This is a genomic window from Bordetella ansorpii (assembly GCF_900078705.1).
In the GTDB taxonomy this organism is placed as follows: domain Bacteria; phylum Pseudomonadota; class Gammaproteobacteria; order Burkholderiales; family Burkholderiaceae_B; genus Bordetella; species Bordetella ansorpii_A.
Genome location: NZ_FKIF01000010.1, coordinates 627,307 through 684,977, shown reverse-complemented (window position 1 = coordinate 684,977; position 57,671 = coordinate 627,307). Strand labels below are relative to the sequence as shown.

The window sequence follows — 57,671 nt, the reverse complement described above, 5'->3', positions numbered from 1 at the left end:
GTTGCCGGGTGTTCGACGCCGAGGGCGATGGCTATGTACGCTCCGAAGGCGGCGGCCTGTTCCTGCTGAAGGACTATGAGCAGGCCGTGGCGGATGGCGATTCCATCCTGGCGGTCGTCGCGGGGACCGCGGTCAACACCGATGGACGCAAGTCCGGCCTGACGGTGCCCAATGCCGACGCCCAGGTGACGCTGATGCGCCAGGTGTACGACCGCGCCGGCATCGACCCGGCCGACATCGACTATATTGAGGCCCATGGCACCGGAACAGCCGTGGGCGACCCCATCGAAACACGCGCCATCGGCATGGCCCTGGGCCGCGCGCGCGGCCAGGGCTCGCCCCTTCCGATCGGTTCGGTCAAGAGCAATCTCGGTCACCTGGAGGCCGCCTCCGGCGTGGCGGGGCTTGTCAAGGCGATCTATGCCCTGAGGCATCGTGTGGTGCCCGCCACCATCGGCATCCGCAAGCTGAATCCGAACATCCAGTTCGACGACTGGAACATCGAGGTCGTCACCCGCACCCGCAAGCTGCGCAATACCGGGATACTGACCGTCGGGGTCAATTCCTTCGGGTTCGGTGGCGCGAATGCACACGCCATCCTGCAGACGCCTCCCAAGCCCGAAGCCATGCCCGCCGCGCAATTGGCCGGCACCACCGCCATTCCGGTGATCATCAGCGGCCGCACCGCCGCCGCGCTCAACGATGCCGCGCGCGGCATGGCCGCCGCCTTGCGAGCCCACCCGCCGCGCACCCTCTACGACGTGGCTTACAGCGCGGCCAAGCGGCGGGACTGGCACCAGGAGCGTGCCGTCGTGTATGGCAACGACGCCGAGGCCATCGCGTGCCTGCTCGAGCAATTCGCTGCCGGCGAAGCCCCCAAGCACCACGTCAGCGCGGGGCAACGCATTGTCAATGCCCTGGGCCCCGTGTTTGTCTATTCGGGCAACGGCTCGCAATGGGCGGGCATGGGCCGCCGGCTGATGGGCGACCATCTGTTCGCCGAAGCCATCGCCGAAATCGACACCCTGTTCCACAAGCTGGCGGGCTGGTCGCTGGCCGATGAACTACGCCGCAACGACGGCCCCAACACCTACCAGCGAACCGAAATTGCCCAGCCCGCCCTGTTTGCGGTGCAGGTCGGCATCACGCGCATGCTGGCGCAGCGCGGCATCCAGCCGGTCGCGGTGGTCGGCCACAGCGTCGGCGAAGTCGCCGCGGCCTGGGCCAGCGGCGCGCTCACGTTGGCGGATGCGATCACCGTCATCTTCCATCGCAGCAGCCTGCAGGGCATGACCAAGGGCATCGGCCGCATGGCGGCCATAGGCGTGGACGGCGTAGCCGCCGCGGCGCTCATCAGCGAACTGGAGTTGGACGACCTGCTGTGCGTCGCGGGCAGCAACAGCCAGCGTGGCGCCACGCTGGCCGGCGACGCCGACGCCTTGGCGGCGCTGGGCGAGGTCTTGACCACGCGCAGCGTGTTCTATCGCCAATTGGATCTCGACTACGCTTTCCATAGCAGCGCAATGGACTCGCTCGAGGCGCCGCTGCTGGAGGTGCTTGGCGACATCCGACCGGCCAAGAGCAATGTGCCGTTCTATTCCGCCGTCACGGGCGGCCTGCTCGACGGCACACAGCTCAACGCTTCCTATTGGTGGAACAACATCCGCCAACCCGTTCTGTTCGAACAGGCCATGACGGCCTTGACGGCCCAAGGCTTCAATCTCTACACCGAGATCGGTCCCCATCCCGTCCTGCGCTCGTACGTGAACGACGCCCTGAAGGCGCGCGCCCTCACCGGCCGGGTCGCCATCACGTCGACGCGCGGCGACGACGAACCGGCACGGGTGCGGGATGCGGCGGGCCAGATGCTGATCAGCGGCGCCACGGTGGACTGGTCGTTCCTGTTCCCCTGGGCCGGCCGGCACATGGCGTTGCCTACCTATCCCTGGCAGCGCGAGCATCACTGGCACCCGGTCACCGCAGAGTCCCTGGGACAACTGACGCGCAGCCGCATCCACGAACTGCTGGGCTATCGCTCGCCGCAAAACGCCGACACCTGGGAAAACCAGCTCGATACCAAGGCGCTGACCTGGCTGGGAGATCACGTCGTGGGCGACGCCACCGTCTTCCCGGGTTCCGGCTTCGGCGAGATCGCCCTGGCGGCCGCCCTGCAGTGGGAGCCCGGCCAATTTGCCGACGTCGAGGAAATCGAAATCCAGCAGCCATTGCTGCTGGACTCGGCCTCCAAGCTGATGCGCCTGACACTCGATTCCTCGGACGGCCGCTTCTCGATCCGCGGCAAGGATGTCGGCAGCACCGATCCCTGGATCGACCATGCCAGCGGGCGCGTGCTGCGCAACGCGGGAGCGCTCCTGCTGAACGAGTCCGTCCCCACGCTGCCCGGGCGCGCACCGGATTTCTCCGGCGACGACCACGTGGCGCTGACTCGCGCCGCGGGCCTGGAGTATGGTCCGGCTTTCCAGGCCATCTTGCACGGCTGGCTCGAGGCGCCAGGCATCGTGCACGCCATCCTGCGTCCGAACGCCTCGCTGGAAGACAGCCTTGCGGGCAGCCTGCTGCACCCGGCCCTCCTGGACTGCACTTTCCAGTTGATCATCCACATGCTGAAGGACGATGCGGCCTTGGGCCAAGGCGTCGCCTTCGTTCCGGCCAAGATCGGCCGCCTGTCGTGGCGCGCCGGCACCGGGGTACCGCATCAGGTAAGGGCTCGCCTGATTTCACGTGCACCGCACTCGCTGACGGCGGAATTCAGCCTGTTCGATGCAGAGGGCCGGCAGATCGCGATGATCCGCGAAGCGCGCTTCCGCAGCGTGCGCCTGTCCAAGGCGGCGGTGGACCACCTGAATTTCCTGGATTACGTGGGTGTTCCGTGTCCGCACCCGCGCATGCAGGCACAGGCGCACCCCGCCCTGGGCGTGAACGCGCTCGATGCCGCGCTGCGTGACGTCGTCCTCGACGCCGCGGCCAACGGGCTGCACGACCGCTACGTCAACGAAGTCGATCCGCTTCTGGAAAGCCTGTGCGATCGGTACGCGGCATTGGCGCTGCATAAGCTCTCCAAGGGCGGCCGCCTGACCACCTCCACGCTGAACGCCTGCCGCGAGGCCGCGCCGCAATGCGCGCCGCTGCTGGCCTGGGTCATGATCCGCGCAGAACGCGCCGGCTACCTCACGCCAATGGGCACCGCCGGCTGGCAGGTCGGCATCACGCAAGACGACGAGCCCAGCGTCGCCGACATCTGGAACAGTCTGCTGCGCGAGTACCCCGATTTTTTCTTGATCGTCCATGCTGCAGGCCGTATCGGCCTGCACCTGCCGGCGCTGCTGTCCGGCGCGAAACAATTTGCCGACGTCTGCCCTCGCGATGCCAACTCGGCCGCACTCGCCCTGCAGATCCTCGGTGACAACACCCGGCAGAAAATCGGTACGGCATTGCGCGAATGCATCGCCCAGGCCCAGTCGAGCCGTATGGTTGGCCAGCGCATCGCCGTCCTGGAGATCGGCGGATTCCAACCCCTGTTCGGCCAAGACATCTGTGCCGGCCTCGATTTCGCCGCCTGCGACTACATGTATGCCTCGCCCTCCAAGGCCGCCCTGGACCATGCCAGCCGCCTGCAAGAGCGTTATCCCGATGCGCAGACCCGCCTGATTGACGGCACGCAGCCGGCCGAGGCTTGCGCCGACGTCGTGATCCTGCACTGCGACGTCGACAGTCCGGAAGCCCTTCAACTCGCGCTCCAGCACGCACAAACCCACCTCAAGCCCGAAGGCACCCTGCTGATGCGCGGCAATCACCCCGCCAGCTGGCTCGACTTCATATTTGGCGCCGACATCTCCTGGTGGGTCACTGACCTGGACAACACCAGGACGTCCGTCCAATACCCTGTTGCCTACTGGCAGGCCTTGCTGATCCAGCATGGTTTCCATTGTGAGCCGCTGCGCGAGTTCGTTCCTGGCTCCAGCAGCGGCCCTTATCTGTTCATCGGCAGCCGCAAGGCGCCGCAGCACGAAGCCATTCCCACGGCCGCGGATGGCGGTTGGCTCCTGCTGGCGGGCGACCACCCCTCGGGCAGCCGCGAGCTGGCCTGCGACCTCGCGGCGGGGTTCACCGAGCGTGGCATCCCGGTGCTGGTCCCGGAAAACTGCGGCCCCGACACGCTGGACGCCATCCTGCTACAGGCGCTGCCGAGGCTGGGCCGCATCCAGGGCATCGTCCATCTGGACGGACTGGCCCTGTCGTCGACCCCCGCTCAAGACCCGCGACAGTCGCTCGAGACCCAGGTTCGGCGCTGCGCGCTGGCCGCCTCCCTGGCCCAGGCCTGCGAGCGCCATCATCTGGCCGCCACGCTATGGCTGGTCACCGCGGGCGGCGCGCCGTTCCTGGCCGACCGCGTGGCCAGTGCCGACTCGCATGCGGCGCTGAACGATGCCTCGCTGTGGAACTACGGCCGCACGATGGCCAACGAGGCGGCGGGTTTCAGCGTGCGTCTGATCGATCTGCCGCAGGCGGGCGCCCTCCCCACCGAGGCGCTGATTCAGGAACTGCTGGCGCCCGACGCCGAACAGGAGATTGCACTGGACAGCGACGGCGCGCGTCATGCGCCGCGCCTGCGTGCATTGACGCCCCCCCGAGCGCTCGCACTGCCGCAATCGTCTGCTCGCACCCCTGGCGCGCTGCGCCTGGGCTTCGATTTCCCGGGCCAGTTGCGCAACCTGCGCTGGTCCGAGTACGACCCTCCCGCGCTGCGGGATGACCAGCTCGAAATCAGCATCCAGGCCACGGGTCTCAATTTCCGCGACGTCATGTATGCGTTGGGCATGCTTTCTGACGAAGCCATCGAGAACGGTTTCGCAGGTCCCACCCTGGGCCTTGAGTTCGCCGGCATCGTCAAGCAAGTGGGCAGCGCCGTATCCGGGTACCAGCCTGGCGATCCCGTGGTCGGCTTTGGCCCCGCCAGCTTCGGAAACCGCGTGCTGACCCGGGCCGACGCCATCGCGCGCATTCCGGATGGCATGTCCTTCGAAGCCGCGGCAACGATTCCCAGCACGTTCTTCACCATCTACTACGCCATGCATCACCTGGCGCGCCTGGAAGAAGGCGAGTCGGTGCTGATCCACGGCGCCGCGGGCGGCGTCGGCATCGCCGCCATCCAGTATGCGCAATGGCGCGGCGCCGAGATCTACGCCACCGCCGGCTCGGACGAAAAACGCGATTTCCTGCGCCTGATGGGCGTGCGGAATATCTACGATTCGCGTTCGCTCTCCTACGCCGACGAGATCCTGGCGCACACGGGCGGACGCGGCGTCGATGTCGTCCTGAACTCGCTGGCCGGCGAAGCCATCAACCGCAACCTGCGCGTGCTCAAACCTTTCGGCCGCTTCCTCGAACTGGGCAAACGCGACTTTTACGAAAATACCCGCATCGGGCTGCGACCGTTCCGCAACAACATCAGTTACTTCGGCATCGACGCCGACCAATTGATGAGCGAGCGCCCCGACCTGACGCGCCGCCTGTTCGCGGAAGTCATGGCGCTCTTCCACGAAGGGGTGCTGCATCCCCTGCCTTACTGCGCCTTCGACGCCAACAATGTCGTCGATGCGTTCCGGTACATGCAGCAGGCACGCCAGATCGGCAAGATCGTGGTCACCTACCGCAACGGCATCCACGACGTCCGCCCGGTCGCAACGCCTCGTCCGTCGCTGGCGCTTTCCGCGCAGGCGACCTACCTGGTCACTGGCGGCCTGTCCGGCTTCGGCCTGAAGACGGCGCAGTGGCTGGCTGACAAAGGCGCGCGTCACCTGGTGCTGCTCAGCCGCAGCGGGCCCACGGCCCCCGCCACTCAGCAGGCCATCGAAGGCTTGCGCACGCGCGGCGTCAACGTTCATGCCCAGGCCTGCGACGTCACCGACCGCGATGCCGTGGCGGCCGTGCTGGCGCACGCCAGGCAGCACATGCCTCCCCTGCGTGGCGTCGTGCATGCCGCCATGGTCATCGATGACGGCCTGATCCGCAGCGCCACGGCCGGGCAGATCCGTCGCGTGCTAGCCCCCAAGGTGCTGGGCGCCCAACACCTGGATGACCTGACCCGCGGCCTGCCGCTGGATTTCTTCGTTTTCTATTCTTCTGGCACCACCCTGTTCGGCAATCCCGGCCAAGCCAACTACGTTGCCGCCAACGGCTGGCTGGAAGCACTGGCGCGGCAGCGCCGGTCGCAGGGCCTGCCCGCCACTTGCGTGCGCTGGGGCGCCATCGACGACGTCGGCTATCTCGCACGCAACAAGAAGATCAAGGACGCCTTGCAAAGCCGAATGGGCGGCAGCGCACTGTCCTCCGACCTGGCGCTGCGCCTGCTGGAAGACATCCTGTTGGCGGATGCCTCGGACCTCGGCGTGCTGGAGCTGGATTGGCGCGCGCTGACCCGTTTCCTGCCGAGCGCCAACTCTCCGAAGTTCGCATGGGTCGCTCGCCGCGCGGGGAGCGGCGACGGCGACGACACCAGCAGCCAGGACATCGCGCAGATGCTCGCCACCATGGACGACGAGACCCTGCATCCGCTACTGATGGACATGCTCAAGAGCGAAATCAGCGAGATCCTGCGTGTACCGGCGGACAAGATCGACTCGGAACGCTCCATCTACGACATGGGCCTGGACTCCCTGATGGGAGTGGAACTGATCGTGGCGCTGGAAAACCGTTTCGGCATCCGGCTCCCCGTCATGACCCTCAGTGAAAGCGCCACGACATCCAAGCTCGCCAGCAAGCTGATCGAACTGCTGCGTGGCGAGCAGGCCCAACATGCCGAGCAGCCCGCCATTGCCTCGGAAATCGCGCAGGTCGTTGCTCAGCATGCCGACGAGGATGTGCCCAAGGAAGCCGTCGAACAATTGACCGACGCGCTCATGGCCACATCCAACCTGCCCAAACAACGCATGATCCACTGAGCACGCTGTGACAGACGCAAAGAAGGGCCCCGGTTTGACGGCGGGCCTGAAGAACAAACTGATCCAACAGGCGCTGGAGCGCAAGCTCCGTCAGGCCGAACGCTCGCAAGACCGCCAGGCCACGCCACCAATACCCAAGACCCCCAAGGTCACCATCCCGGAAGCCTTCACGCGGTTCGACCAGCATCCCGGCTATCGCCAGTTGCGCATCATGAACGACGGCGCGGCGCGCATGGGCGTGCGCAGCCCGTTCTTCAAGCTGCACGAAGGCGTGGCCGGCGCCGAAACACGCATCGCCGGAAAGAACTACATCAACTACGCCAGCTACAACTATCTTGGCATGTCCGGCGACCCGGTGGTTGCACAGGCCGCCAAGGATGCCATCGACAAGTACGGCACCTCCGTCTCGGCCAGCCGGCTGGTGTCGGGCGAGCGTCCCCTCCACCGTGAGCTCGAGCGCGCGCTGGCCCAACTCTATGGTGTCGAGGACGCCGTAACCTATGTCAGCGGCCATGCGGCGAACGTCACCACCATCGGCTATCTTTTCGGACCGCGCGACCTGGTCGTCCACGACGAACTGATCCACAACAGCGTGCTGCAGGGCATACAGCTGTCTGGCGCCAAGCGCCTGTCCTTTCCCCACAACGACTTCGACGCGCTGGACCGCTTGCTGGCCGCCCAGCGCCACGAGTTCGAGCGCGTGCTGATCGTGCTGGAAGGTATCTACAGCATGGACGGCGACTATCCCGACCTGCCCCGCTTCGTGGATATCAAGCAGCGGCACCACGCCTTCCTGATGGTCGATGAGGCCCATTCGCTGGGCGTAATGGGCGCGACCGGCAGGGGCATCCGAGAACATTTCGGATTGCCCGGCACGGCCGTGGACATCTGGATGGGCACCTTGAGCAAGGCGCTGGCCGGCTGTGGCGGCTACATCGCGGGCGAGACCGCGCTGGTGGAACACTTGAAGTTCCTGGCGCCGGGATTCCTCTACAGCGTCGGCATGCCGCCTCCCGTGGCGGCGGCCTCGCTCGCCGCCCTGCAGCGCATGCTGGAAATGCCTCAGCGCGTCAGCGCATTGCAACAGCGGGGCGCGCTGTTCCTGGATCAGGCCAAGGCCGCCGGCATCGACACGGGCTACAGCACCGGTTATGCGGTCATCCCCGCGATCGTCGGCAGTTCCCTGAAGGCCGCTCGCCTGTCCGCCACGCTGTTCGAGCGGCGCATCAACGTCCAGCCCATTCTCTACCCCGCCGTGCCCGAGAAATCGGCCAGGCTGCGGTTTTTCGTGTCCGCATCGCATACCGAATCGCAGATCATCGAGACCATCGAGACGCTGGTTCAGGCGTTGTAATGCCCCGCGCCCGATCGCGCGGATCTGGCTGGTCAGGCCGACGCGGCCGCCAACGCGGCCGCCAATTCGGGCAGATAGAACTCGGCTGCGCGCTGGCTCATCCAATCGTCGATGCCCTCATCCATCAAGGCATTGAAGACCTCTCGGCTTTTCTTTAGCGCCCCGACCTCAAAGTGCAAGCGGCCCAGCTGGAAAGTGTTGCCGCGCTGCAAGCCCGGATTGCCGCCAATCTCGCGTACATGCTCTCGAACCCGGATCGCGGCACGGCGCTTGCGCAGCTTGCCCAGGGCATCCGCGCACGACACCAGGAAGGCGTCTTTCGGCTGGCCTGACTCGACCTGCAGCCACACGCACTCGTCGTAGAAAGACAGGGCCTTGTGCCAGACACCCATTGCGGCCAGATTGGCCACATAGTAGACGTAGGCGTTGATGTACTGCGGCGCCTTCACAGTCGACATTTCCGCGAACTTCAGGCTTTCCTCGAACCGGCCATTGAAGAAATACGTCAACGCGATCTGGCAGTCGAGGTAGTGGCTGTTGCGCTGGCTCAAGGAAAACAGATCCGCGGCGGGCAAGGCGTCTTTCCATTTGGCCTGGTAAGAAGCGTCAAGCAACGCCTCCAGTGCCTCGCTGTATGGCGCGCCGAGGCGCCCATCGGCGACGGGCTCGAAGAACGCCACTTCACGGTGCCTGATCCAGTGCGCGATGAACTGCGCCAGCAAGCCCTTGGCCTTGAGCACCTTGGCCAAATTATGCTGCTGGGCCACCACGAGGAACGTTCCCTCTCTGCACCGGACGTTCGCGATCCTCGACAACGACAGCACATCGAGCGGAAATTCGGACGAAATCACGGTCAGCGTATTGTTCTCGAAGCTCAGTTGAGACAGGTCCGTATAGCGCGCATCGCCCTCATTCTCCGGATACCAGGCGTAATGAGGCTTCAGGAGCACCTGCGGCGACAGGGCCAGCACGTGGCCCTTGCCAAGCAGACTGGCAAACAACAGCGCGCCATGTCCGCCCATGCTGCCACCGATCAGGAATATCTTGTCGGGATCGAAGTAGTTTGTCAGGTGATTGAGGATGTACAGCGTGTATTCGACGCCATCGCCAAAACAGGCTAGGCCCGTGTTGTACCAGGCCTTCTTTTGGTCTGATAAAAACAGGGCGTTATAGCCCAGTGCTTTCAACGTCCCATAGAATTGAAAGTGTGGGCGGCCTTCCAATCCCGCAAATGAAATGACCAAGACATCACTTTCGCCCTCCAGGTAGCCGAACTGCTGTTCCCTGGCGTAGAGCTGCGCATCGTCTTTGAATGACACTCTATTGATCCTGTCTAAGTAAATCCGTTGCCAGCCCCGCGGTGGGCACCGAAAGATTCGATATTTTCTTGCTCCGCGCAGTACCCTGCCCTGGCACGAAATCTCTACATCGCTTGCTTCGACGTCGCCAGCAACAACTTCGTGTTGAACCAGCGCTCATACAGCGGCACCACACGCGTGTTGGGAAAATGGCGCATCATGTGTTCATAGCAATCGCAAGCTTCCTGCAGTCGATTCTGGAGCAGGCTTACTTCAGCGCGCAGCGCCCACTCCTCCACCGTCGCGGCGTCACGCCCGGCGCGATGAATCGCCTCATGGGCCGCAGCGGTCTGGCCCGTCGCGCGCAGCGCCTGGGCATGCATCCATGCCACGTCGGGCGGCAGCAATATCGCCTGTCGGCATTCGGCAACGACCTCTTCATGCCGCCCCATGGCCATCAAGACGCGTACCAGGCGCCCCAGCCAGACAGCCTCATCCGGCAACCGCTCGCGAGCCGTCGGCATGGCGGACAGAGCCTTGCCCCACTGCTTCAGTTCGATCAGGCCATCCAGGTAGGCCAGCAGCAAATCGGCGGGCATGTTGCGCTCTTCGCAATAGACATGCTCCAGATACTGAACAGTGCGTCCCCACTGGCCCGTAGCCAGCGTCAATCGCACCAGTTCGATCAGACCGCACGCATCGCCCTTGCTATGACGCTCGTAGGCGATCAACCATCGCTTGGCGCCGTCGTGGTCTCCCAGTTCGCGGCAGGCTCGGGCGCACGCCAGCTCGTAGCGCAACTCGCGGCACGAATCCGGCGATGGCGCCAAGGCCTGCGCGGCGTCGAGCACCGCCTGCCAATCGCGCAGAAGCACGTGGCGCCACACCTCAAGCATGGCCATCGCCGGCTCCTCGTTCCAGGCCGCCGGGGCCGAAGTACACACGAACCCGAACAGCGCAGGATCGTTCGCGTGGATCGCCCCATACATCGCGAGAAAGCCATACCGGGGATCCTCGGCCAATTGCTCGCGGCCGTGCAGGATTTCGTCGCGGCACCCCGCCCAGTCCTGCGACAACACCAGCGACTCCATCCGCAGGCATGCCATTGCCCGCGGGGCGACCATCCCACGCTCGGCCATCAGGTCCCGCCAGCGGCGCGCATCCTCGAAGCCTGCCCACAGGCCTTGCCTGGCCACGACGGCGCGATGATGCTGGCCATACATCGCATCGAACGTATTGCCCGTCAGCACGCCGGGCGCGGTGGGGTCGTGCAGGCGACGCACGTACTCGTGCCAGGCATCGGTCACCAAGTCGCCTCGTCCATCGGCCAGGGCGACCGTTGCATACTGGTCCAGCAGCGGGGCGGGCATGGCGCCCACCCCCTCGGGATAGGTCCACCCGACATAACAAAAGTATTTCGCGGTATTCCCGTCGGCCAAGGACAACTGCGCCATTTCGTACAAGCCGAACGGTGTCTCGATGTCCTCGGGCCATCCAAGCTGCAACAACTCCATTGCGCGGGCAGCCGCTCCGGACAAGCGTAATGACGATGCGAGGAACACACGGGCGTATCCTGTCCGCGTCGCCTCGGTGGCCGGCATCCGCAGCGCCTCGTCCAGGATTGCGGCCGCGGACTCGTAATCCGCACGGCCCCACGCCGAAATCCCCCGCGCCACGTGCCACGCCACCGGATCCTCGGCGAACAATGCGTGCAGATGATCCGACAGCGCGGGCTCCTGCCGTGCCAGGCTGGCCAGGGCCGCCAGGCAGGGCTGATGCCTGCGTTCGAACTCCGCCCCCAAAGACAAGCCCAACGCCAGTGCCTCATCAAGGTTCCGCTCGGCGCATCGCAGCCAGAACGCGTCCTGCGTCCGGGCGTCGCCGGGCTCCCCGGGCACCGTCAACGACGCGCCCAACGCAGCCTGCCCATCCAGCACGCGCACATGCGAGAACTGCGCCAGGATGCTGAAGTGGCTCTCCATGACCGACACATCGTCCTGCGCTGGCGTGTAAGCGGGATGCGATTTCACGTTCTGCGTGACCCACGGCAGCAACGAGTAGGTCTTCGTACATGGACTGACCAGGGGGGCGTACACCAGGGCCGTGGACGTCAAGCCATAGACAGCCCGAGGCCGCGCGACCGCGATGGCGGGCTCGATCAGGAAATCGGCTTCCTTGAGCAGCACGATTCTGCCCTGCAAGCCCATCAGGCGGATCTCATCCGCGAATGCCTTGGGAACCGCTGGACGGTCCTTGGGGTGCAGTTTCAGGAAAATGCGGCCCTCGTCCTGCTGTACGATAGCGGCCAGCACCCGCATGATGGCGCCGATGAAGACCACGTCGCGGATCGGATACCGTTGGCTGACAAACAAGGCATCCCGCGAAGTGATGCCATAGGCGGCCACCTGCTTGCGGGTATGCGGATCGGCGCTGAGCCCACCCGCGTGCATGAAGAAGCGCGTTGCGCGCTCGAATTGGAAAGCATGCCGCAGCAATCCCGGAAAAGCCGCGTAAACCCCGGAGAAACGCTGGATACGGCCCAGCGCGGGGCGCAGATGCCGGTAGAACGGCAGATGCTCGATGGCGGCAATGCTGAACCGGTTTCCCCCCTTGGGGTCGATATGGGCCAGATTCTCGCCGTCCTGGCCGATCTTGTAGGTGGCGGTGCCCTCTTCCACCAGGAATATACCGGCTCCCTGGTCGACGGCGAATTTGCCCAGAATCGCGTAATGCCGCTCGAAGCTCAGCAGAAATACGCTGGTGGGCCGCAACTGCCGCAACACCTTGCGGTACAGCCCGGCGATGGTGTTCAGCCGGTCCAGCCGCACGACGTTCGGCGACCTTGGCAGTTGCAGCTCGGCCACCGCCTCGAACAGCCCCTTGTGCACGTTCTCGTGAATTGTGCGTGGCATCACCTTGTTGGCGGGCGTACTGAGGATCAGCAGGCGATTGTTGCTGAACCGCTCGAAGCGGATCAGCGACTGCACCTGGATCAACTGGTTCAGGTGGGACACGACGAACAGGTTTCCGCCTTGGAAACCAGCCGGAAAGATGGGTTGATCGCGCTTGCCTCGCGCATCCCGGAAAAAGCGAACAGGATGGAGAATCAACTTTCTCAATTTCTTCAGACTACTCAACCCTGGCCTCGACTAGACGGAACGCCTTGAAAGTGCGGCGCAGAAAGGTGTGCGGTTCGGGAAAAATGGCCCGCCCGCAGTAGGCCGCCAGCAGCACCTTGTGCCGAGCCGCGATGCAAGGCCGGGGATTCTTCTGTTGGCGTTCGATGGCGCGGCGGATTTCCGGCAACGTCGTCCGAGGATCCATGACGTTGGCATGCAACCATTCCTTGATCGGCGCGGGCTGGCGGCCCGGATCCAGGTCCGCGAGCCGCACCAGCAACCCACTACCTTGGAAGAACCCGCCATAATTCTGGCGGGCGGGATAATCGGCCAGCAGATATGTCCGCCGGCCCATCAACAATGCCTCGATCGCCGCGGAACTGGAGATCGTCACGCATGAGTCCGCGTCCGAGAGCAGTTGCGAAACCGGCGCCTGCGAGATGTGCAGATTGGGCAATCTACGTTGGCATGCCACGAAGTCCGAGACGCGGTCGTCGATATGGCCATCGACACCTCGTGAGCGGCGCCCCGTGCCCGCTACCGGATCCCGCGCTTTGATCAGGAACTGCCGCTCGGGATGTCGCAAAGCCAATCGGGCCAAGCCGTCCGCCAGGGCACGGCGCTGCGGCTTGCGATGCGGCACGTCGATCTGTTCGAAGAACACGGTCAGAGGCGCCTCCGTCGCGCGATCGACAGCCGCTGCCTCGAACCAACCCGCGCCGTAAAGGATGCCGTTGAACGGCACGCGCAGCAGATCGCAGATGCGCCCATAAGACTCGAGATCGGCACGGGAATTCAGCAGCACCAGGTCGCATCGCAACCGTGTGATGAAAGCATCGAGCTGCGAACGCAGCACGATGCCGGGAAACAGCGACACGAAGAACGGACGCGGCTGGCTCTCGGGGAAAAGGTGCAGGATGCGATTGATGTCGCGCCCGCCGCAACTGAGCACGACGATCGCGGCGCGGCCCAAGGCCGACCGCAAGCCTTCGACATCGTCGTCATAGTCGGACAGGCCATGCCAGGACACTTGCCGGCCACCCTCGTCGGCCAGGCTCCGGGCCAGCAGCCGCGCCGCCTTCTCATGGGCATAGTGGCGATGGACCACTGCGATCGAGCCAGCCCTCACTTTGAGATGTCCGCGTGCCTGATCTGGCTGCCCTTGGCAATCGGGCGTGCCGCGACCTGACCGATCAGGCTTTCATAGGCATCGACCGGGAAATCGCCTGTTCCCGGGCGCCGTACCCACAGGTTGTCCTCGGTGAGGGTTTCACCGGCGGCGATCGCGCGGTCGGCCACCACCGACGCGAACGCAAACCGCATGGTCACCGCCTCTTGCGCAATCGCCTCCTTGCGGCCGCCGCGGGCCTTGGCCAGTGCCTGCGCCCCCTGCCGCAACGCCGTCATCGCAGCCGGGTCCATGGAACAGACGATGTCCGGGCCAGGGCGATCCATCCTGTCCGTGAAATGACGTTCGAGGATGGAGGCTCCCAGCGCCACCGCGCCCAGGCAGGCATAGTTGTCCACCGTATGATCCGACAGCCCCACCACCGCATCCGGGAACGCCTCGCCCAGCGCCTGCATGCCTCCGAGCCGGACAAGTTCATGCGGAGTCGGATAGATGTTCGTGCAATGCAGCAGCGCGAACGGCACATTGGCCGCGCGCAGAATGTCGACCGACCGTGAGACACTGCCAATCGAGTTCATGCCCGTGGACAGGATGACGGGCTTGCCGAACGACGCCACCAGTTTGATCAGCGGCGTATTGTTGCACTCGCCCGATCCGATCTTGTAGGCGGGAATGTCCATGTCGCGCAGGCGCAGCGCGGCGGCTCGCGAGAACGGCGTGCTGATGAACTGCATGCCCAGCGACTTCACGTGCTGCATCATCGCCCGCTCGTCCGCCTCGTTCAGCGCGCACCGACGCATGATTTCATAGATGGAGACGTCCGCATTGCCGGGGATGACCGACTTCGCCTCGTCGGACATCTCGTCCTCGACAATATGTGTCTGGTGCTTGACTACCTCGGCCCCCGCCCGATGGGCCGCATCGACCATCTCGATCGCCACATCCAGGCTGCCTTCGTGGTTGATGCCGATCTCGGCGACGATCAGCGGTTCGTGCGCCAGGCCCACCGGGCGGTTACCGATGCTGAAAGAAGGTGCGGTCATTCCACTGTCCTCATCATGTTGGCCAACGCCAGGTCGCGCTCGGTATCGATGTCCAGCGATCGGTCGGCGGGCATTTCGTGGAAATCCACGGGTTCGATAAAAAAGCGGCGCGCGCGGAACAGATCGCGCACATCGTTGATGTAGATGGCGCCATTGACGCGCAGCGCCTTGGGCAGTTGCTGGCGCGGCGTCTCCAGCGAGGCCGGATCCACCATCGGACGAGCGCCCTGGTCCGTCCGCAGAATGGTCTTGAACGGATGGTGCTCGCATTCACAGACCGAAATGACCGATCCCAAGGGCTTCGCCACAAACCGGTCCAGGGCTTCCTGCACATCACGCGGCTCGCGCATGGGGCTGGTGGGCTGCAACAGCACGCAGGCCCCTTGGTCGATGCCTGTCTGCCGCAAGGCATGCAGGACAGCATCGATCGTGGCGGCATCATCGCCAGAGATGTCTGGCGGCCGGCGCACCACCTCGGCGCCGTGGCGCAGCGCCTCGGCCTCGATGGCGTCGCCGTCGGTCGAGACGATGATCCGCCCCACACCCGCCACGCCACGCGCCGCGTCGATCGCGCGAACCACCAACGAACGGCCGTGCACCTGGCGCAGGTTCTTGCCCGGCACGCCCTTGGATCCGGCGCGTGCCGGAATGACCGCGACTACGCTCATCGAATGTCAACGAAGGATTTCTGCACTGGCGTATGCCAGAAGCGATCGGTATCGATGGCGTCTGCAAAGCGTTTGACGCTGTTGCCGTCCCCGAACCAGGCCGATGGCTCGAAACTGCCGACGCTCGCGACCTGTTTGATCGCGCCCAGCACCTCGCGGCTGGCGTACCCGCAGTTGGTGACCGACTTGCCGGCGAACCGCCGACTCTGCCGCGTTCCCACATTGATGGACGGGATGCCGTAAAACGGCGCCTCGCGGATGCCCGCGCTGGAGTTGCCGATGATGAAGGAAGCGTTCTTCAGCAAGGTCAGGAATGACTCGAAACGCACCGAAGGAATGATCAGGAATCGCTCGTATCGCTGGTACATCTCAAGCGCGTCGAGGATGGCCCGGCTACCCGTATCGTTGTTCGGGTAGATGACAACGTAATTGCGGCTGCTCTCCTGCAGTGCCGAGAAATAGGACAGCGCATGATCCAGCATCTGTCCTTCCTCGGTCGTCACCGGGTGAAAGAGCGAGATCGCGTAATCATCGAATTCGATGTCGTAGTGCCGCTTGACCGACTGCAGATCCGGCAGATCGTCGGAGCCCATCACGTCGAGATCGGGCGAACCGACCACGAATACCGAACTCGGATCCTCGCCCATTTGGATCAGGCGCTGCCGCGCCTCTTCGTTGGCCACCATGTGGATATGGGCCAGCTTGCTGATCGAATGCCGGATCAGTTCGTCCACCGTACCCGACAGTTCCCCCCCTTCGATGTGGCAGACCAGCGTGTTGCTCAGCGCACCGACCGTGGCGCCCGCCAGCGCCTCGAGCCGGTCGCCGTGCACCACGATCAGGTCGGGTCTCACTTCATCGGCGATGCGGGAGACAATGGAAATCGTGTTGCCCAGCACCGAGCACATCGGCTCGCCGGAATACTGGTTGGCCACCAGGTACATGTTGTCGAAGCTCTCGCGGCGCACCTCAAGGTGCGTGGCCCCATAGAGCTTCATCATGTGCATGCCGGTGACCAAGACATGCAGTTCCATGTCCTCGTGCCGGTCCACGAAATGCATGAGGCGCTTGATCTTGCCGAAATCCGCTCTCGTGCCCGTCAGAAAGAGTACTTTTTTCATCCGTACCACCGAATGTTCGTCTGAACGCCCCCTTCACTTCAGTAATGGTATGTGGCGTCCCGTTACATTCTTTAGACGTTTGATCTCTTCGAGGAAATTGACAAATTTAGCTATCTATTTCCAATTATTGATACAGAATAACTAAACAAATAGCTCCCTTGGCGATCCGGCTTCCGCGCCAGCATCACTGCCCAGCGTCATTACTCTTCCAACCGAACGCTGTGGACATCGAACAGCATCTCAAGGGGGGAACGTTCCGCAAGCAACCGCTTGACCGAATGCCGTACCGCCATGGAAATGCCTTCTCGCGTGTAGAACCCACCGTTGATCTGGGTGGCGTGAATGACGACGTTGCGAAATTGCTGGAACAACGACATATCCGGCGGCTCCGCCTCAGTCCAGAATTCGTCAAGCCCGCCCTGGAAGGTAAGCCCTGGCAAGTCGTAGACGGCTTTTCCCAGCGCGACCGTCGGACGCGCATGAACCAAAGCCGATCCTCCCACGGTGCTGTTGACCGTGACGACGCCTGCCGTATGGTTGAGCAATGTCGGCATGTGCCCGGACTCCAGAAACAGCACGCGATCCCTCACCCCGAATTCCTCAGCCGTCGACACCGCATGGCGTTCGTGGCCATCCATGCCTGGATCCAGTGGATGGCTCTTGATGACCAGAATGGAGTCTGCAGGCGACCGGGCAGCGAAGGACGATATGACCGTGCGCACCACCGATTTCATGTCGCCAAATGAGGAATGCTGACGGATTTGCGTATCGCTGTTCAACTGCAACGGCAGCACGTAGAAATGGAGATCTCGTCGAAGCAACTCGCCGATCGCCTGCGCGTCCCGCCGCCCGCGTCCCTGCAGGCGAAGGCCACGGCGGATATACGCCGGGTACTCCGCCCAGGGCGAGCACGGCGCATGGGTCCGATAGTGCGGATAGAACCAGCGATTGCGCAGGCTGTGCGAGTTATACACCACGTCATGCCAAGCTCTTGCAAGGAATGACGACTTGAAGGCCTGGCCATTCCCATAGCGCGGCAGCTTGCGGCCGACGGCCCGATACCAGTCGGGATCGCGAGGCAATAGCGAATTTGCGTTGACGCCATCGCGTTCAAGTGTCAGCCAATAAGGCCGGAAATAACCTTCCTCGAAAACATGGATGCGAACACCCAAACGGTGGGCCACCTCGATCGCAGCCTGATGAACGGGACGTCGATCGCCAAACAGCACGATGTCTGTCGCGCCGGTCTGGGTCAATAACTGATCGTAGAAGACGGGAAGGCGGTCGATCGTGTCGCGGAAGGCATGCACTGCAGACCCGTCCCACACGCAATCGTCACCCACCGTGAAGTTCACTTTGGAGACGCTGGCTCCGGCCTGACGCAACCCTGCGCCCAGTTCCCGGAAAAATGGCGAGCACACCCCCTGCAACAACACATATGAGCGCTCGCGCGCCGTTGGCGGCATATCGTCCTGCGTCAACGGGGAGGATCTGTGATTCATTGCCATGCTCATAAGTCTCGCTTCATCTCCTGATTCAAACGTTCAGCCGTGTGGCATGGCATGCGCGGCCAACCGCCCAAGTACCTCATGGTTTCCGGAACAACCAGGCAATCCACTTCATGCAGAGCGCATGGGTTCGGTTCCGGCGCTCGGCGCGCCACTCGAGAAGTTCCTGCAACGCCCGCTCGGGCGTGGTGTACTGACCGGTGACGCGGCTGACGTAGGTGGGGTAAAGCAAAAGCGTAGCCGCCACCAGCTCATCCAGCGACAGCCTGCGCGTGCGGCGCGCCTTCACCCGGTCTTGCAGGCCGTTATCACGCGTCAGGCCCCACCCTGCATAGAAAGGCTGGCCGTACGTCACGACCGGCACACCGCGCAGCAGTGCCTCGAATCCCATCAAGGAAGTCAGCACGTGCACTTCCTCGACCTGCGCCAGCAAATCAGGCAACGGCACATCGCCGATGATCTCGTCGCACCATCGCCCGGCATCGGCCTCGTTCTCCCCGGCCTTGCGCAGCCGGGCAACCACGTCGGGATGGGGTTTGTAGAGCACCCAGGCGTCGGGGCACGCCTGCCGCACGGCCTGCAGCAGCGCGACATTGCCGCGGATGCCGCTTGCACCATACTGGATGGAGGCATCCGTCTCGACCTGGCCCGGCACCAGGACCACTCTTCGTCCGTTCTCGGGCCGTCGCCAGATGGCGCCGCCCGCCAGGTTGTACTTGGTGATGCCTGCCAGGCAAAGCTGAGTACGCAATCCGGCCGCGCGCTGGAGCAACTCCTCGGGAAACTCCGCCGTCGCCAGCAATCGTTCGAGTTGGGAGGGTCGCATCGCGTCATAGTAGATGCCAATTTCGTCCTGCACCCAGGACAACGGGCGGATCAGACTGGCCCCCAGACCGACCGAGCGCAGAAAACCGTCCTCCAGGCGAATCACCGGCGCGGAGGTCGTCAATGCATCATCGTGCTTGCGGCCCCACACGGCGACCGCCACGGCATCCGCCGGAACCTGGCGTGGCTCTTTGACGAAAGCGACGTGGCTGCCCCTGAAGAACTCGCGCACGAACGGCTTTTTCCACCCAGAGAAGCCGGCCGCGCACAGTTGCGAAGGATAGCGACCACGCATCCTACGCTGCAGGCTGAGCCACGCGATCACGGCCTCGACCTGGCACGCCTGCCCTGTCTCGGGGTGCACGTAGCGGCTGTAGTCGATCAGCGCGGCGTGCACGAGGCGCGGCAACGGCACGGGTACGCGCCGGCCCGTAGGCGCTGCGTCGTCCTGAGTCAACCCCCAGCCAGCATAAAATGGCATGCCGAACGTGCGCACGGGCCGCCCCCAGATCAACGCCTCGAAACCCAATTGGGACGTGACGGTGTATACCGCGCGCGCGCGCGCGCCAGCATGCCGGCAGGGTGCGCGTCATTGGCCACGACCCGCACTCGCGGCATGCGGCACAGGCTGGCCAGATCGAAATGGCCCTTCTTACGACCCGCCACTACGTCGGGATGAACCTTGACCACCACGGTGCAATCAGGGTGCTCGTCCAGGGCGGCCCGCAGCGCGCGCGTGAAACTGCCTGTATCGGCGGCGCCGCAGGAAATGGACGCGTCGCCATAGGTCTGGTCGGCCACGAGCACGAAATCGCTGTCATCCGGCGGCGACCAGTCGCGGGCGTGGTTGTACTTCGAAACCCTGCCTGCGCGCCAAGCGGCCATCAGCGCCTCGGCACGCGCCTCGTGTGCCGACGACCAGTTTGCGGGCGCGGCGATCAGCGATTCGAGCCGAGAAGGACGCGAAGCATCCAGGTAGAGGCCCTGGTCGTCCAGTACCACCGACAACGGCGGCTCGCCCTGCCCCGGCTTTACCGATCGGAGAAAACCATCCTCGACATGACACACACTCAGCCCGCGGCGCTCGGCATAGTGTCGCGCACGCAAGGCACTGGGCCGCAGGCCCCACGCCAGCACTCGGTCGGTCTCGCGCACGCGCACCGGCCTGCCTCGCTGGATCAGGAAATCAGGCACCAGCGCGTCAAGCGAGGGAATACGACGCACGCCCGCCGACAACACGATGAGGCGCGGCTTCCGCGCATCCTCCACGGAATCCGCTGCCTGCCTTTGAATGTCTGTAGGCACGTCAGCCAATCGAGCAAGAAGTGAAAGGTCCCGCCAGGCATACCCAGTCAGGGCCACGAAACGGGGACATCAGACCGGCAACGGTGGCGTGATCGACTCCATGGCCAACACGCTTTCGGCGAAATGCCAATCCAGCCAAGTGTCGATGTCCACGCCCTCGGCCACTGCCGTCATCGGGAACGGCAGGACGTCCTGGGTAAGGAAACGGCGATCTCTGCGCAGCCTGTCCGGCGATATAAGGTACAACGAGCCATTCAGGGTCCACATGGCCTCCAAATCCTGGCTACGAACGGCCAGCGCATCCCAGCCGAGTACCGGGCTCATGCCCTCGTCAGCCATGCGGAATGTCCAGGCCGGGTGCGATGCGGCGGGCGATACACTGACCACTGGCCGAGTGCCGCCATGCGAGCGGAACAGCGCCCAGGCCTGTGAGATGGCGTCCGGGCCTCGGAACGGCGAGGTCGGTTGCAGCAGCAGCAAACCGTCGGCGGGTCCGTGTTCCGCCTCGAACAGCGCGAGTTCATGCAAGGCGACCTCGACGCTGCCCGCCAAGTCGGTCGCCAGTTCCGCTGGACGCATCGTAGGCACGGACGCACCTAGCGAACGGGCCACCTCGGCAATCTCGGCATCGTCGGTGGACACTCGCACTTCTTTGCATATCCCGCTGCGCAACGCCGCCCTGATCGACCAACCAATCAACGGCAAACCACCCAGAGGCAGTACATTCTTGCGCGGCACGCGCCTGGACCCGCCCCGCGCGGGCACCAGTGCGAGCACGTTTCTCATTTGAGCAGGCTCCCGAACTCGGACTGCGCTCGCTTGAAATCCTCCATGCGACCGATGTCCAGCCAGTACTCATGCACCGGGAACGACGCAACCTCGGAGCCTTGGTGGATGAACTGTTCCAGCAGAGTTGGCATGTCGATCTGGGTGCCTGGCTTGACACTGCGCACGAGTTCGGGCGACAGCGCGTACACCCCAGCGTTGACGAACACCTTCTGGACGGGCTTCTCGACCATGGAACGAATCAAATGCCCCTCGCTCTCGATCACGCCATAGGGGATCTGATGTTCGTATTCGCGCACGCACATCGTGGCCACGCAGCCGTGGGCTGTATGGAAATCCAACAGGCCGCGGAAGTTCAGGTTGGACAGCAGGTCGCCGTTCATCATGATCATCGGCAGGTTGATCTCGTCATGCGGCAACAAGCCCAGCGCCCCGCCCGTGCCCAGAGGCACCTCCTCGTGCACGTAAGTGATGTCCACCCCCCACTTCGAACCATCACCGAAGTGGGCCTGGATCATCTCTGGCAGATAGTGCGTGGAAATGTAGTAACGCCGGAAGCCCGCCTCGATGAAGCTGTCCAGGATGATCTCGAGGATCGGCTTGTCGCCGACTTTCAGCAGCGGCTTGGGACAATCGCTGGTCAGAGGGCGCGGGCGCTTGCCGAAGCCGCCCGCCATCAGAAAAACAGGATTACCGACGTGTTCCCGACCGAGCAGATCGTGCAGCGTCTTCAGGCCGATCAGTTTGCCGTCATGGTCGACCAACGGGATCTGCGAGATCCTGAATTCCTCCATGACTTTGCGAAGTCGCTCGTGGCCCCAGTCAGGCGTGGCGACACGCGGCGTCTTGCCCATGACGTGTTCAACGGGAACATCCAGCGAATCGCGGCGCAACAGCGCGCGTCGAACATCGCCATCGGTCACCACGCCGTGCAGCCGGCCTTCGGCGTCCACGACCAATCCGATTTGTAGCCCCGACTTGTCGATGATGGAAATCGCCTGCCCAAGCGTCGCGTCCATGGCGACCACGCAAGACTGCCATTTCTTCATTTTCTGTTCATGCCTATGAAAACTGGATATCGTGAAACGCCTTCATCGTCAGTCCATCCAGCGGATGGTTGGCCAGGACCTTGGCGATGCGCTGGCTTGCGCCTCCGTCCCCATACGGATTGACCGCAAGGCCGAGAAGCTCCTGAAATGCTGGCGAATACAGGCGTTCGATAGCTATACGGATTGATGTCCGGGTAGGATCGCAATCGATGACGCTGCAGGCGGAAAGCCTCCCTTTCTGTCTGGAACCGATGTTGATGGTGCCGATGCCGAAACTGGGGGCTTCGGCAATGCCGCTGGAAGAGTTGCCGACCACAGCGTCGACGAACTGCATGCACGACAGGTAGCGCCGCTGCCCCAAGGAGGCGTACACGTGGACGTTGGGCTGCTGGCGTGCGAAATCCTCCACCAACTTGGCCAAGCCGCGACCACCCGTATCGGCATTCGGCATGGTGAATATGATGGTCGTATCATCCAGGCTCTCCAACGCGGCGAGCATCTCCTGCATCTGATGATCGGAACTGAGCGAGTCCAGGGTGACGGGATGGAAGGTCACCAACAAGTTTCGGCGGCGAAAGACCAAGCCCAGGGACTGCTCCAGTTCGCCTCGCGGCATCAGCGAGACACGCTTGATCGCATCGACTCCGAGTCCGCCGAACATGAAGACGCGCTCGGGAGCCTCGCCAAGTTGCAAGACGCGATTACGGTACTCCGGCGCACCCGTGAAGTGCAACTGCGACATCTTTGTAATGCAGTGCCGGATCGCCTCGTCGAACGCGCCTTCGGTGGTTTCACCGCCATGCAGGTGCGCGATAGGAATGCGCGCCACCATGGCCGCGGCGGCCACCGAGAGCATCTCGTAGCGGTCACCCAGGATAACGACCACATCCGGCCGCAACTGCTCGAAGGCATCGGCATAGCCGATCAGGCCCAGCGCCATCGAGCGGCTGATGGCAGACGGCGTGTCCGAACTGAGCAGCATTTCGACCTTGCGGTCGATGACGAAGCCATCGGCCTCGATTTCGCGATAGGTGTAGCCGAACTCGGGCGCCAGATGCGCACCCGTCGCCAACACCTGCAACTGGACGGAAGAATCGGCCTTGAGTTCGTGCATGAGCCATTTCAGCAGGCCGTACTCGGCCCGCGTTCCCGTCACGACGCAAATACGGCGGTTCATAGCTCGATCAACTCGTCCTCGGCGAAATCGCGGCGCGCCGTACGCCCGATCACGTCGTCCCAGCGCATGGGCGAGATACCCGTGCCAGGGCGCTTGGTGCTCAGGCTATCCTCGGTGAACACCTCGCCTGCAGCGATGGGACGGCCGGCCACGATGGACTTGCGGGCGATCGCCTTGTTCTTGAGCTCGCTGGGACTGGGGCGCTTCAGGCCATCGCCCAGTGCTTGTTCGACATTGCGGATGCCCCGCACCATGGCGGCCAGTTCCTGAGGCTCGAGGCTGGCGCGGTGATCCGGACCGGGCATGGTGCGCGACAGCGTGAAGTGCTTTTCGATCAGCGTGGCGCCGCGCGCCACGGCCGCGATGGGGATCTCGATGCCTTCCGTGTGATCCGAATAGCCTACCGGCGTGCCGAATGCCGACCGCAGCGTGTCCATGGCGCGTAGATTCACGTCCGCCATCGGCGCCGGATATTCGGTCGTGCAATGCAGGATGGTGACTTGCGAACGCGGTGTGCCCGCCTGCTCGATGACTTCCAATGCCGAGTCGATCTCGCCAATAGTAGCCATGCCCGTGGAGAGGATCAGCGGGAAACCGTGGCGTGATATATGTCGCAGCAATGGCAAATTGGTAAGCTCGCCCGAAGGAACCTTGATCATGCGCAAGCCCAGATCGACCAGCATGTCGAAGCTATCGAAATCGAAAGCCGTGGAGAAAAACTGGATGCCTTGCTTCTCGCACTCCTTGATCAGCACCAGATGGTCCGCATGTGAAAGCTCTAGCTTGCGGACCATCTCTAATTGGGACTCCCCCGGATCGGTAGTCGCGTTTTGATAGCTAGCCTTCGGCGCCGATTTGGAGACAATCTTGGAGGCGGTAAAGGACTGGAATTTGACGATATCCGCACCTGCCCTGGCGGCCTCCCGAATCAGCCGCTTGGCTAATTCAATATCGCCGTTGTGATTGACGCCGGCCTCGGCAATGATCAATACGCTCATTTAATCCTCTTGGCAGGTATGCCTATATAGGTTCCATTTGGTTCGCAGTCTCTTATCACGACAGCACCAGCGCCGACAACCGCACCGGCGCCTATGATTAGCTTGCGCTCAGGCGTTCCCTGCTTGACGCTAGCGCCGATTCCTATCCAGGCACCTTGTTGCACATGCACGTTTCCCGAAATGTTCACTCCGGGCGAAACCACTGCAAAGTCTTCGATGACGCAATCGTGACTAACGGTGGCATTGACATTGAACAACGTGAAATTGCCTACGACGATCCGGCTGGTCATTCGTACTCCAGCGCAAACCACCACGCCAATAGCTTGTTCCAGAAGTTCGCGCTGCCGCCAGCCAAATGACGACTGTGAATGAACGAGATTGCGAAAGCGCAGTTGACCCGCAAACCGGTCGTAAACTTTCTTACGTATCGCGCTATCACCGATTCCTATCAAAAACTCCATGCTAGCGGCATGTTTCAATACGTCGCTTTCAAGCATGTACTCTATGCCCTCGTTTAGGTAGCCTGCTTCAGCAAGATCCCTCACGACGTAAACGGGAGAAAGTCCTTGGTCCCGGGCTATGTCTCCGACTTCCCGGGCCATGCCTGAACAACCGAAAATCCCCACCTTAGACATGTTCAAGACGCAACCATATAGCTGCTGGGCAAGTTGACTACACGCTGTTCGAACCAACGAGCATTGGAAATGTCACCCTGCCGGCAATCGCGATACATTGGCAGTTCGCTCATCAGGGCCCAGATCGGGCGGGTCATGACGCCAGCGCCGTTCGTGCCTTGCAGCAGATGCTCACGCGCCGCGTGATCTTCGCAGATCACGGCATTGAGCCAGTAATTGGATTGGCATCCGGCCGGCTCAGTCACGAACTGGTACTCACTGCCCGACAGCAGGGCTTGGTACTCGGACGCCAACTGCCGCTTGAAAGCGATGAAAGCATCCAGGCGCTCGAGCTGCGCGCACCCCAGCGCGGCATTCAGGTTAGGCAGCCGGTAATTGAACCCCAGCTCGTCATGCACGAAATTGTACGGATGCGGCTGCTTGGCGGTGGTGGTGATGTACTTCGCTCGGGTGCCGAGCGCCTCGTCGGTCAGGATCATGCCGCCGCCCCCGGTGGTCAGGATCTTGTTGCCATTAAAACTCAGGGTACCCAGCTTGCCCAAGGTGCCGGTATGTTTGCCTTTGTACAGGCTGCCGAGCGACTCCGCAGCATCCTCGACGACTGGCACACCCCACTGATTACATATGGATACCAATTCATCCATGCGTACGGGGTGCCCAAAGGTGTGCATCGGCAGGCAGGCCTTGACCAGCCCTCCTCCATCGCTCAAACGGCATCGCCCCGCTTCGTCCAATTCGGCATGCTCCTGCAGCCAGGTCTGGACGGCTTGCGGTGACAGGCCCATGGTGTCGCGGTCGACATCGATGAAGATCGGCTTGGCCCCGCAGTATGAGATTGCGTTGCAGGTGGCCACGAATGTCAGCGGCTGGGTGATGACAAAATCACCCGGCTCGACGCCGGCCAGCTTCAAGGCAATGTGCAGCGCCGCAGTGCCATTCATCGTTGCAACCGCGCGCGGCGAGCCGGTGTAGGCCGCCATTTCGTTCTCGAAGCGGTCCACATAGGCGCCGACGCTGGACACGAACGTAGAATCGATCGTGTCGGTTACGTAGGCCTTCTCGTTACCACCGAAGACAGGCGCATGCAGCGGAATGAACTGGTTCGTACGATATTTCTGGCGCACGAACGAAACGATGTCGTTGATCATGATGGCCTCAAACGTTATAGATGTCGGCCTTGTATTTCGCCAGGTTGGCAGGCTGCGTGAACCAGTCGATGGTGGCCTGCAGACCGTCACGGATCGAGAATTGCGGCTTGAAGCCCGTCAGCTCATTGATCAGGGTGTTGTCGCACCAGAGACGGAACACCTCGGACTTGCCGGGACGCAGCCGTTGGCCGTCGGTAATGAACTCGACGTCGCTGTTCATCAACTCGCGGATGAGTGAGAGCGTATCGCCCACGGATATCTCGAAGTTCGAGCCAATGTTGACGGTTTTGCCGATGGCAGCATCGCAGCGGGCTAGCGCGATGAAGCCGCGGCAGGTATCCAGCACGTAGTTGAAGTCGCGTGTGGGCGACACATCGCCCAGTTTGATCTGGGGTACGCCGCTGGCGATCTGGCTGATGATCGTCGGGATCACTGCGCGGGCCGACTGACGGGGGCCGTAGGTATTGAACGGGCGGGCCACCACAAGCGGCAGGTCGAAGGCGTTGTAAAAGCTCATCGCCATGGCGTCGGCACCGATCTTCGAGGCGCTATAAGGCGACTGCGGTTGCAGCGGATGTTTCTCGTCGATGGGCACGTATTGCGCCGTCCCGTAGACCTCGCTGGTCGAGGTATGGACGACGCGCGACACGCCCAACTCCTTCGCGGCCTGACAGATATTCAACGTACCCTTGACGTTCGTATCGACATAGCTGTCTGGCGCCACGTATGAATACGGAATTGCGATCAGTGCGGCCAAGTGAAAGACCGTGTCCACGCCCTGCATGATGTGCTTGCAATAGTGCGGATCCCTCACATCCCCAGTCAGGACCTCAATCTGGCCCTTGCAATCCACATCTTCAAGCCAGCCCCAGTTATTGAACGAGTTGTATTGAGACAGGGCCTTGACATTGCATCCTTCCTTGACAAGCATCTCGGTGAGATGCGATCCGATGAAACCGTCGGCCCCTGTGACAAGTACGTTCTTCATGATTTTGATATCTATCTTTGGACGTTAAACAGTGGGAATGTGAGAGGCAATGAAACGTTCCACCGACCCGCCGTCGAATGGCGCCGCCAGTTGCGGGTTCGCCGCCATGTAGGCCGCCCTGCTTTCATGCAGGGCGCGGGCCAAGGGGCCGGACTCCATCAATTGCAGGATGGCGTCCTCGAGCGCCGCTTCGTCGATAACCTTCAACGCCAAACCGATACGCGAAAAATCGATCGACTCTTCGATTCCGCGGAAGGCGGAGACAATCACGTCCTTGCCATACAGCGCGCTCTCCAGCAATACGCTGCTGAACAATCCCACCACGATGGAACTGCGCGCCACGGCTTCGTAGGTATCTCCGTCGCGCCCCAGGACACGGGCGAATTCGGCGTCTCCGAACATAGCCCTCACCTCATTGAGGATGGGTAACTCCTGGAACGGGTGCGGCTTGACCAACAAAGACAGACCGTGCCGACCGCAAATGGACTTCAGCGCGCGAGCAGTCGCAAGCATCTCATAGGACGTGGAGTGCTGCATTGCAAAAAGTATCGAACCGCGGGCCGGCGTACGGCCGTACTCCCGGACGGCCTCGTCCATGGCCGCGAGGCGGGAGGCAATGTTCACGGAGCCGATTTTCTGCAGGGAATCGGGCGCGGCGCCAAGATTGGAGAACACCTCGACCTGCGACGTGTCGATCACACCCATACGATCGATGGCGGGCGGCTTGTAGCGCAAGGACGCCGATATGATCTGCGGCTGGATACCGATCGACGGCACGTTGCAGCCACGCGCCACCGCCGCCAAAATCCGCGAAATGTGATTGCGATCCATCGACGTGGCGAACAGCACCGCGCGCTCCATCGCGTGGCCGGCCTCGGCAATAAAAACAATCTGCGCGAACAACGACTCGCAATACTTGGCAATGCGCGGCTGGAAAATATTGACGAACTCGTCGGGTAGGCGCTGGCGCACCAGTTCCAACACACGACTCAAGAACCTGCCTTCGAAAAACTCGGCAAAGGCCGTAATCTCCTCCGGATACTTGACCCGGTAGCGACCCAGATTACCGTTGTAGACGGCGCACCGTTTGCTGAGGTCGGCTAGCAACGCGATCAGCTTGACCTCATCCTGTCCGCTAGCCGGCAACAGGCCCGAGTTGTAGAACAACATGGGCAATCTGGAACGCTTATCGACCGTCTCGACGATTTTCAACGAGGCAGGCGAATAGGCGTAGTTCATGCCCCCCACGTTGCCGCAAATGGCCACATGCTTGCCATAACTTTCATAGTCGTCGAAGCTGCGTTTCTGCAGGCTCCACCAGAAGCGCGAGAACGCCGTCTTCAATTCCGCTAGGTTCTGCAGCGGCTGCGGCGGCGCGGCGACGGCCTCCACAGCCTTGATCATCAATGGCTTGGTATCGCCGTCCAGCGAAGCCAGGAACACTTTGCCCAGCGCGGACTTGGCCTTGCCATGGAACAGATACGACTGCAGCATATCCATGCTGGCATCGCCATTCTCGAACAGCATCAGAATGGCGTCGTACTCATCCAACGACTCTCTCACGCCATAAAAACGTAGCGACTCAAAGTAGATATAGTCCTCGAGTCCGGCGGCCAACGCCTCAATCACCCCTGAATTGAGGTGCTCACTAGCCGTTTCCACGAGGGCCAGCCGCAGGCTGTCGGCGAAGGTCTGAGTCAGCTTCACCGAATTGGCTTCAACCGGCGACATCGGCAAACTATATTTCTTGTGGATCGACGTCACCTTCAACAGATCCTGCTCCTGGACGTCCAGCACCAGGGTCTCGTCGTTGGCCAACGTATCACGTGACGCGATGATAGTGACATTCTTGCCCGCGGCCGCCAGCCCGCGCGCGACCAGCCAGGCCTGAGGAGAATCGGTGACCAGCGCGATGTTCTGCGCCGTCGAGTTGTAGAGGAAGCGGGAATCGACACTGTGCCGCGTCATCAGGTTGTAGGGCTTGAGCCGCTTGAGCGACTTTTCCGGCGTCAACACCTCGACGGCGCTCAGTTGCATGCTGAACTCATCGATGACCTCCGGAAGGGTCATCGGGCGCATGTCGATGGGGCTACGATAGCGCGGATACAACACGTACGCTGCCGCGAATACCTCTTCCACCGACAGCTTGCGTTGCCGGCGGCTCTCGATCTGCCGGTCGTCAGTCAGTCCCCACCCCGAGTAAAAAGGCGCCCCCACGGTGGTCACGGCCACGCCGTGCATCAAAGCCTCGAACCCGGCCAGCGAGGTCATCGTGTAGACACGGTCAACCCCTTCCAGGGCGTCCACCAAAGACAGCGGCACCTTCAGTATCTCGGCCATGTGCGATAGTTGGCCCGTATTGGAAATTTCCTTGCGCAGCCCGGCCAGCACGTCAGGATGCGGCTTGTAGATGACCTGGGCATCAGGGTTCTCATCGGCCGCCAACTGAATGAGCTCGGCGTTCTTCATAATGCGTCGGCAGCCGTACAACAACGATTGGTCGTCCTCGACCTGGCCGATGACCAGGACGCGAGGCCGAACCTTCGGCCCGTACAGCGCCCCAGCCAGGCTGGTGCGAGCCTCGTTGTACTTGGACAGCCGCAACTCGCGGATCTGGGCCAGGCAAGAACGCGCAGTGGCCATCAGCTCAGGCGCGGCATCGAAGTCATACCCTGACAGCAATTTTTCCAGATCGGAGGGACGCGAGGAATCGTAGTACAGGCCCGAACGGTCGTAGCACAGTGAATACGGTAGAACGTGACTGGCGCCCAATCCGATCGAGCGCATGAAGCCGTCCTCAATGTGATGGATCGGGACATCGTACTCGGCGGAGAACTCTTCGAGATGCTCGGGCAGCGTACGGCCCCAAACAACGAACAGTGGACGCAATGAGCGACGAATACGCCCCTCATGAAGGTAGACGTCGTCCTTCAACGCCAGAAAGCGCAAGTTGTAGTCAGACAGATAGCGCCTGAGCATGGGGCGCTTCCATTTCGCAACATTGAATACCCACGCGGTACGTCGCCAGACCGAGACCGGCTGCGTCGCCCTCATGAAGATATCCGTGCTGAAATTCAGCGAGCGTCTGATTCGCGACCCGCCCGTATCCGGCTGACAATCAACATTCTTTTGCTTTGCGATCTTCATCTAAATAAGATTGAGTTACCCTGAAGTGAGTCCGACGGTCGGGGACGACTGAGCCCGGCACGGAAAGACAAAACATGGATGACCGCACCGCGCCTGGCACGGACTGCGTCTTGAAATCACCGCAGCATTACAAGGTCTTGTAATACGCAATGCCCTCGTCCACGTCATCGAACTTCTTTATCTCCCCATGGTCCAGCACCAGCACCACGTCGCATAGGCTCTTCACCTGTGACATCCCGTGCGTGACAAGAATGATGTTGGCCTTGCCTACCCGCTTGCGGAATTCTTCCGAGGCCCGGGTCTTGAATTTCTGATCGCCCGTGGACATGGCTTCATCTACAAGGTAGTAATCGAAATCAAAGGCAAGACTCAGGCCGAACGCAACGCGTGCGCGCATGCCCGAGGAATGGGTGTTGACCGGCTGATCGAAGTAATCTCCGATATCAGCGAAGTTCTGGACATAATCGACGATCTCGCGCAGCCGGTCGCTCTCGGCCCCGTAGACGCGCGCGACGAACTTGACGTTTTGGCGGGCAGTCAGCGAGCCTTGGAAACCGCCGCTCAGGCCGACTGGCCACGAGATACTGTCAGGGGTGATGATCTTGCCGCTATCGGGCATGTCCTGCCCGGCAAGCAGCCGCATCAGGGTGGACTTGCCTGCCCCGTTTCGGCCGATGATGGCAAGGTTCTTGCCATGAGGCACCATGAAACTGAGGTTGCGGAAGACGAACTTCCGCCCTTTGGTGGTGCGGTACGACTTGGTGACATCGCGCAGTTCGATCATGCGGCCACCAGATGCAGGCGGCGGGCGCGGTACAGCGCGGTGCCGATGAACAAGACGACGATGGTCAGCGCCAATGGATAGACAATAGTGATACCGGCCGTATGATGGTAATGATCGAACACGCCGATGCGCAGTTCGTCGATGATGTGCAGCAGTGGGTTCCATAACAGGTATTGCAGGATCTGCGGTGGAACCAGCCACACGGGAAAGATCACGCCCGAAAGGAAATACAGCGGCATGAATATCAGACGCAGAAACACCCTCAGTTCGGGCAGGGCGTCGACCACTACACACAAGATCAGGCCGATACCGAACGAGAACGAGACACCCAGCACCATGATGGCCATCCAGCGCAACGGATCAGTCATCGAAACGTCGTAGCCCGCCCAGAAACCCAGACCGGACATGATCAAAACGTACACACACGCCATCAAAGTGAACTCGACGAGCGTGCGAGCCACTACGGTATCGAATGGCTTGATCTGCTTATACGCGAACAAGGCCTTGTTGGCGTTGATGGCCTCCATGCTCTTGAGCATGATGTTCTTAAACATGAGAAATGGCACGATGCCGGTGATCAGGTAGACCGGAAAGTCGAGCCCAGGCACTTGGCGGCCACGCAGCAAGGTCATGATCGCCATCACGCCCACTACGTGCGCGATGGGCTCGAAGAAAAACCAGAACGCGCCAGCCCGACGCGCGCCGAACCGACCGCGTACCTCGCGCAAGACCAGCGCGAAAATGACCGCGCGGGTAATCGCCAGAGGTTGACGCTTCTTCATTCCCATGCTGTCGCGCCTATCGGAAGCTGTTATTGACCGAATTGACCGTACGGCCAAGCACCAGCACCTGCACAATGGGTGAAATGACCTTTTGCCATTCATATACGGCGGCGTTGGTCACGTAAATCGCGTCGTCGGGCTGAACCAGGAACTGACGGGCCAGAAACATGGCCACGGGCTCGCGCATGTTCAGCCGGAACACTTCGGCACGCGGCTGCCCCGCGCCGCCTTGCTGCGGATCGTCGACCAGACGGAAGACGAACACGCCGGACGCATCGGCGCTGGCTTCGCTCAGGCCTCGCACACTGCCCAGAACCTCCAGCAGACTGGGATTGTCGGACGGAAGATCATGCAAACCGGGATCACCCACCGCCCCCATCGCCACGAACCGCTTCCGGGCACGCTCGAGTACGACCTCTGCACCCGGAGGAACAATTTGGTTCTTGCCGGACAATAAATCCTGATAGTTGAAATCGTAGGACTTCTGGCCCGTGCGCACCACCACGCGGATCAAATGGGGCTCGAGTACAGGCCCCCCGGCCCGGTTGATGGCATCTAGAAGAGTGAGCGGCCCTTGCAGGGCAGAGAAACGACCCGGCGTCTTCACGGCCCCTGCGACCAGCACGGAACCGGACAGATCACCCGTGATGTCCACCTTGACCTGCACGTCGGTCGTGATGCCGCGTAACCTCGCGTGCAGCATATCCTCGACCTGCCCGGGCGTCTTGCCGGCCACGGACTCGCGGCCCACGTAAGGCAGAGAGATGTCGCCCTTGCTGTCCACCCGGACGCTGTCGAACACCGTGCCGCCAGTGGCCAATGGCGCGAAGATGGCGCCCTCGCGGGCGCTGTCGGCCACCATCACGCGCAGCACATCCCCAGGCACGAGGCGCACCTCGGGAACGCTGGGCAGCGCCACGTCGGACTTTAAAGGGTCGATCGGCGGCCGCATGTAGGGACCGATCGTCTGCGCGCTCAGATCGACCAGCGTGTACTGCTGGGACTCGGCATCATCAAGAACCGCTCCTTTCGAAGGACCGGCGGCGGACAGGAGACTGGTACCGCAGCCTGCAAGCAGCAGGGGCACACACAGGGCGCAAAGGCGCAGAGCAAAACGAGCGGTCATGGCAGGTACGGATCTTTTGTGGAGAGATTTAGTCGCGATGGTCTTCGATCGTTGAAATCACGAACCGGACGATGCCATAGAGCAGCAGCAAGACGATGAAAAGCGTAATCAGGTTATAGGCGCGTTGAGGATAGACCGCCTCATCGGGGCGGTTCGGCGACACCACGGTGACCAGGCTGCGCAACTTCTTGCTGGCTTCCATACGAGCTGTCTCGACGCCACCGACGGCCGCCTTGTAGGCGTCCTCGGCAATTCCCGCGTCAATTGTGAGATTGCGATACTGCGAGGCGACCACGTTGAGTTTTTCGCCGCTTTTCCGCGATACCAGACGTTTGTTCTCGACAGCAAGCTGTTGCTCCAGCGCCTGGATGCGGACACGCTGCTGGCGGATCTGCGGCGTATTGGGCGCCAAGGTCGCCATCAGCCCGGTCAAAGCGGTACGCTCCTTGGTAAGCGTGGCCTCAAGGTCGGCGATGACTTCAGCCTGCGCCTTGGCCGATGCTTCAGCATTGAGCATGTTACTCTGGCTCTGGAAGACCAGAAGATCGTCGCGGCGACGCTCATATTCCTTGCGCGCATTGGCCAGCTCACCCTGGGCGAACGCCATCTGATCGCGTGCCATCTTGTGCGAGATCTCGTTGACGAATCGCTCTGCCTCGCCAAGCATCAGGCGAAGCACCTGCTGAGAAAAGTCGCGGTCAAAGGCCTGCACCTCGACCTCGAGCAGGCCTGTCTGCTCATCGAAATGCGCAGTTACCAGCCGGCGGTAGAAACCCAGCACATCCTCCTCGGAAGCCTCGGCAGGCAGCCAGTACAGCGGGTCCTGCCAACGGCCAGCGTAATGCTGCGACCAGTTCAACTGCTTCTGCAGCACGGCGAGCATGTCCTGGGAAGTCAGGAACTCGCGCAGAAAAAGAGTCTCCTCGCGTGAGGTCGGATTGATGCCGCCCAGCATCATTGCCAGCCCCGAAGCGGCCACCGACGGCGACGACTGGCGTTCGCCCACCTGGCGCACGATGACCTGGGCCGTGCTGACGTAACGATTCGAGGCAAAAAAGGCGTAATACGCGATTGCCACCAGCATCGGAACGGCCACGACCAAAACCGCTACGCGCCAGGATTTCAATTTTTCAAAAGTGCTCATCTAGCTACATTTTTCTGGTTATGCAAGTCGCGAAAATCGCTGTCGTGCTTGCCATGATCTCGCCCTGGAGGGCAGAAACAAACGGCCGGCAGAATTGTACTGGCCTTACCCCGATGAAACGGGGGGACTGGGAATATTCATCGTTTCCAAATAAGTCGAAGCCAGGTCGGCCACATGCAGAGTCCGAGGGGACGCATCATGAATCCTACCGTTCGAAGACCAGACCAAGTAGTCGGTAGTGCCACTGACCTGCCCTAAGCGGTCGTAGACCGCCGGCATGATGGGCACATGGTCCCCAAAAAGGCAGAGTGCCGCCGGACGCGTGCGCGGCTCCCGCAACGCCTGCCGAACGACGCCGAACATATGATCCGCATTTCTCAAGTGGCGAGCGTAGGCCACCAAGTCGCGGCACTCGGACGGGATCGCTTCCTGTAGGTACAGAGGGGCTTCACTCTCCTGGACCGCTTCCCAATGCAAAGGGCCATGATTTTCCATGGTGATGACATGGACATATAAAGGGCGATCTGGAGACCCCCGCAACAAATGAAGCAAATGCTGCGCAACTGCTGCATCACTGACATAAGCCCCCTCGCGTCGTGCCTGGGCGAAAGCCTCCAGGCCGATGAAATGATCGAATCCCAGCATGGGCAATACCTGATCACGCCGATAGAAGTTGCGATGGTACGGATGCAGACAGACTGTTCGGTACCCCATCTGGCGCAGATGCGAGGCAATCGTGGGAAATCCCAGCCGACCCAAGCGGCGGTACGGGTTGTATGCGTGGACACCCAAGGCTTCGGGCCGCAATCCCGTCAGGAACCCGAATTCGGAGCGAACCGTGTTAGCCCCCCAAGCACCGACGCGCAACTCGCCGTGCCAAGCGGATTCCCGGACCAATTGGTCGAAGTTGGGCAGCAAATCCCGCCGGACCTGCGCATAGACACGCCGCACATCGAAAAAGGACTCGCTCTGGATGACAACCAGGTCAGGCAAGGACTCCGATGGCGCACCCGCCTTAGCGCTCGCCAGTTCGACCCGAGGAGGCCTCACCTGCGTGGCGAAGGGCGCGGTCTGCCGCAATGCGTGTACGCTGGCACGCTCGGCACGACCATAGGCCCACAGCACGCCGGCCATGCCCAACCGGCGCAGATCGTCCGTGGCGTCGAAACTGGCGCCCAGAGCGCGGCCAGCCAGTCGCGCAGTGCCATAGCCAGCCCCGGCCAGCACGGCCATCTGAACATGGAATGCCCACAACGAAATCTGCGGTTCGGCGGGCATGGCCCGCTCAAGGCTCAGGCCCGCCCACAGGGCCACGCCATATCCCGCCAGCGCGGCCAGCGCCCGCCATGCCCCGAAGAACGGCAGGTAAAGCCGGGGGTGGCGGATGGCGTCGGTGAAGTATTCGAAGTCCTGGAAGATGAACGGCTCACGCAGGGCCTGGTACTTGGCATGGCTGACCAGGACAATGACACCCTGGATCGCCAGCACATTGCCCATCGCGAAATAGGGCCGACGGAACAGCATCATTTCCAGCGCAAAGACCAGCGTCCAGAGCCCGAGGTGCACAGCCACCGCGCAGGCCGGCCTGCTCCAGGGCGGCAACGGGCGCGGCACCAGCAGGCCCTCCATGCCCAACGACAGCGCCAAGCCAGCCAGATAAGGCCATGCCAAATGCAACCAGATCGCTTCAGCCACGATACCCCATCCAGCCCAGAATGCGACCCGATACCGCCGGATGAATCACCGCCAGCAGAAAACATCCAAGATTGAGCGGAAACGGAAAAGAAATCCGCGCACGGTTCGCCGCCAGGCCCTGGCGGATGACTCGCGCCGCCCGGTCTGCCTTCCAAAGAAACGGCTTGGGGCCAGGCATGTCGAGGCACATCTGCGACTCGACATACCCGGGCATCACCACGCTGACCCGAACGCCCTCGCCTTTCAAGCCGTCCCGCATGGCTTCGCCATAGGCCTTGACGGCGGCCTTGCTCGCGCTGTAACTGGGCGTCTCGGGCAAGCCGCGCCACGCGGCCAGCGAACTGATCAGCGCAATCTGGCCGCTACCGCGCTGGCGCATGGCGGGCAGGACCCCGTGAACCGTGGCGAACACCGCGCGCACATTGATGTCCAGCAAGCCCTGCACGTCTTCCCAGGCTTCACCCCGACCATTGGGCCCGGTATTGATGTTGACGCCCGCATTGGCCACGACCAGGTCCGGCGCGTCGTCGCCGTGCAACGACGACAGCCACGCATGCAACGCGTGGTGATCGCGCACATCCAGCTCATGCACGCGGACACTTGCGCCGAGGCTCCGGCAGGCGTCTGCCACGTCGGCCAGTCGCCCGGTGTCGCGGCCTTGCAGGATCAGACGTGCGCAGCCGCTGCGGGCATACTCGACCGCCAGCGCGCTGCCGATTCCGCCCGACGCACCCGTGATCAGCACACAGCGCGGAACACTCTTCGGTACGGGTTTCGCGTGGCTCATCTGCTTGACTCTCATGACGCACCCGTCTGCGGCCGCACGGCAGGGCCGCCTGACAAAAAACTGACCGATCATGACTGCAGCCAGCCCACAAAAAACTGGCCCTCCCGTCGACCGGGAAGGCCAGCAGTTCTACACCGTTGCAGGGTAGAAGATTACTGCAGCAGGCTGCGCAGCATCCAGGCATTCTTTTCGTGCACGTCCAGGCGCTGGGTGAGCAGGTCGGCGGTGGGCTGGTCGTTGGCGGCATCGGCCTTGTCGAAGGCGGCGCGCGCGGTCTTGGCGACGGCTTCATTGCCTTCGACCAGGATGCGGACCATTTCCAGGGCCTCGGGCACGGTCTTGGGCTCTTCGATGGACGTGAGCTTGCCGTACTCGCGGTACGTGCCCGGCGCGTAGTGGCCCAGGGCGCGGATGCGTTCGGCGATGCTGTCCAGCGCGGTCCACTCTTCGGTGTACTGCGTCATGAACATGGTGTGCAGCGTGTTGAACAGCGGGCCGGTGACGTTCCAGTGGAAGTTGTGGGTCGTCAGGTAAAGCGTGTACGAATCGGCCAGCAGCTTGGAGAGTTCACCCGCGACCGCGGCGCGATCCTTGTCGGAAATGCCGATGTTGATGCGCGGCGCCGTGGTGGCGGCGGTGCTCTTGGAAGTCTTTGCCATGTGAATGCTCCTTCTAAGCGGGACGGAAACCAGGGGAAGGATACCACCGCTGGGGGACAGACTTGGCGAAATAAATGCATTGCCGCCATAGGCAAAAACACGCGTCTGGCGGCCCCGGATTTGCAAAGATCGACCCGTCACGGGCAAAGATTACGCAAATCTGTTGCAATATAGGCCGTTCCGACAGGAACAATCCTGGGCACGACCCGGGATTTTCCCATCAAAAATTCCTCTTTCAGGAGAACCCCCAAGATGAAGAAGACGCTGCTCGCTGCCTCCCTGACCATGATTTGCGCGGGCGTGGCACATGCAGATACGTCGGTCACGCTCTATGGACTCATCGACACCGGTATCGGCTACAACAAGGTCAAGGGTGCGGGCTACGACGCCAGCCGCTTGGGAATGATCAACGGCATCGAAGGCGGCTCGCGCTGGGGCCTGCGCGGCGCGGAAGACCTGGGCGACGGCCTGCGCGCCGAGTTCGTGCTGGAAAGCGGCTTCGATTCCAGCACCGGCGACCGCTCGCAAGGCGGACGGCTGTTCGGCCGCCAGGCCACGATCGGGCTGGCGAACGACGCCTGGGGCCGCGTCAACTTCGGGCGCCAGGTGGGCGTTTCGTCGAAGTGGCTCGCGGACATCGACCCGTTCTACACCAGCTACACCCAGTCCAACCTGGGGCTGGGCTTCAGCGCCTCGAACACCAACCGCTGGGACAACGTGGTGATGTACGAGACCCCGACTGTCGCCGGCTTCCAGGCGGCCGTGGGTTATTCGTTCAATGTGGACGCCAACGACGCCTCGCAAAGCGGCTTCGCCACGGCGGACAATGCGCGCGGCATCACCGCGGGCGTGCGCTACCTGAACGGCCCGCTGAACGTCACCCTGACCTTCGACCAACTGAACCCCAGCAACGCCTCGGATGCGGGCAGCGCCAAGCCGCGCCAGTACGCCATCGGCGCCAGCTACGACTTCGAAGTGCTGAAGCTCGCGGCCGCCTACGGTCGTACGACGGACGGCTGGTTCATCGGCCAGGATCTGCCCGCCGGCACGCCGTTCAGCGACAGGCTGGGCATCAACCGTTACGTCGACGGGTTCAAGGCCAATGCCTACATGGTGGGCGCGACCGTCCCCGTGAGCACCGCCTCCAGCGTCTTCTTCTCGTGGCAGAACGTCAATCCGAACAACGACCAGTTGACCGGTGACGACGAGACCATGAACTCGTACAGCGTGGGCTACACCTACGACCTGTCCAAGCGCACCAACGTGTACGCCTACGGTTCGTATGCCACGGACTACGCGTTCGTCGACGGCCTGAAGAGCACGGCCGGCGGCGTGGGCATCATGCACCGCTTCTGATCGTGACCCGGCATCCGGGCCGGTGGCTTGTGCGCCAGCCCGGATGCCTGTCGCATCCACCCCTGATTTGGACGTATAAGCCACCCCTTGACGGGCAAATTGCGTCTGGGCACCCGCGTCCGCCACAGCGCGCTGGCGGCGTCGTTCACGTGGCCATCATCGTCGCGGGCCTGACGCCCACAGTGGCTGCATGGATCGTCGGAGAGACCGACAACCTGATGATTGCCGGCGTACGACCTGATGGCGGCGGCAGTTCGAGTGAACGCGCGGGTTAGGTAGCCGCGTCGCCGAACAGGCTCTGCAGCGAATCGGCGGTCAGGATGCGGCGGCTCAGGGTGCGTAGCTGCCCGGTATCGGCTTGGACCAGACGGTGACCCACCCAGTCCGGGCTGGGGCCGAACTTCTGCTCGATCTGGTCCTGCAGCATGGCCGCCTGGCCGCCTGGCCGCGCTGCAGGCCGATGGCAATGCCCTCATCGGTAAAGACACGCTCATGGGTCATGACAAAGGCCATATGGGACTCCTGTTCGATTTGCACGAGCATGCGTGCGTAGGATGCGTGCTGGTCGGCTGGCAAGGCAAGCAGCCAGTCGATCAGTCTCAGCAAGCTTATAGATTCCTCGGGCGCATAACTTTCCGAGGCTAATTTTCGGACCAGTCCGACTTTCCATGACAGCCGTTCGGCCAGAGGTTGCCGATGCGCCAGCAGTTGGGCCATGATAATCATGGCGAACGGGTTGGCATGCGCGAGCGTTTCCAGGTCCGGCCAACGCGCGAGCCAGCGTCCCAGGTACACCGCCTGATAGCGCAATGGCTGCTCGTTCTGCAACGCCTGGTGCTCGGCTGTCAGCCAATCCGGACCGCTTGCGCCACGCGTGAAGATGACCAGGGTATAGACCGTTGCCGACGGCGGCTCGATACGCTGCAGGCTCGGCTGCAGCACGTAGCGGTCATGGATCCGGTAGTCGTATTGCTGCACGCGCAAGGCGGCAAGACGCCGCATGGCCGCGGACGGAGGCCGGCTTTCCACTTCGACATGCAACAGCAGCGCGACATGGCGGCCGGATGCCAGTTTCAGGCGCGCCAGCTTGTCTACGTGGCGCCGATGCCGCGAGCCCGGCGCGATACCCTGAAATTCCTTGTCGAGAAAAGCCGGCGGATGAGTCCAGTCGACCCGGCCGTGCAGCGCGGGCGCGAATATCGCCAAGGCCTGCGGCAGGAACCGTCCGAGCGCCTCTTTCCAGGGAGAGTCGAAGTCCTCGCGGGACGGCTTTCCAGATGGGCGATGCGGCATGAGGCGACTTCCGAAACAGCGGGAAATCGCACTGTGGCGCAGGCGAGCACCGTCCGCCAGATCGGGAAATACGAACGGACGCAAGAGTCACCATGCCCAGGGAATGCCCTTTTCGGGCTGCCCCCCGGGGCCCATCCTTTCCTCTATGCGTCGCTGCGCGCCTCGTCCGCCAGCATCTGCACACCTGGCAGGCCGCAGGCGTACACCGCATCGGCCAGCGCCTCGATGGCGGCCAGGCGCGGGAAGCTGCGGCGCCAGGCGAGCACCACGCGGCGCTCGGGCGGCTTGCCGGTGAACGGCACGTAGCTCAGCAGGCTGCGGGCCGGCGGATGCTCGGGGACGGCCGTGACGGGCAACACCGTCACCCCGATGCCGGCCGCCACCATGTGCCGGATGGTTTCCAGCGAAGAGCCTTCGAACGTGCGCTGGATGCCGTCGCTGGCCGCCGAGAAACGCGACAGCTCGGGACAGACCTCCAGCACCTGATCCCGGAAGCAATGGCCGCTGCCCAGCAGCAGCATGGTCTGCTGCTTCAGGTCCTGGGCGTCGACGGACTTGGCGTTCGCCCATTCGTGATCCTGCGGCACGGCGACCAGGAAGGGCTCGTCGTACAGCGGCTGCGTGACCAGGCCGGCCTCGGGCAGGGGCAAGGCCATGATGGCGCAGTCGATCTCGCCCTGGCGCAGCAGCTCGACCAGGCGCACCGTGAAATTCTCCTGCAGCAGCAGCGGCATCTGGGGCGTGCGCTCGATCTGCGTGGGCACCAGGCGCGGCAGCAGGTAGGGGCCGATGGTGTGGATGATGCCCACGCGCAGCGGCCCGGCCAGCGGATCATGGCCCTGGCGCGCGATCTCCTTGATGCTGGCGCTTTCCTCCAGCACCTTCTGCGCCTGCGCGACGATGCGCTGGCCGATGGGCGTCACGCCCACCTCGTTGCCGCCGCGTTCGAACAGCGTCACGCCCAGTTCGTCCTCCAGCTTGCGGATGGCCACCGACAGCGTCGGCTGGCTGACGAAACAGGCCTCGGCCGCACGGCCGAAATGGCGCTCGCGGGCCACGGCGACGATGTACTTGAGTTCGGTGAGGGTCATGGCTGGGTCCGCCAGGAAAAGAGAGTGGAACGACAACGTCCGCCGATGCGGCGGACGGCAAGGGGAATGCCTTTCGGACTGCGCGGATGAGGTGGCGTCGGCATGGTCAGGTCCGCAGGAAGTCCTCGCGGCCACGCATCCAGCGCGCCAGGTGGGCCTCGACCACGTCGGGGTGGTCGCGCCGCAGCGCCGCTGCGGCGTCGCGCGCCTGCTCGGCCAGCTCGGCGTCGGCATCCAGGTCGGCGAAGCGCAGCAGCGCCATGCCCGACTGGCGTTTGCCCAGGAACTCGCCCGGCCCGCGCTGCTCCAGGTCGCGGCGCGCGATCTCGAAGCCGTCGTTGGTCTCGAACATGGCGCGCAGGCGCTCGCGCGCCACCTGGGACAGCGGCGTCTGGTAGAGCAGCACGCAGACGGACTCGGCGCTGCCCCGCCCCACCCGGCCGCGCAGCTGGTGCAGCTGGGCCAGGCCGAAGCGCTCGGCGTGCTCGATCACCATCAACGAGGCATTGGGCACGTCCACGCCGACTTCGATGACGGTGGTGGCCACCAGCAGATCGACGTCGCCGTCGCGGAAGGCCTGCATCACCGCGGCCTTCTCGGCCTGCGGCAGCCGGCCGTGGACCAGGCCGATGCGCAGGTCCGGCAGGTCGGCCCGCATGCCTTCGTAGGTGTCCACGGCGGTCTGCAGTTCGAGCGCCTCGCTCTCTTCCACCAGCGGACAGACCCAATAGGCCTGCTGCCCCTGGCGCGCGGCCTGCGCGATGTGGCCGATGACTTCCTCGCGGCGCGCATCGGACACCAGCTTGGTGACCACCGGAGTACGGCCGGGCGGCAGTTCGTCGATGACGGACACGTCCAGGTCGGCGAAGAACGTCATGGCCAGGGTGCGCGGAATGGGCGTGGCGCTCATGTGCAACTGGTGCGGCGCCAATGCGTCATCGATCTCGCCCTTGCGGCTGAGGGCCAGGCGCTGGCCCACGCCGAAGCGGTGCTGCTCGTCGACGATGGACAGGCCCAGGCGATGAAAGGAGACATGGTCCTGCACCAGCGCCTGCGTGCCCACGACCAGATCGACGGACCCGTCGGCCGCCGCCGCGGCGGCCTCGCGGCGAGTCTTCGCGGGCAGGCTGCCACTGAGCCAGGCCACGCCCACGCCCAGCGGTTCGAGCCAGGACGCCAGTTTGCGGAAATGCTGCTCGGCCAGCAGTTCGGTCGGCGCCATCATGGCGACCTGCGCCCCGCAGGAAATGGCCTGGGCGGCCGCCACCGCGGCCACCACGGTCTTGCCGCTGCCCACGTCGCCCTGCAACAGGCGGTGCATGGGATACGGCTGGTCGAGATCGACGGCGATCTCGTCGACCACGCGCTGCTGCGCGCGCGTCAGTGCGAACGGCAGCGCGGCGTACAGGCGCTCGACCAGGTTGCCCGGCTGGCGCGGCATGGGCAACCGGTCGGCGCGCTTGCTGCGCCGCCCCGCGCGGGCCGCGGCCAGCGACAGTTGCTGGGCCAGCAGTTCGTCGAACTTGATGCGGCGCCAGGCGGGATGGGCCCGCTCGGCCAGTTCGTGGCCGGACACGCCCGGCGGCGGCGCGTGCAACAGGCGGATCGCAGGCTCGAACGCCATCAGGCCATAGCGGCCGCGCACGCTGTCGGGCAGCGTGTCGCTGAGGTCGGCGCTTTCCAGCGCCTGCGTGACGGCGCGGCGCAATGTGGGCTGCGGCAGGCCGTCGGTGCTGGGATAGACGGGTGTCAGGGCTTCGGGCAAAGCGGTATCGGCGTTGCTCATGCGCGGATGCACCATCTCGCGGCCGAACAGGCCGCCGCGCACGTCGCCGCGCGCGCGCGCAGGCGGCGGCCCTTCTCAAGCTGCTTCTGCTGGCTGGGATAGAAATTGAGCCAGCGCAACTGCAGCTCGCCGCTGTCGTCGGCCAGCACGGCCGTCAACTGGCGGCGCGGCCGGTACATGACTTCGGAACGCAGCACCTCGCCTTCGACCTGCGCGGGATAGCCGGGCCGCAGGCTGCCGATGGGCACGACGCGGGTCTCGTCCTCGTAGCGCAGCGGCAGATGCAGCAGGAAGTCTTCAGGGCCGTGCAGCCCGAGCGACTGGAGCTTGCGCTCGACCAGGCTGGCCGCGCCTCGGCCTTCCTTGGGGCGTGACTCGGCCGGCGCCTTGCGGCGCGGCCGGGTTGCCACGGCGGGTTTGGCGGCCGCGGCCTGGCGGGTTGCCATGGGCGTGTCTGACGTAGACAGAACCTTACTGCCGCGAGGGCTTACAGCACCAGGATGGCTTCCACTTCGAACTGCGCGCCCTTGGGCAGGCTGGACACGCCGACGGTGGAACGCGCCGGGAACGGCTGCGGGATGATCTCGGCCATGATGGCGTTGGCGGCGGTGAACTTGCTGAGATCGGTCAGGAACAGCGTGAGCTTGACGATGCTGTCCAGCGTGCCGCCAGCCGCCGTGATGACGGCCTGCATGTTGGCGAAGGCCTGGCGCACCTGGGCGTCGAAGTTCTCGGACACCAGTTCGCCGGTGCCGGGTTCAAGGCCGATCTGGCCGGACAGGAACACGGTCTTGCCGGTGGCGGCCACTGCTTGCGAGTACGGGCCGACCGCGGCGGGGGCGTCGTCGGTATGGATGATCTGCTTGCTCATGGCGGGAATCCTGGGAAAATTGCTGCGACTAGGACTATCGGAGTGTAGCCAGCAATAGTCCTTCGTGAAAGGGATATTTGGCGCGCGGCCGGGTGAGGCCGGGCGGCATGGATCAGGCCAGGCCGGCGCGATGCGCCATCAGCAGATCATAGAAGGTCTGCGCGGCCACCGACAGGCCGCGCCCCTTGCGTTTCACCAAGTACAGCGGCCGGGTCAACGCGCGCCCCTGCAGGGGCTTGATGACCAGCTCGGGCCGCTGGAAATGGAACAGCGTCATGGCGGGCACCACGCTGATGCCCATGCCCGCCAGCACCAGGCCGGTGACGGTGGCCAGGTGCTCGACTTCGAGCAGGGGCGTGAAGGCCTCGGCGCCCAGGGCCTCGTCCAGGCGCTGGCGCACGCTACTGCCGCGCGCCAGCTGGATGACCGGCCACTGCGCCACGTCCCGCAGCCGCACCTGGCGCTGCGACGCCAGCGCATGGTCTTCGCGGCAGACCAGGAAATAGCGGTCCGCATGCAGGAAGGCGCTGTCCAGCCCGCTCATGTCGGCACGGCGCGCGGCCACCGCGAAGTCGACCTCGCCGCTCTGCACCATGTCCAGGCAGGGATCGAGCAGGGCATCGCGCAGTTGCAGGACGATGCCCGGGTGGTCGGCATGGAACTGCGCCAGCAGGCCCGGCAGCCAGCCCGCGGCCAGCGACGGCAAGGCCGCCACCGACACCCGGCCGCGGCGCCGTTCGGCGTGGTCGCGCAGGTCTTCCATGGCCAGTTCGAGCTCACCCAGCAGGCGCTGGGCGGTGCTTTCCAGCACGCGGCCCTCGACGGTGAGTTCGACCCGGCGCGTATTGCGGTCGAACAGGCGCACGCCGGCGGCCTCTTCCAGCGTACGGATCAGGGCGCTGAACGCGGGCTGCGTCAGGTGGCAGCGCTGGGCGGCGCGGGTGAAGTGCTTCTCTTCGGCCAGGGCCACGAAAGCGCGCAATTGTCGGGTGGACAGATTCATACAAGGCCTGGATAAATCAATCTCATATTTCTATTTTACGTATGAAGCCGGCGTGCCTATAGTGGCTGCCATCAATCGCTACATCGGGCGCATCGCACGCCCTGGAGACAACGCAATGCCTGCCCAGCCCTCCCCCTGCCTGGTCGGATGCGCGACCGGCTTTTCCGGAGACCGCACCGATGGCGCGCTGCCCGTGGTGCGCACGCTGGCGCGCCAGGGCGGCGGCACCCTGATCTTCGAAACCCTGGCCGAACGCACGCTGGCGCTGGCCCAGTTGGCGCGCAACCAGGACCCGGAAGCGGGCTACGAGCCGCTGCTGGACGACCTGGTGGGCCCGGTGCTGCAGGACTGCCTGCGGCACGGCATCGACATCGTCAGCAACTTCGGCGCGGCCAATCCCCCGGCGGCCGCGCGACGCATCGCGGCGCTGGCGGCACAACAGGGCCTGCCCGCGCCGCGCATCGCCACCGTGCATGGCGACGAACTGAACCGTCCCGAGCAGCGCGCGCTGCTGCGCGAGAAACTCGGCCCCGTGCTGGACACGCTGGACGTGGTCAGCGCCAATGCCTACCTGGGCGCCACCGAGATCGCCAGCGCCCTGCGAGCCGGCGCGCAGATCGTGGTCGCCGGACGCGTGGCCGACCCCTCGCTGACCGTCGGCCCCGCGCTGGCCCGCTACGGCTGGGACGAAAACGACTGGGCGCGCATCGGGCGCGCCACCATCGCCGGCCACCTGCTGGAATGCGGCACGCAGGTCACCGGCGGCTACTTCAGCGTGCCCGGCCTGAAGGACGTGCCCGGCGGACTGGCCGACACGGGCTTTCCGATCGCCGAGATCGACGCCGATGGCGGCTTCGTGGTCGGCAAGGCGGATGGCACCGGCGGCATGGTCGATGCCCGCACGGTGAAGGAACAACTGCTGTACGAAGTGCATGATCCCGCGCGCTACCTGACTCCCGACGTGATCGCCGACCTGAGCGGCGCCACGGTGCGGGAGTTGGGCGGCGACCGCGTGGCGGTGCACGGCGTGACAGGCCATGCGCGGCCGGACGAGCTGAAGGTCAACGTCTGCTATCGCGGCGGCTGGCTGGCCGAGGCCGAGATCTCGTACGCCGGCGTGCAGGCGGAAGCCCGCGCGCGCCTGGCGGGCGAGACCGTGGCGCGCCGCATCGGCCCTGCCCTGGCACTGCGCATCGACCTGATCGGCGCGCTGAGCATCCTGGCCGACGACGGCGGCGCCATGCGCGACGCCCGCGCGCCCGGCCATGGCCGCGACGTGCGCCTGCGCGTGGCGGCCGAACACGCCGACCGCGCGGTGGCCGAACGCGTGCTGCGCGAGGTGATGGCGCTGTACTGCTGCGGCCCGGCGGGCGGCGGCGGCGTGCGCACCTCGCTGCGTCCGCGCCTGAACATGCTGTCGTGCACCGTGCCGCGCGATGCCGTGGCGGCCGGCTGGAGCATGCTGGACACCGACGCACGCCAATGAGGATCGCAACCATGATGAACACCGTGGATGTACCGCTGTACCGCCTGGCGCACAGCCGCTCGGGCGACAAGGGCGACATCTCGAACCTGAGCCTGATCGCCTGGGATGCCGAATGCCACGCGATCCTGCTGGACCAGGTGACCGAGGCGCGCGTCGCCGAATGGTTCGCCTACCGCCGGCCGGTGCGCGTGACGCGCTATGTGCTGACCGGCCTGGAGGCCATGAATTTCGTGCTGGAAGGCGTTCTGGACGGCGGCGTGAACGACGCGCTGAACCTGGACGCGCACGGCAAGAGCCTCTCTTTCCATCTGCTGGACCTGCCTGTCGCCGTGCCCGCGGCGCTGGCGGCGCGCCTGCCCGACGTACCGGGCTGAGAGGCGCGTCTTCCCTTTTTCACCTTCGCGTTCATAACGACATCCCACAGGAGACAACCATGCGATTTTTCACCCTGACCCGACTGGCCGCCTTGTGTGCCGTCGCCGCGCTGCCGCTGGCCGCCAGCGCGCAGGATTTCCCGACCAAGCCCATCACTTTCGTCGTGCCGTTCGCGGCTGGCAGCGCCACCGACCAGATCGGCCGCGCCATCGCGCAAGGCGTCACCGAACAGACGGGCCAGGCCGTGGTCATCGAGAACAAGCCGGGCGCCAGCGCCATGATCGGCGCGCAGGACGTGGCCCGCGCCGCGCCGGACGGCTACCGCGTGCTGATCACCACCAACACCACCCATGCGGCCAACGAGCACCTTTACAAGACGCTGCAGTACGACCCCGTGAAGGACTATGCCCCCATCACCCTGCTGGGCAAGGGCGGCCAGATCATGGTGGTCAATCCGGCCTCGCAGGCCAAGAGCGTGGGCGACTTCCTGGAAATGGCCAGGAAGAACCCGGGCAAGATGAGTTTCGGCAGCGGCAGCTCCAGCAGCCGCGTCGCGGGCGAACTGCTGCAGCAGATGGCCGGCGTGCAGTTGCTGCACGTGCCGTACAAGAGCAATCCGCCGGCCGTGACCGACCTGATGGGCGGCCAGATCGACATGATGATCACCGATACGGCCACGGGCCTGCCGCAGGTGAAGGCCGGCAAGCTGCGCGCGCTGGGCGTGACGGGCCTGAAGCGCTCCCCGCTGGCGCCGGACGTGCCCACCATCGACGAGGCCGGCGTGAAGGGCTATGAAATGGGCTACTGGTTCGCGGCCTACGCGCCGGCCGGCACGCCGCCGGCGGTGGTCAAGCGCCTGAACGAGCTGATGGTGAAGGCGACCGAGAGCAACGTCGCGAAGCAGTTCTACGCCAACACAGGCACCGCTCCCGCCACGTCCACGCCCGAGGAACTGAAGCAGTTCCAGGCAGCCGAATCGACGAAGTGGGGCGAGATCATCAAGAAGGCCGGCATCCAGCCGGAATAAGAACCCAGCGGACGCCTGACACGGCGCCCGCCCTGGCGGCCATGCTGGCCGCCGGGGATCAGCGGCTGTCATTGGAGGAGCGCTACGGCGACCACGACGGCTACGTGCGCGCGGTCGAGGACGGCGCCCAGGCATTGATGCGCGATCGCCTGCTGCTGCGTGAGGATGCGGAGGCGGCGATAGAGGCCGCGCGGGCATCCACCGTGCTGCGCGCACCCTGAGGGTAATGAGCCGACCGGCGTGCCTCGACGAGCATGCCGGGTCGGCCTGCCCTCGCCTGGAGGGAGCGCCGCAGGCAGACCGACCCGGCATCGCTAGGCGTCGGCGGCCGCGCCCCAAGCCGCATTGACCGGCTCGCGCTTGGCATACTCCGCCCGAGCCGTGCGCAGCAAGGCCTGCACCAGGCTGATGCGCGGCGACGCGCGCGACCAGATCAGGCCGAAGCGGCGTGGTTCGCAATAAGCCGGCAGGGGAATCTGCGCCAGGCCCAGCCGCATCATCACGTCATTGGTCGACAGGGGCAGGATGGCCACTCCCAGGCCCCGGCTGACCATCACCGCGATGGACTCGATCGCGTTCACCTCGAAGCGCTCGTTGGGGCGGATGCCGGCGGCGCGCAGGTAGTTCTCCACCTGCCGGCCACCCCATTCGCTGCGTTTGTAGCGGATGAAGGGCTGTGTGGCCAGCAACTGGTGCGGGTCGTCGCCGGCATGGCGTGACGCGGCCGCCAGCACGTAGGGTTCCTCGCGCAGCAACTCCCAGCCCAGGCTTTTCGGAACGGGATACGGCGCCTGCAGCGCGATGGCCGCGTCCAGTTCGCCGTGCTCGATGGCGGTGTAGAAGGCGGGCGACAAACCGGGCCGGATGTCGACGGCGATCATGGGGTGGTCCTTGACCAACTGCTCCAGGATCACCGGCAGCATGCTGTTCAACACGGTGTTGCCGGCGCCCAGGCGCAGCTCGCCCACCATCTCGCTGGTGCGCGCCAGGTAGCGGATGCGGTCCACCTCGGCCAGCACCTGCTGCATCGGGTCCAGCAATTGCACGGCCTTCTCGGTCAGGTGCACCGTGCGGCCGGCGCGAGCCACCAGCGCCACGCCCAGCGACTCCTCCAGCGCGCGCACCTGCTGAGCGACAGCCCCATGCGTGAGGTTCAGTTGCCGGGCCGCCGCGGCCATCGAGCCATGGTGCGCCACGGCCACCAGCGTTTCCAGGGCACGAAGGTTCATGATGATAGGTTTTCTATCGTTTGATCGTATGCGCAGCATACTCCTGCGCCCTCGCTTGTTTGCCAGAATCCGGGAAAAGACCCGGAGACATCGCATGAAAAGCAAGCTGTTCGTGCCGGCCAGCCGGCCGGAACTGTTCCCCAAGGCCGCCGCCAGCCGCGCGGATGCCCTGTCGTTCGACCTGGAGGACGCGGTCGCGGCCGAGGACCGGCCCACCGCGCGGCGCAATCTGGCCCGGTGGCTGAAGACGGCGCAGCCGCGCCCGGGCCGCAGGATCATCGTCCGGGTGAATGCTCCCGGCACGACGGATTTCCTGCAGGATCTGCAAGGGCTGGCGGGCGCCCCGATCGACATCATCAATCTGCCCAAGGTGGACCACGCCGACGCGGTGCGCCAGGCCGTCGAGGCCATCACGGCGCAGGGCTGGCAATGCCCGGTGCTGGTGAACATCGAGACCGCGCAGGGGCTGCGCCACGCGGCGGAACTGGCCGCGGCGCACCCGCGCGTATGCGGCCTGCAACTGGGACTGGGCGACCTGCTGGAGCCGCTGGGCATCGCCCGCTACGAATCCGACACGCTGCACGGCATCATGCTGTCGGTGCGGCTGGCGGCCGGCGCCAGCGGCAAGTACGTGATGGACGCGGCCTATCCCGACGTGGGCAATGCGGATGGCTTTCGAGCCGAGGCCGAGCTGTCACGCCGGCTGGGGTTCCTGGGCAAGTCCTGCATCCATCCCAGCCAGGTCGACATCGCCAATGCCGTGTATGCGCCGGGCGTGGCCGAGGTGGCGCAGGCCGAACGCATCGTGGCGGCGGCCCGACAGGCCGGCCGCACGGCCTTCCTGCTGGACGGCAAGATGATCGATCCGCCTTTCGTGCGCCGGGCCGAGGACATCCTGCTGGCGGCCGGGCGCCACTGAGTGGCGGGCCTGCTTGCGGCCGGCCGGCCGGCAGGGGTCCGGACGCGACAACGCCGGCAATGAGCCGGCGTTGTCATGGCATCTCGCGAGACGGGACACCCGTCCCGAAGCGTCATCCGGGTTACTTCTCGACGAACGCGCGTTCGAACACGTAGTCGCCCGGCTCGCCCACGCCCGGCGAGACTTCGAAGCCCCGGGCATCGAGCAGTTCGCGGATGTCGGCCAGCATGTGCGGGCTGCCGCAGATCATGGCGCGGTCGACGGCCGGATCCAGGGGCGGCAGGCCCACGTCCTGGCACAGTTTGCCGCTTTCGATCAGGGCCGTGATGCGGCCTTGATTGCGGAAGGGTTCGCGCGTGACGGTGGGGTAGTACACCAGCTTGTTGCGGACCACGTCGCCGAAGAACTCGTTGTCGGGCAGTTCGCGCTCGATGAAGTCGGCGTAGGCCAATTCGTTGACCCAGCGCACGCCGTGCACCAGCACCACTTTTTCGTAGCGCTCGTAGATGTCCGGGTCTTTGATGATGCTCATGAAGGGCGCCAGGCCGGTGCCCGTGCCGAACAGGTACAGGTGCTTGCCAGGCTTCAGGTCGTCGGCGACCAGCGTGCCGACCGGCTTGCGGCTGACCAGGATGGTGTCGCCTTCCTTCAGGTGCTGCAGGCGCGAGGTGAGCGGACCGTCCTGCACCTTGATGCTGAAGAACTCGAGGTTTTCTTCGTAGTTGGCGCTGGCGATGCTGTAGGCGCGCATCAGGGGCTTGCCATTGACTTCCAGGCCGATCATGACGAAGTGGCCGTTGTGGAAACGCAGGGCGGCGTCGCGGGTGGTGGTAAACGAGAAAAGCGTGTCGTTCCAGTGGCGCACGCTGAGCACGCGCTCGGTATTGAAAGCTGCCATGTCGATCTGAAGAATGCGGCGCGAAAATGCGCCTTTTAAGGCCGGAAGCGCGCTGCGAAAAAGGAACGCGCAAGGCAAGGATGTCCCGAGTTTACCCGATCCAGTCGAGAACCGCTCTCATCTTTCAGTTATACCCTTATGCCTTGTCTCCGGGGTTTCAGGACGCTTTGCACCTTGATCGCACCCGATGCCGGCGAGCGCATGCGCTTGCTGGCCGCCGGCACCGCCGGCGGCCAGCAAGCTGTCAGATAGTTGAACGAGGGCGCTCTTCCTGCTATCTTCCCGCATTCATCAGGTTGTTGATAATCATTTTCGTTGACAGGACGCGCTACCTGCCGCGCCCGTCGCATTACCGGAGTCTGCCGATGCCCTCCTTCAAGCCTCTGCCCCTGCTGCGCGTCCTGGCGCTGGCCGGCGCCGCCGCCCTGTCCCTGCCGGTTTCGGCCGCCGAGGAGGTCAGTCTCTACACCACCCGCGAGCCCAAGCTGATCCAGCCGCTGCTGGACGCGTTCACGAAGGACAGCGGCATCAAGGTCAATACGGTGTTCGTCAAGGATGGCCTGCTGGAACGCGTGAAGGCCGAGGGCAGCAAGTCGCCCGCCGACGTGCTGATGACCGTGGACATCGGCAACCTGATCGACCTGGTCGATGGCGGCATCACCCAGCCGATCCAGTCCAAGACGCTCAACGAGGTGCTGCCCGCCAACCTGCGCGGCGCGGACGGCAACTGGTACGTGCTGTCGCTGCGCGACCGCGTGCTGTACGTCGAGAAAGACCTGCCGATCACCAGCTTCCACTACGAAGACCTGGCCGATCCCAAATACAAGGGCAAGGTCTGCATCCGCTCGGGGCAGCACCCCTACAACACCGGCCTGGTGGCCGCGATGATCGCCCATGACGGCGCCGAGGCCACCGAGAAGTGGCTGCGCGGCGTGAAGGACAACCTGGGCCGCAAGGCCACCGGCGGCGACCGCGACGTGGCCCGCGACATCCTGGGCGGCATCTGCGACATCGGCCTGGCAAACGCTTATTACGTCGGCCACATGAAGAACGCCGAGCCGGGCACCGACGCCCGCAAGTGGGGCGACGCCATCAAGGTCGTCCGCCCGACCTTCGCCAACGACAAGAGCGGCGGCACGCACGTCAACGTCAGCGGCGCCTCGGTGGCCAGGTACGCGCCCAACAAGGCCAATGCCGTGAAACTGCTGGAGTTCCTGGTGTCCGAACCGGCCCAGACGCTGTACGCCCAGGCCAACTACGAGTACCCGGTCCGCAAGGGCGTGAAACTGGACCCGGTGGTGGCCAGCTTCGGCGAACTGAAGGTCGATCCCCTGCCCGTGGCCGAGATCGCCAAGTACCGCAAGCAGGCCAGCGAGCTGGTCGACAAGGTGGGCTTCGACAACTGACGCGCCACGGCACGTGCCGGTCACAGGCAAAAAGCGGCCCCGGGCCGCTTTGCGCTTTTTTGCCGTCCGCGCATGGCCGGGCGAAACCTGCCCTTTCCCCACGCGGCAAGCCCCGAGGCCCGCGCCTCTTCCCACGCCGCAATCGGCGTCGTATTCGATGTTGCCGCATGCATAAACAGACATTGCCGCGGGTCATGAGCCCGCGCGCCGAACGCGGCGCCGGCTGGCTGGGCGCCGCGGTGCTGATCGCCCTGGCCGTGCTGGCGCCGCTGGCCGCGCTGGCCTGGTGGGCGCTGCAGGCCGATCTGGAACACTGGCGCCACCTGGCGCAGAACGTGCTGCCCACCGCCCTGGCCAATACCGCCATCCTGCTGCTGGGCGTGGGCGTGCTGGTGACCCTGCTGGGCACGGGATCGGCCTGGCTGGTGACGGCCTATGACTTTCCCGGCCGGCGCACGCTGACCTGGGCGCTGCTGCTGCCGCTGGCGGTGCCGACCTACATCATCGCCTTCGCCTACCTGGACCTGCTGCATCCCATCGGGCCCATCCAGGGCGCCATCCGCGCCATGCTGGGCTACGACAGCCCGCGCCAGTTCCGCCTGCCCGACCTGCGCTCGATCTACGGCGCGATATTCGTGCTGGGCTTCGTGCTGTATCCCTACGTGTACCTCAGCACCCGCGTGATGTTCATGACGCAGGCGGCCAGCCTGCTGGAAGCGGCCCGCACGCTGGGCGCCGGCCGCGCCGAGGTGTTCCTGCGCGTGGCGCTGCCGCTGGCGCGCCCGGCCATCGTGGTCGGCGTCAGCCTGGCCTTGCTGGAAACGCTGAACGACATCGGCGCCTCGGAATTCCTGGGCGTGCAGACGCTGACGGTGTCCATCTACAGCACCTGGGTCACGCGCTCCGACCTGGCCGGCGCGGCGCAGATCGCCCTGTCGATGCTGGCGCTGGTGGTCGCGCTGATCCTGCTGGAGCGCCACGGCCGCAAGCGCCAGCGCTATGCCAACACGCAGCGCATGCGGCCGATGCAGGCGCGCCGGCTGCAAGGCGCCGGCGCCTTGCTCGCCATCGCACTGGGCTGGATGCCGGTGCTGCTGGGCTTCGTCGCGCCGGCGCTGTATCTGGTTGCCGAGACCTGGAAGCGCCTGCATCTGGTAGGCGGCGTATCGCATCAGTTGCTGGCCGGGCTCGGCAATACCTTCATCCTGGCCGGCTCGGCCACGGTGGTCACGGTGCTGTGCGGACTGACCGTGGCCTGGGCCGGTCGCACCCTGCGCGAAAGCGCACGCTTCCATCCCGGCCGCGCCTGCCTGCGCATCGCCAGCCTGGGCTATGCCTTGCCGGGCACGGTGCTGGCGATCGGCCTGCTGACGCCCTTCACGCTGATCGACCATGCCCTGGCCGATGCGCTGAACCTGGACGGACTGCTGCTGATGGGCTCGATGGGCGCGCTGGTGGTGGCCTACACGCTGCGCTTCCTGGCCATGCCCGCGGGCGGCATCGAGGCCGGACTGTCGCGCATTCCGCCGTCGCTGGAACAGGCCTCGCGCCTGCTGGGCGAGAACGCCGCGGGCACGCTGCGCCGCGTGCACCTGCCGCTGCTGCGCCCGGCGATCGCCGCCAGCGCGCTGCTGGTGTTCGTGGACGCCATGAAAGAGCTGCCCGCCACCCTGCTGCTGCGCCCCATGAATTTCGACACGCTGGCCACCTGGCTGTATGCCGAGGCCGCGCGCGGCACCTACGAGGAAGGCGCGGTCGCCGCGCTGGCCATCGTGCTGGCGGGCCTGCTGCCGGTGATCCTGCTGGCGCGCACCAATCTGAAGATAGGACATTGAGACCATGGCCGACTTGCTGGAACTCGACCATATCCTGCTGGGCTATGAAACGCCGCAAGGCGACAAGGTGGTGGTGAACGACCTGTCGCTGGGCTTGGCCGCCGGCCATATCGGCTGCCTGCTGGGCCAGTCCGGCTGCGGCAAGACGACCGTGCTGCGCGCCGTGGCGGGATTCGAGCCCGTGCGCGCGGGCGCCATCCGCCTGGACGGCACGGTGATCTCGTCGCCGCAGGCGCAGGTGGCGCCGGAACGCCGCCGCGTCGGCATGATGTTCCAGGACTACGCGCTGTTTCCGCACCTGACGGTGGCGCAGAACGTGGGCTTCGGCCTGCGCCGCGCGGCGCGCGCGCAACGCGAGGCGCGCGTGGCCGAAATGCTGGAACTGGTGGGGCTGGCCCATGCGGCCGACAGCTATCCGCACGAACTGTCCGGCGGCCAGCAGCAGCGCGTGGCGCTGGCGCGCGCGCTGGCGCCCTCGCCCGAGCTGCTGCTGCTGGACGAACCGTTCTCCAACCTGGACGTGGACACGCGAGAGAAGCTGGCCTTCGAGGTGCGCGACATCCTGAAGACCACGGGCCACACGGCCATCCTGGTCACCCACAACCAGGCCGAGGCGTTCGCCATCGCCGACCGCATCGGCATCATGTCCGAAGGACGGCTGGCGCAATGGGACACGCCGCACAATCTGCTGCATCAGCCGGTGGATGATTTCGTGCGCGGCTTCGTGCGGCGCGAGGACCTGCACGAGCAGCGCCAAGAGGCGTACGCGCGCGGGGCCTGATGGCCGGCAATACGCGGCCGTATCGCAATCAGGCGCGGTTTTCCGGCAACGGAATGAATTCCGTCTCGTCGCCCGGCACCACCTGATCGAACCGGTTGCGCTGCCAATCCTGCTTGGCCTGCTCGATACGGTCCTTGCTGCTGGACACGAAGTTCCACCACAGGAAACGCGGCGCATCCAGCGGTTCGCCGCCCACGATGGCGAACCGGGCCGGCGTATTGCCGGTATTGGTGACCGTGACGGTGCGGCCCGGCGCGAACACCAGCAGGCGGCCTCGATCGTGCTGGATGCCTTCCACGCTGACACAGCCTTCGGCCAGGTAGGCGGCGCGTTCCTCGTGTTCGGCCGGCAGGTCCACCGAGGCGCCCGGCTGCAGCGTGATGTCGCCGTAGAACAGCGGCGACAGCGTGCGCACGGCCGAGGTCTTGCCGAACAGCGAGCCCGCCACTACCTGCACGTGCACGCCCTCGCCTTCGATGACGGGCTGCGCTCCGCGGCCGTAATGCACGAAACCGGGATCGGTCTCTTCATGCTCGCGCGGCAGCGCCACCCACATCTGCAGGCCGAACATGCGCTGCGCCACGGCGCGCGCCTCGGGCGACGAACGTTCGGAGTGCACGATGCCACGGCCGGCCGTCATCCAGTTCACTTCGCCCGGCAGGATGGTCTTGGTGTTGTTCTGGCTGTCGCGGTGCACCAGCGAGCCGTCGAACAGGTAGGTGACCGTCTCCAGGCCGATGTGCGGGTGCGGACGCACGTCGATGCCGATCTCGGCCGGCATCAACGCCGGCCCCATCTCGTCCAGGAACACGAAGGGACCGACCGAGCGGCGCTGGGCAGAGGGCAGCGCGCGGCGCACCTCGAAATTGCCGATGTCGCTGGTACGGGGGATGACGATGGTATCGACGGCGGTGGACAGGTCGGACATGGAAAACTCCTGTGTGCTTGCTTGGGTTCGGGGCGGCGACGCGATGGGGACGCGGCGCGACGAAAACGGATTCAGGGGACTTGGGCGGGTCCGCCACGGCGGCGGGGGCACTCGGCCAGGGCATCGTCGGGCTGGCTTCACGATACCCCGTCCGCCGGGCGGCGGGTTGTCACACGCCGCCCGGCCTCGCTCAGGGCAGATCGAAGACCAGCACTTCGGCGCCCTGGCCTTGCGACAACTCGAGGGCTGCCTCGTCGGTCACCGCCAGGCCATCGCCGGCCTCCAGCGCCAGGCCGTTGATGGTGAGCCGGCCACGGGCCACGTGCACCCAGGCGCGGCGGCCACGCGCCAGCTCCAGGCGGCCCGATTCGTCGCCATCGAACAGGCCGACGTACAGGCGGGCGTCCTGGTGGATGCGCACCGCGCCTTCGGCGCCGTCGGCAGCGGCCACCAGCCGCAGCCGGCCGCGCTTCTCTTCCTCGGCGAAGCGCTTTTCCTCGTACTCGGGCGCAATGCCGGTCACGTCGGGCTCGATCCAGATCTGCAGCAGGTGCGTGGGCTGGTCGGGCTGCGGGTTGAACTCGGAGTGCAGCACGCCGCGGCCGGCGCTCATGCGCTGTACGTCGCCCGGCCGGATGGTCGAGCCGTTGCCCATGCTGTCCTTGTGCGCCACCGCGCCTTCCAGCACATAAGTGATGATCTCCATGTCGCGGTGGCCGTGGGTGCCGAAACCTCGGCCGGCGCCGATACGGTCATCGTTGATCACGCGCAGCGGGCCGAAACCCATGTGCTCGGGGTCGTAGTAGTTGGCGAACGAAAACGTGTGATGGGTGTCGAGCCAGCCGTGGTTGGCGTGGCCGCGGTCGGCGCTGCGTCGGATCGTGATCATGGCAAACTCCTTTGGAAATCATGAATGACTGTGGTGGGTGGGAACGCAGCCGGTTGGCCTCTTCGTTCACCGCATGAAACGCATTGTGCGCGCTGCCCTTGGCCTTGAGATTGAACGGCGTTGATGAGATCATTCAAATAATTTGAACGATATTTCACCGCCCTCTCCGGGCGGTCTGCCGCCCCATGAGCCAACAGCCCATCACCCCCGAACTGCTGTCGATGGTCGACGCCATCGCCCGCCACGGCAGCTTCGCCCGCGCGGCCCGCGAGCTGGGCAAGGTGCCTTCCGCCGTCACCTACGCCATCCGCAAGCTGGAGGATGGGCTGGACGTGCTGCTGTTCGACCGCAGCGGCCATCGCGCGCAGCTGACGCCGGCCGGCGAAACCCTGCTGCACGAAGGGCGCCACGTATTGCAATCGCTCGACGAGCTGGCCTACCGCGTCAAGCGCGTGGCCACGGGCTGGGAGGTGGAGTTGCGCATCGCCGTCAGCGCCGTGCTGCCTTGGCAGCCGCTGTACGAGATCATCGAGGACTTCCGCATCGCCGGCCCCGGCACCACGTTGCGCTTTTCCAGCGAAGTGCTCAGCGGCATCTGGGATGCCTTGGGGTCGGGGCGGGCCGACCTGATCATCGGCGCGGACGCGGCGGGCTCGCCGCCCGGCAATGCCTTCCGCTCGCAGGCCATGGGCCAGACGCAGTTCGCCTTCTGCGTGGCGCCGCATCATCCGCTGGCCGGACTGAACCGGCCGCTGCTGCCCGCGGACATCTCGGCCTATTGCGCGGTGGTGGTGGCCGACACCTCGCGCGACCTGCCCACGCGCACGCGCGGGCTGCTGAACCAGCAGCCCCTGATCGTGATGCCCAACATGGAAGGCAAGATCGAGGCGCAGATGCGCGGGCTGGGCTGCGGCTACCTGCCGCTGACGCTGGCCGCGCCCTACATCACCCAAGGGCGGCTGGTGGTATGCCCCGTCGACGGCGGCGTGTCGCTGGATGAGAACGTGGTGTACGCGTGGCAGGCGCGCCAGCCGGGCGCGGGGCTGGCATGGTGGCTGGAGCGCCTGAAGTCGCCCAAGCTCTGTGAGAGCCTGTTGGGACTCGGCGCCTGATCGCCCCAATCTTGGCCATCTGCCTGCACGAGGGGCTGCGCCGTGGTCAGGCCAGGCGCAGGCAATCCAGTCGGGCCCGGCATGCCTGTCCTGCCGTCCGGGCTTCGCGAACCGAACCCGCCAGGCCCGTGGGCATTACGCCGCCATGC

At 64.4% G+C, this 57,671-nt stretch carries 44 protein-coding genes and 2 pseudogenes (1 of these 46 running past the window's edge); 12 read left to right on the top strand and 34 right to left on the bottom strand.

Features of this window, described 5'->3' with window-relative positions:
- Window positions 1-6,962 carry the 3' portion of a type I polyketide synthase gene (locus A6745_RS27350; protein WP_066134672.1) on the top strand. The gene continues 664 nt to the left of window position 1, outside the view, so 6,962 of the gene's 7,626 nt are visible here — the last part of the coding sequence; its start codon lies off the left edge, out of view; its stop codon occupies window positions 6,960-6,962.
- A 7-nt stretch (window positions 6,963-6,969) separates the two neighbouring features.
- Complete coding sequence (locus A6745_RS27345) at window positions 6,970-8,316, top strand: aminotransferase class I/II-fold pyridoxal phosphate-dependent enzyme (protein ID WP_066134667.1); 1,347 nt, start codon at window positions 6,970-6,972, stop codon at window positions 8,314-8,316.
- Window positions 8,317-8,348: 32 nt separating this feature from the next.
- Here A6745_RS27345 and A6745_RS27340 read toward each other — a convergent pair whose 3' ends face one another.
- The 25 genes and pseudogenes from A6745_RS27340 to A6745_RS27235 all read right to left on the bottom strand — a co-directional run bounded on the left by A6745_RS27340 (window position 8,349) and on the right by A6745_RS27235 (window position 37,237).
- On the bottom strand, window positions 8,349-9,635 hold the full coding sequence (locus A6745_RS27340) for a tetratricopeptide repeat protein (protein WP_066134664.1): 1,287 nt from the start codon (window positions 9,633-9,635) through the stop codon (window positions 8,349-8,351).
- 104 nt (window positions 9,636-9,739) lie between these two features.
- Window positions 9,740-12,751 carry a polysialyltransferase family glycosyltransferase gene (locus A6745_RS27335; protein ID WP_082853329.1) on the bottom strand — a complete coding sequence of 1,004 codons (3,012 nt, stop codon included), beginning with the start codon at window positions 12,749-12,751 and terminating at the stop codon, window positions 9,740-9,742.
- Complete coding sequence (locus tag A6745_RS27330) at window positions 12,744-13,841, bottom strand: DUF6716 putative glycosyltransferase (RefSeq protein ID WP_066134656.1); 1,098 nt, start codon at window positions 13,839-13,841, stop codon at window positions 12,744-12,746. The genes A6745_RS27335 and A6745_RS27330 overlap by 8 nt, the downstream gene beginning before the upstream one ends.
- Before the next feature lie 17 nt (window positions 13,842-13,858).
- Window positions 13,859-14,869, bottom strand: a complete 1,011-nt coding sequence (locus A6745_RS27325; RefSeq protein ID WP_269148927.1) for an N-acetylneuraminate synthase family protein — start codon at window positions 14,867-14,869, stop codon at window positions 13,859-13,861.
- Window positions 14,870-14,901: 32 nt separating this feature from the next.
- Window positions 14,902-15,573, bottom strand: a complete 672-nt coding sequence (locus A6745_RS27320; protein WP_066134652.1) for an acylneuraminate cytidylyltransferase family protein — start codon at window positions 15,571-15,573, stop codon at window positions 14,902-14,904.
- Complete coding sequence (gene neuC, locus A6745_RS27315) at window positions 15,570-16,694, bottom strand: UDP-N-acetylglucosamine 2-epimerase (protein WP_066134649.1); 1,125 nt, start codon at window positions 16,692-16,694, stop codon at window positions 15,570-15,572. The genes A6745_RS27320 and neuC (A6745_RS27315) overlap by 4 nt, the downstream gene beginning before the upstream one ends.
- Before the next feature lie 200 nt (window positions 16,695-16,894).
- Window positions 16,895-18,196: a capsule biosynthesis protein gene (locus A6745_RS27310; RefSeq protein WP_231886099.1), complete on the bottom strand. Its 1,302-nt coding sequence runs from the start codon at window positions 18,194-18,196 to the stop codon at window positions 16,895-16,897.
- Between the two features lie 85 nt (window positions 18,197-18,281).
- The gene (locus tag A6745_RS29490) at window positions 18,282-19,442 is read right to left on the bottom strand and encodes a capsular polysaccharide export protein, LipB/KpsS family (RefSeq protein ID WP_231886113.1); all 1,161 of its coding nucleotides are present in this window, start codon (window positions 19,440-19,442) and stop codon (window positions 18,282-18,284) included.
- Between the two features lie 9 nt (window positions 19,443-19,451).
- Window positions 19,452-19,541 (bottom strand): annotated as a pseudogene (locus A6745_RS29610) (capsular polysaccharide export protein, LipB/KpsS family); the annotation flags it as partial.
- Complete coding sequence (locus A6745_RS29485; RefSeq protein ID WP_269148926.1) at window positions 19,538-20,332, bottom strand: capsular polysaccharide export protein, LipB/KpsS family; 795 nt, start codon at window positions 20,330-20,332, stop codon at window positions 19,538-19,540. The pseudogene A6745_RS29610 and the gene A6745_RS29485, both read right to left, overlap by 4 nt.
- Window positions 20,333-20,401: 69 nt before the next feature.
- Window positions 20,402-21,118 (bottom strand): acylneuraminate cytidylyltransferase family protein, encoded by a 717-nt coding sequence (locus A6745_RS27300; protein ID WP_066134646.1) that lies wholly within the window; start codon window positions 21,116-21,118, stop codon window positions 20,402-20,404.
- Window positions 21,115-22,167 carry a nucleotidyltransferase family protein gene (locus tag A6745_RS27295; RefSeq protein WP_066134643.1) on the bottom strand — a complete coding sequence of 351 codons (1,053 nt, stop codon included), beginning with the start codon at window positions 22,165-22,167 and terminating at the stop codon, window positions 21,115-21,117. Before A6745_RS27295 ends, A6745_RS27300 begins: the two co-directional genes overlap by 4 nt.
- Before the next feature lie 13 nt (window positions 22,168-22,180).
- Window positions 22,181-23,344, bottom strand: a complete 1,164-nt coding sequence (gene neuC, locus A6745_RS27290) for a UDP-N-acetylglucosamine 2-epimerase (protein WP_066134640.1) — start codon at window positions 23,342-23,344, stop codon at window positions 22,181-22,183.
- The gene (neuB, locus tag A6745_RS27285) at window positions 23,341-24,342 is read right to left on the bottom strand and encodes an N-acetylneuraminate synthase (RefSeq protein WP_066134639.1); all 1,002 of its coding nucleotides are present in this window, start codon (window positions 24,340-24,342) and stop codon (window positions 23,341-23,343) included. Before neuB ends, neuC (A6745_RS27290) begins: the two co-directional genes overlap by 4 nt.
- Entirely contained in the window at window positions 24,339-24,977 is a 639-nt protein-coding gene (locus A6745_RS28900; RefSeq protein WP_269148929.1) for a PglD-related sugar-binding protein, read from the bottom strand. Before A6745_RS28900 ends, neuB begins: the two co-directional genes overlap by 4 nt.
- A gap of 2 nt (window positions 24,978-24,979) precedes the next feature.
- Window positions 24,980-26,125: a LegC family aminotransferase gene (locus tag A6745_RS27280; protein ID WP_066134638.1), complete on the bottom strand. Its 1,146-nt coding sequence runs from the start codon at window positions 26,123-26,125 to the stop codon at window positions 24,980-24,982.
- Window positions 26,126-26,132: 7 nt separating this feature from the next.
- Entirely contained in the window at window positions 26,133-27,113 is a 981-nt protein-coding gene (locus A6745_RS27275) for an NAD-dependent 4,6-dehydratase LegB (protein WP_066134635.1), read from the bottom strand.
- Between the two features lie 24 nt (window positions 27,114-27,137).
- Window positions 27,138-30,260, bottom strand: a complete 3,123-nt coding sequence (locus tag A6745_RS27270; protein WP_082853328.1) for a capsular polysaccharide export protein, LipB/KpsS family — start codon at window positions 30,258-30,260, stop codon at window positions 27,138-27,140.
- Between the two features lie 127 nt (window positions 30,261-30,387).
- Window positions 30,388-31,044 (bottom strand): ABC transporter ATP-binding protein, encoded by a 657-nt coding sequence (locus tag A6745_RS27265; protein WP_066134631.1) that lies wholly within the window; start codon window positions 31,042-31,044, stop codon window positions 30,388-30,390.
- Complete coding sequence (locus A6745_RS27260) at window positions 31,041-31,832, bottom strand: ABC transporter permease (RefSeq protein ID WP_231886098.1); 792 nt, start codon at window positions 31,830-31,832, stop codon at window positions 31,041-31,043. The genes A6745_RS27265 and A6745_RS27260 overlap by 4 nt, the downstream gene beginning before the upstream one ends.
- Before the next feature lie 10 nt (window positions 31,833-31,842).
- A complete protein-coding gene (locus tag A6745_RS27255) occupies window positions 31,843-32,952 on the bottom strand; it encodes a polysaccharide biosynthesis/export family protein (protein ID WP_066134625.1) in 1,110 nt (369 codons plus the stop codon).
- A 28-nt stretch (window positions 32,953-32,980) separates the two neighbouring features.
- Window positions 32,981-34,096, bottom strand: coding sequence for an ABC transporter permease (locus tag A6745_RS27250; protein ID WP_066134622.1), 1,116 nt, complete (start codon window positions 34,094-34,096; stop codon window positions 32,981-32,983).
- 105 nt (window positions 34,097-34,201) lie between these two features.
- Window positions 34,202-35,791, bottom strand: a complete 1,590-nt coding sequence (locus A6745_RS27245) for an LTA synthase family protein (RefSeq protein WP_066134619.1) — start codon at window positions 35,789-35,791, stop codon at window positions 34,202-34,204.
- Complete coding sequence (locus A6745_RS27240; protein ID WP_066134616.1) at window positions 35,784-36,578, bottom strand: SDR family NAD(P)-dependent oxidoreductase; 795 nt, start codon at window positions 36,576-36,578, stop codon at window positions 35,784-35,786. The genes A6745_RS27245 and A6745_RS27240 overlap by 8 nt, the downstream gene beginning before the upstream one ends.
- A 152-nt stretch (window positions 36,579-36,730) precedes the next feature.
- The gene (locus tag A6745_RS27235) at window positions 36,731-37,237 is read right to left on the bottom strand and encodes a Dps family protein (RefSeq protein ID WP_066134613.1); all 507 of its coding nucleotides are present in this window, start codon (window positions 37,235-37,237) and stop codon (window positions 36,731-36,733) included.
- A 252-nt stretch (window positions 37,238-37,489) separates the two neighbouring features.
- On the opposite strand from A6745_RS27235, the gene A6745_RS27230 reads away from it, so the two are divergent.
- Complete coding sequence (locus A6745_RS27230; RefSeq protein ID WP_066134610.1) at window positions 37,490-38,593, top strand: porin; 1,104 nt, start codon at window positions 37,490-37,492, stop codon at window positions 38,591-38,593.
- 330 nt (window positions 38,594-38,923) lie between these two features.
- Here the strand turns inward: A6745_RS27230 and A6745_RS27225 are convergent, their stop codons facing one another.
- The 5 genes and pseudogenes from A6745_RS27225 to A6745_RS27205 all read right to left on the bottom strand — a co-directional run bounded on the left by A6745_RS27225 (window position 38,924) and on the right by A6745_RS27205 (window position 44,637).
- Window positions 38,924-39,886, bottom strand: a complete 963-nt coding sequence (locus tag A6745_RS27225) for a hypothetical protein (RefSeq protein WP_066134607.1) — start codon at window positions 39,884-39,886, stop codon at window positions 38,924-38,926.
- 143 nt (window positions 39,887-40,029) lie between these two features.
- Window positions 40,030-40,977, bottom strand: coding sequence for a LysR substrate-binding domain-containing protein (locus A6745_RS27220; RefSeq protein WP_066134604.1), 948 nt, complete (start codon window positions 40,975-40,977; stop codon window positions 40,030-40,032).
- Window positions 40,978-41,083: 106 nt separating this feature from the next.
- Window positions 41,084-43,209: pseudogene (gene recG, locus A6745_RS27215) on the bottom strand (ATP-dependent DNA helicase RecG).
- A gap of 41 nt (window positions 43,210-43,250) precedes the next feature.
- Window positions 43,251-43,634 (bottom strand): Rid family detoxifying hydrolase, encoded by a 384-nt coding sequence (locus tag A6745_RS27210; RefSeq protein ID WP_066134601.1) that lies wholly within the window; start codon window positions 43,632-43,634, stop codon window positions 43,251-43,253.
- A gap of 112 nt (window positions 43,635-43,746) precedes the next feature.
- Window positions 43,747-44,637 carry a LysR family transcriptional regulator gene (locus tag A6745_RS27205; RefSeq protein WP_066134598.1) on the bottom strand — a complete coding sequence of 297 codons (891 nt, stop codon included), beginning with the start codon at window positions 44,635-44,637 and terminating at the stop codon, window positions 43,747-43,749.
- Window positions 44,638-44,752: 115 nt separating this feature from the next.
- Here A6745_RS27205 and A6745_RS27200 point away from each other — a divergent pair, with 115 nt between their 5' ends.
- Genes A6745_RS27200 through A6745_RS27185 form a run of 4 tightly spaced genes read left to right on the top strand, consistent with a single transcriptional unit; the run spans window position 44,753 to window position 47,746 of the window.
- Window positions 44,753-46,123 carry an acyclic terpene utilization AtuA family protein gene (locus A6745_RS27200; protein WP_066134596.1) on the top strand — a complete coding sequence of 457 codons (1,371 nt, stop codon included), beginning with the start codon at window positions 44,753-44,755 and terminating at the stop codon, window positions 46,121-46,123.
- A gap of 14 nt (window positions 46,124-46,137) precedes the next feature.
- Window positions 46,138-46,497, top strand: coding sequence for an AtuA-related protein (locus tag A6745_RS27195; RefSeq protein ID WP_066134912.1), 360 nt, complete (start codon window positions 46,138-46,140; stop codon window positions 46,495-46,497).
- 59 nt (window positions 46,498-46,556) lie between these two features.
- Window positions 46,557-47,525 carry a Bug family tripartite tricarboxylate transporter substrate binding protein gene (locus A6745_RS27190; RefSeq protein WP_066134591.1) on the top strand — a complete coding sequence of 323 codons (969 nt, stop codon included), beginning with the start codon at window positions 46,557-46,559 and terminating at the stop codon, window positions 47,523-47,525.
- Between the two features lie 41 nt (window positions 47,526-47,566).
- Window positions 47,567-47,746 carry an alpha/beta hydrolase domain-containing protein gene (locus tag A6745_RS27185; RefSeq protein WP_066134588.1) on the top strand — a complete coding sequence of 60 codons (180 nt, stop codon included), beginning with the start codon at window positions 47,567-47,569 and terminating at the stop codon, window positions 47,744-47,746.
- 93 nt (window positions 47,747-47,839) lie between these two features.
- On the opposite strand, the gene A6745_RS27180 is transcribed toward A6745_RS27185, so the two are convergent.
- The gene (locus tag A6745_RS27180) at window positions 47,840-48,754 is read right to left on the bottom strand and encodes a LysR substrate-binding domain-containing protein (RefSeq protein WP_066134585.1); all 915 of its coding nucleotides are present in this window, start codon (window positions 48,752-48,754) and stop codon (window positions 47,840-47,842) included.
- A 94-nt stretch (window positions 48,755-48,848) separates the two neighbouring features.
- On the opposite strand from A6745_RS27180, the gene A6745_RS27175 reads away from it, so the two are divergent.
- On the top strand, window positions 48,849-49,673 hold the full coding sequence (locus A6745_RS27175; RefSeq protein WP_066134583.1) for an HpcH/HpaI aldolase/citrate lyase family protein: 825 nt from the start codon (window positions 48,849-48,851) through the stop codon (window positions 49,671-49,673).
- A gap of 121 nt (window positions 49,674-49,794) precedes the next feature.
- Here the strand turns inward: A6745_RS27175 and A6745_RS27170 are convergent, their stop codons facing one another.
- Window positions 49,795-50,571, bottom strand: coding sequence for a ferredoxin--NADP reductase (locus A6745_RS27170; protein ID WP_066134580.1), 777 nt, complete (start codon window positions 50,569-50,571; stop codon window positions 49,795-49,797).
- Between the two features lie 365 nt (window positions 50,572-50,936).
- On the opposite strand from A6745_RS27170, the gene A6745_RS27165 reads away from it, so the two are divergent.
- The 3 genes from A6745_RS27165 (at window position 50,937) to A6745_RS27155 (ending at window position 54,593) form a co-directional block, all read left to right on the top strand.
- Window positions 50,937-51,977 (top strand): Fe(3+) ABC transporter substrate-binding protein, encoded by a 1,041-nt coding sequence (locus A6745_RS27165; RefSeq protein WP_066134577.1) that lies wholly within the window; start codon window positions 50,937-50,939, stop codon window positions 51,975-51,977.
- Window positions 51,978-52,144: 167 nt separating this feature from the next.
- Window positions 52,145-53,812 carry an ABC transporter permease gene (locus A6745_RS27160; RefSeq protein ID WP_066134576.1) on the top strand — a complete coding sequence of 556 codons (1,668 nt, stop codon included), beginning with the start codon at window positions 52,145-52,147 and terminating at the stop codon, window positions 53,810-53,812.
- A gap of 4 nt (window positions 53,813-53,816) precedes the next feature.
- Window positions 53,817-54,593 carry an ABC transporter ATP-binding protein gene (locus A6745_RS27155; protein ID WP_066134573.1) on the top strand — a complete coding sequence of 259 codons (777 nt, stop codon included), beginning with the start codon at window positions 53,817-53,819 and terminating at the stop codon, window positions 54,591-54,593.
- A gap of 28 nt (window positions 54,594-54,621) precedes the next feature.
- Here A6745_RS27155 and A6745_RS27150 read toward each other — a convergent pair whose 3' ends face one another.
- Both A6745_RS27150 and A6745_RS27145 read right to left on the bottom strand, forming a co-directional pair.
- Window positions 54,622-55,521, bottom strand: a complete 900-nt coding sequence (locus A6745_RS27150; RefSeq protein WP_066134570.1) for a pirin family protein — start codon at window positions 55,519-55,521, stop codon at window positions 54,622-54,624.
- 190 nt (window positions 55,522-55,711) lie between these two features.
- Window positions 55,712-56,410: a pirin family protein gene (locus A6745_RS27145; RefSeq protein WP_066134567.1), complete on the bottom strand. Its 699-nt coding sequence runs from the start codon at window positions 56,408-56,410 to the stop codon at window positions 55,712-55,714.
- 185 nt (window positions 56,411-56,595) lie between these two features.
- Between A6745_RS27145 and A6745_RS27140 the strand changes: the two genes are divergently transcribed.
- The gene (locus tag A6745_RS27140) at window positions 56,596-57,522 is read left to right on the top strand and encodes a LysR family transcriptional regulator (RefSeq protein ID WP_066134564.1); all 927 of its coding nucleotides are present in this window, start codon (window positions 56,596-56,598) and stop codon (window positions 57,520-57,522) included.
- Window positions 57,523-57,671: the final 149 nt, after the last annotated feature.

Excerpts from the sequence above, each read along its gene's own strand:
- neuC (WP_066134649.1), bottom strand. The coding sequence starts at position 16,694 with ATGAAAAAAGTACTCTTTCTGACGGGCACGAGAGCGGATTTCGGCAAG.
- A6745_RS27140 (WP_066134564.1), top strand. The coding sequence starts at position 56,596 with ATGAGCCAACAGCCCATCACCCCCGAACTGCTGTCGATGGTCGACGCC.
- A6745_RS27320 (WP_066134652.1), bottom strand. The coding sequence starts at position 15,573 with ATGAGCGTAGTCGCGGTCATTCCGGCACGCGCCGGATCCAAGGGCGTG.
- A6745_RS27295 (WP_066134643.1), bottom strand. The coding sequence starts at position 22,167 with ATGAAGAAATGGCAGTCTTGCGTGGTCGCCATGGACGCGACGCTTGGG.
- A6745_RS27275 (WP_066134635.1), bottom strand. The coding sequence starts at position 27,113 with ATGAAGAACGTACTTGTCACAGGGGCCGACGGTTTCATCGGATCGCAT.
- A6745_RS27235 (WP_066134613.1), bottom strand. The coding sequence starts at position 37,237 with ATGGCAAAGACTTCCAAGAGCACCGCCGCCACCACGGCGCCGCGCATC.
- A6745_RS27145 (WP_066134567.1), bottom strand. The coding sequence starts at position 56,410 with ATGATCACGATCCGACGCAGCGCCGACCGCGGCCACGCCAACCACGGC.
- A6745_RS27265 (WP_066134631.1), bottom strand. The coding sequence starts at position 31,044 with ATGATCGAACTGCGCGATGTCACCAAGTCGTACCGCACCACCAAAGGG.
- A6745_RS27185 (WP_066134588.1), top strand. The coding sequence starts at position 47,567 with ATGCTGGCCGCCGGGGATCAGCGGCTGTCATTGGAGGAGCGCTACGGC.
- A6745_RS27310 (WP_231886099.1), bottom strand. The coding sequence starts at position 18,196 with ATGAATCACAGATCCTCCCCGTTGACGCAGGACGATATGCCGCCAACG.
- A6745_RS27230 (WP_066134610.1), top strand. The coding sequence starts at position 37,490 with ATGAAGAAGACGCTGCTCGCTGCCTCCCTGACCATGATTTGCGCGGGC.
- A6745_RS27165 (WP_066134577.1), top strand. The coding sequence starts at position 50,937 with ATGCCCTCCTTCAAGCCTCTGCCCCTGCTGCGCGTCCTGGCGCTGGCC.
- A6745_RS27210 (WP_066134601.1), bottom strand. The coding sequence starts at position 43,634 with ATGAGCAAGCAGATCATCCATACCGACGACGCCCCCGCCGCGGTCGGC.
- neuC (WP_066134640.1), bottom strand. The coding sequence starts at position 23,344 with ATGAACCGCCGTATTTGCGTCGTGACGGGAACGCGGGCCGAGTACGGC.
- neuB (WP_066134639.1), bottom strand. The coding sequence starts at position 24,342 with ATGAGCGTATTGATCATTGCCGAGGCCGGCGTCAATCACAACGGCGAT.
- A6745_RS27160 (WP_066134576.1), top strand. The coding sequence starts at position 52,145 with ATGCATAAACAGACATTGCCGCGGGTCATGAGCCCGCGCGCCGAACGC.
- A6745_RS27205 (WP_066134598.1), bottom strand. The coding sequence starts at position 44,637 with ATGAATCTGTCCACCCGACAATTGCGCGCTTTCGTGGCCCTGGCCGAA.
- A6745_RS27280 (WP_066134638.1), bottom strand. The coding sequence starts at position 26,125 with ATGATCAACGACATCGTTTCGTTCGTGCGCCAGAAATATCGTACGAAC.
- A6745_RS27200 (WP_066134596.1), top strand. The coding sequence starts at position 44,753 with ATGCCTGCCCAGCCCTCCCCCTGCCTGGTCGGATGCGCGACCGGCTTT.
- A6745_RS27225 (WP_066134607.1), bottom strand. The coding sequence starts at position 39,886 with ATGCCGCATCGCCCATCTGGAAAGCCGTCCCGCGAGGACTTCGACTCT.
- A6745_RS27220 (WP_066134604.1), bottom strand. The coding sequence starts at position 40,977 with ATGACCCTCACCGAACTCAAGTACATCGTCGCCGTGGCCCGCGAGCGC.
- A6745_RS27155 (WP_066134573.1), top strand. The coding sequence starts at position 53,817 with ATGGCCGACTTGCTGGAACTCGACCATATCCTGCTGGGCTATGAAACG.
- A6745_RS27260 (WP_231886098.1), bottom strand. The coding sequence starts at position 31,832 with ATGGGAATGAAGAAGCGTCAACCTCTGGCGATTACCCGCGCGGTCATT.
- A6745_RS27250 (WP_066134622.1), bottom strand. The coding sequence starts at position 34,096 with ATGAGCACTTTTGAAAAATTGAAATCCTGGCGCGTAGCGGTTTTGGTC.
- A6745_RS28900 (WP_269148929.1), bottom strand. The coding sequence starts at position 24,977 with ATGTCTAAGGTGGGGATTTTCGGTTGTTCAGGCATGGCCCGGGAAGTC.
- A6745_RS27150 (WP_066134570.1), bottom strand. The coding sequence starts at position 55,521 with ATGTCCGACCTGTCCACCGCCGTCGATACCATCGTCATCCCCCGTACC.
- A6745_RS27175 (WP_066134583.1), top strand. The coding sequence starts at position 48,849 with ATGAAAAGCAAGCTGTTCGTGCCGGCCAGCCGGCCGGAACTGTTCCCC.
- A6745_RS27270 (WP_082853328.1), bottom strand. The coding sequence starts at position 30,260 with ATGAAGATCGCAAAGCAAAAGAATGTTGATTGTCAGCCGGATACGGGC.
- A6745_RS27240 (WP_066134616.1), bottom strand. The coding sequence starts at position 36,578 with ATGAGCCACGCGAAACCCGTACCGAAGAGTGTTCCGCGCTGTGTGCTG.
- A6745_RS27180 (WP_066134585.1), bottom strand. The coding sequence starts at position 48,754 with ATGAACCTTCGTGCCCTGGAAACGCTGGTGGCCGTGGCGCACCATGGC.
- A6745_RS27300 (WP_066134646.1), bottom strand. The coding sequence starts at position 21,118 with ATGAGAAACGTGCTCGCACTGGTGCCCGCGCGGGGCGGGTCCAGGCGC.
- A6745_RS27195 (WP_066134912.1), top strand. The coding sequence starts at position 46,138 with ATGAACACCGTGGATGTACCGCTGTACCGCCTGGCGCACAGCCGCTCG.
- A6745_RS27170 (WP_066134580.1), bottom strand. The coding sequence starts at position 50,571 with ATGGCAGCTTTCAATACCGAGCGCGTGCTCAGCGTGCGCCACTGGAAC.
- A6745_RS27190 (WP_066134591.1), top strand. The coding sequence starts at position 46,557 with ATGCGATTTTTCACCCTGACCCGACTGGCCGCCTTGTGTGCCGTCGCC.
- A6745_RS27255 (WP_066134625.1), bottom strand. The coding sequence starts at position 32,952 with ATGACCGCTCGTTTTGCTCTGCGCCTTTGCGCCCTGTGTGTGCCCCTG.